Annotated in this window: 37 protein-coding genes and 2 pseudogenes (3 of these 39 running past the window's edge); 27 read left to right on the plus strand and 12 right to left on the minus strand. The window is 71.0% G+C overall.

What is annotated here, in order from left to right; all coding sequences use genetic code 11:
• Nucleotides 1–280, minus strand: partial view of an oleate hydratase gene (locus tag ABD481_RS20255; protein WP_344667267.1) — the 5' end (the start) only. The gene continues 1541 nt to the left of window position 1, outside the view; 280 of the gene's 1821 nt are visible here — the first part of the coding sequence; its start codon is at nt 278–280; its stop codon lies beyond the left edge, outside the window.
• A 225-nt stretch (nt 281–505) separates the two neighbouring features.
• Here ABD481_RS20255 and ABD481_RS20260 point away from each other — a divergent pair, with 225 nt between their 5' ends.
• The 9 genes from ABD481_RS20260 (at nt 506) to ABD481_RS20300 (ending at nt 13403) form a co-directional block, all read left to right on the plus strand.
• Complete coding sequence (locus tag ABD481_RS20260; protein WP_344667268.1) at nt 506–970, plus strand: CU044_2847 family protein; 465 nt, start codon at nt 506–508, stop codon at nt 968–970.
• An 8-nt stretch (nt 971–978) separates the two neighbouring features.
• A complete protein-coding gene (locus ABD481_RS20265) occupies nt 979–2880 on the plus strand; it encodes a S1 family peptidase (protein WP_344667269.1) in 1902 nt (633 codons plus the stop codon).
• An 11-nt stretch (nt 2881–2891) separates the two neighbouring features.
• Nucleotides 2892–3971 carry an AAA family ATPase gene (locus tag ABD481_RS20270; protein WP_344667270.1) on the plus strand — a complete coding sequence of 360 codons (1080 nt, stop codon included), beginning with the start codon at nt 2892–2894 and terminating at the stop codon, nt 3969–3971.
• 5 nt (nt 3972–3976) lie between these two features.
• A complete protein-coding gene (locus ABD481_RS20275; protein ID WP_344667271.1) occupies nt 3977–6763 on the plus strand; it encodes a hypothetical protein in 2787 nt (928 codons plus the stop codon).
• Nucleotides 6764–6910: 147 nt separating this feature from the next.
• The gene (locus ABD481_RS20280; protein WP_344667272.1) at nt 6911–7126 is read left to right on the plus strand and encodes a hypothetical protein; all 216 of its coding nucleotides are present in this window, start codon (nt 6911–6913) and stop codon (nt 7124–7126) included.
• The gene (locus tag ABD481_RS20285; protein WP_344667273.1) at nt 7110–8351 is read left to right on the plus strand and encodes an FxsB family cyclophane-forming radical SAM/SPASM peptide maturase; all 1242 of its coding nucleotides are present in this window, start codon (nt 7110–7112) and stop codon (nt 8349–8351) included. Before ABD481_RS20280 ends, ABD481_RS20285 begins: the two co-directional genes overlap by 17 nt.
• On the plus strand, nt 8348–9760 hold the full coding sequence (locus ABD481_RS20290) for an aKG-HExxH-type peptide beta-hydroxylase (protein WP_344667274.1): 1413 nt from the start codon (nt 8348–8350) through the stop codon (nt 9758–9760). The genes ABD481_RS20285 and ABD481_RS20290 overlap by 4 nt, the downstream gene beginning before the upstream one ends.
• Nucleotides 9757–12840 carry an FxSxx-COOH system tetratricopeptide repeat protein gene (fxsT, locus tag ABD481_RS20295; protein WP_344667275.1) on the plus strand — a complete coding sequence of 1028 codons (3084 nt, stop codon included), beginning with the start codon at nt 9757–9759 and terminating at the stop codon, nt 12838–12840. Before ABD481_RS20290 ends, fxsT begins: the two co-directional genes overlap by 4 nt.
• A 17-nt stretch (nt 12841–12857) precedes the next feature.
• Nucleotides 12858–13403, plus strand: a complete 546-nt coding sequence (locus tag ABD481_RS20300) for an aldo-keto reductase family protein (protein ID WP_344667276.1) — start codon at nt 12858–12860, stop codon at nt 13401–13403.
• A gap of 14 nt (nt 13404–13417) precedes the next feature.
• Here the strand turns inward: ABD481_RS20300 and ABD481_RS20305 are convergent, their stop codons facing one another.
• Nucleotides 13418–14302, minus strand: coding sequence for a DUF4436 family protein (locus tag ABD481_RS20305; RefSeq protein WP_344667277.1), 885 nt, complete (start codon nt 14300–14302; stop codon nt 13418–13420).
• A 344-nt stretch (nt 14303–14646) separates the two neighbouring features.
• On the opposite strand from ABD481_RS20305, the gene ABD481_RS20310 reads away from it, so the two are divergent.
• The 7 genes from ABD481_RS20310 to ABD481_RS20340 all read left to right on the plus strand — a co-directional run bounded on the left by ABD481_RS20310 (nt 14647) and on the right by ABD481_RS20340 (nt 22709).
• Complete coding sequence (locus ABD481_RS20310; protein ID WP_344667278.1) at nt 14647–14910, plus strand: hypothetical protein; 264 nt, start codon at nt 14647–14649, stop codon at nt 14908–14910.
• Between the two features lie 210 nt (nt 14911–15120).
• On the plus strand, nt 15121–16554 hold the full coding sequence (locus ABD481_RS20315; protein WP_344667279.1) for a sialidase family protein: 1434 nt from the start codon (nt 15121–15123) through the stop codon (nt 16552–16554).
• Nucleotides 16555–16770: 216 nt separating this feature from the next.
• On the plus strand, nt 16771–19401 hold the full coding sequence (locus ABD481_RS20320) for a ligand-binding sensor domain-containing protein (RefSeq protein ID WP_344667280.1): 2631 nt from the start codon (nt 16771–16773) through the stop codon (nt 19399–19401).
• 212 nt (nt 19402–19613) lie between these two features.
• Entirely contained in the window at nt 19614–20315 is a 702-nt protein-coding gene (locus ABD481_RS20325; protein ID WP_344667281.1) for a GntR family transcriptional regulator, read from the plus strand.
• A gap of 35 nt (nt 20316–20350) precedes the next feature.
• Entirely contained in the window at nt 20351–21100 is a 750-nt protein-coding gene (locus ABD481_RS20330) for a LamB/YcsF family protein (protein WP_344667323.1), read from the plus strand.
• Nucleotides 21097–21807 carry a 5-oxoprolinase subunit B family protein gene (locus ABD481_RS20335; protein ID WP_344667282.1) on the plus strand — a complete coding sequence of 237 codons (711 nt, stop codon included), beginning with the start codon at nt 21097–21099 and terminating at the stop codon, nt 21805–21807. The genes ABD481_RS20330 and ABD481_RS20335 overlap by 4 nt, the downstream gene beginning before the upstream one ends.
• A 23-nt stretch (nt 21808–21830) precedes the next feature.
• Nucleotides 21831–22709 (plus strand): 5-oxoprolinase subunit C family protein, encoded by an 879-nt coding sequence (locus tag ABD481_RS20340; RefSeq protein ID WP_344667324.1) that lies wholly within the window; start codon nt 21831–21833, stop codon nt 22707–22709.
• Between the two features lie 25 nt (nt 22710–22734).
• Here ABD481_RS20340 and ABD481_RS20345 read toward each other — a convergent pair whose 3' ends face one another.
• Nucleotides 22735–23454, minus strand: coding sequence for a lipase family alpha/beta hydrolase (locus tag ABD481_RS20345; protein ID WP_344667283.1), 720 nt, complete (start codon nt 23452–23454; stop codon nt 22735–22737).
• 152 nt (nt 23455–23606) lie between these two features.
• On the opposite strand from ABD481_RS20345, the gene ABD481_RS20350 reads away from it, so the two are divergent.
• From ABD481_RS20350 to ABD481_RS20365, 4 genes are all read left to right on the plus strand, one after another.
• Nucleotides 23607–25034 carry a WGR domain-containing protein gene (locus ABD481_RS20350; RefSeq protein ID WP_344667284.1) on the plus strand — a complete coding sequence of 476 codons (1428 nt, stop codon included), beginning with the start codon at nt 23607–23609 and terminating at the stop codon, nt 25032–25034.
• Between the two features lie 124 nt (nt 25035–25158).
• Nucleotides 25159–28470 (plus strand): AfsR/SARP family transcriptional regulator, encoded by a 3312-nt coding sequence (locus ABD481_RS20355; RefSeq protein WP_344667285.1) that lies wholly within the window; start codon nt 25159–25161, stop codon nt 28468–28470.
• Between the two features lie 101 nt (nt 28471–28571).
• Entirely contained in the window at nt 28572–29066 is a 495-nt protein-coding gene (locus ABD481_RS20360) for a hypothetical protein (RefSeq protein WP_344667286.1), read from the plus strand.
• Nucleotides 29067–29168: 102 nt separating this feature from the next.
• A complete protein-coding gene (locus tag ABD481_RS20365) occupies nt 29169–30596 on the plus strand; it encodes an FG-GAP-like repeat-containing protein (RefSeq protein WP_344667287.1) in 1428 nt (475 codons plus the stop codon).
• A 4-nt stretch (nt 30597–30600) separates the two neighbouring features.
• On the opposite strand, the gene ABD481_RS20370 is transcribed toward ABD481_RS20365, so the two are convergent.
• Nucleotides 30601–31605 carry an AraC family transcriptional regulator gene (locus ABD481_RS20370; RefSeq protein WP_344667288.1) on the minus strand — a complete coding sequence of 335 codons (1005 nt, stop codon included), beginning with the start codon at nt 31603–31605 and terminating at the stop codon, nt 30601–30603.
• A gap of 15 nt (nt 31606–31620) precedes the next feature.
• Here ABD481_RS20370 and ABD481_RS20375 point away from each other — a divergent pair, with 15 nt between their 5' ends.
• Nucleotides 31621–31941: an EthD family reductase gene (locus tag ABD481_RS20375; protein WP_344667289.1), complete on the plus strand. Its 321-nt coding sequence runs from the start codon at nt 31621–31623 to the stop codon at nt 31939–31941.
• Between the two features lie 120 nt (nt 31942–32061).
• On the opposite strand, the gene ABD481_RS20380 is transcribed toward ABD481_RS20375, so the two are convergent.
• Entirely contained in the window at nt 32062–32700 is a 639-nt protein-coding gene (locus tag ABD481_RS20380) for a TetR/AcrR family transcriptional regulator (RefSeq protein WP_344667290.1), read from the minus strand.
• 55 nt (nt 32701–32755) lie between these two features.
• Here ABD481_RS20380 and ABD481_RS20385 point away from each other — a divergent pair, with 55 nt between their 5' ends.
• Nucleotides 32756–33709 carry an alpha/beta fold hydrolase gene (locus ABD481_RS20385; RefSeq protein WP_344667291.1) on the plus strand — a complete coding sequence of 318 codons (954 nt, stop codon included), beginning with the start codon at nt 32756–32758 and terminating at the stop codon, nt 33707–33709.
• Between the two features lie 161 nt (nt 33710–33870).
• Nucleotides 33871–35970, plus strand: a complete 2100-nt coding sequence (locus ABD481_RS20390; RefSeq protein WP_344667292.1) for a fibronectin type III domain-containing protein — start codon at nt 33871–33873, stop codon at nt 35968–35970.
• A 54-nt stretch (nt 35971–36024) separates the two neighbouring features.
• Here ABD481_RS20390 and ABD481_RS20395 read toward each other — a convergent pair whose 3' ends face one another.
• From ABD481_RS20395 to ABD481_RS20415, 5 genes are all read right to left on the minus strand, one after another.
• On the minus strand, nt 36025–45975 hold the full coding sequence (locus ABD481_RS20395) for a LysM domain-containing protein (RefSeq protein ID WP_344667293.1): 9951 nt from the start codon (nt 45973–45975) through the stop codon (nt 36025–36027).
• Nucleotides 45975–47348 (minus strand): hypothetical protein, encoded by a 1374-nt coding sequence (locus tag ABD481_RS20400; protein ID WP_344667294.1) that lies wholly within the window; start codon nt 47346–47348, stop codon nt 45975–45977. The genes ABD481_RS20395 and ABD481_RS20400 overlap by 1 nt, the downstream gene beginning before the upstream one ends.
• Nucleotides 47348–50923: a hypothetical protein gene (locus ABD481_RS20405; protein ID WP_344667295.1), complete on the minus strand. Its 3576-nt coding sequence runs from the start codon at nt 50921–50923 to the stop codon at nt 47348–47350. Before ABD481_RS20405 ends, ABD481_RS20400 begins: the two co-directional genes overlap by 1 nt.
• A gap of 171 nt (nt 50924–51094) precedes the next feature.
• Complete coding sequence (locus tag ABD481_RS20410; protein ID WP_344667296.1) at nt 51095–51439, minus strand: hypothetical protein; 345 nt, start codon at nt 51437–51439, stop codon at nt 51095–51097.
• Between the two features lie 254 nt (nt 51440–51693).
• A complete protein-coding gene (locus ABD481_RS20415; protein ID WP_344667297.1) occupies nt 51694–52635 on the minus strand; it encodes an NAD(P)H-binding protein in 942 nt (313 codons plus the stop codon).
• Between the two features lie 235 nt (nt 52636–52870).
• Between ABD481_RS20415 and ABD481_RS20420 the strand changes: the two genes are divergently transcribed.
• From ABD481_RS20420 to ABD481_RS20430, 3 genes and pseudogenes are all read left to right on the plus strand, one after another.
• Complete coding sequence (locus ABD481_RS20420) at nt 52871–53290, plus strand: winged helix-turn-helix transcriptional regulator (RefSeq protein ID WP_344667298.1); 420 nt, start codon at nt 52871–52873, stop codon at nt 53288–53290.
• Between the two features lie 245 nt (nt 53291–53535).
• A pseudogene (gene hppD / locus ABD481_RS20425) lies at nt 53536–54607 on the plus strand (4-hydroxyphenylpyruvate dioxygenase).
• A 113-nt stretch (nt 54608–54720) separates the two neighbouring features.
• Nucleotides 54721–55965: a serine hydrolase domain-containing protein gene (locus ABD481_RS20430; RefSeq protein ID WP_344667299.1), complete on the plus strand. Its 1245-nt coding sequence runs from the start codon at nt 54721–54723 to the stop codon at nt 55963–55965.
• An 88-nt stretch (nt 55966–56053) separates the two neighbouring features.
• Here ABD481_RS20430 and ABD481_RS20435 read toward each other — a convergent pair whose 3' ends face one another.
• Complete coding sequence (locus ABD481_RS20435; RefSeq protein WP_344667300.1) at nt 56054–57094, minus strand: hypothetical protein; 1041 nt, start codon at nt 57092–57094, stop codon at nt 56054–56056.
• Between the two features lie 247 nt (nt 57095–57341).
• On the opposite strand from ABD481_RS20435, the pseudogene ABD481_RS20440 reads away from it, so the two are divergent.
• A pseudogene (locus ABD481_RS20440) lies at nt 57342–57671 on the plus strand (hypothetical protein); its annotated part runs 57 nt beyond the window's last position; the annotation flags it as partial.
• Nucleotide 57671, minus strand: a 1-nt sliver of a protein-coding gene (locus ABD481_RS20445; RefSeq protein ID WP_344667301.1) for a WD40/YVTN/BNR-like repeat-containing protein. It continues 1205 nt past the right edge of the window; just 1 of its 1206 coding nucleotides falls inside the window; its start codon lies beyond the right edge, outside the window — the gene reads right to left on this strand; only part of the stop codon is in view: it crosses the right edge, with 1 base visible at nt 57671. The pseudogene ABD481_RS20440 and the gene ABD481_RS20445 overlap by 58 nt on opposite strands.

A 57671-nucleotide genomic window follows, 5' to 3' on the forward strand; every position in this document is an offset into this window, starting at 1 on the left:
ACAGGTCCCACAGGCACTCGAAGTGGTTCTCCATCTCCCGGCCGCCGCGGATCACGAAGCCCTTGCGCGGCTCCTTGATCCCGTCCAGCGCGCCGCCGGGCAGTTTCAGCCGCTCCAGGATGGTGATCTTGTCGCCCGCCAGCTGGCCGTCCCGGATCAGGAAGGCGGCCCCGGCCATCGACGCCAGCCCGGCCCCGACGAACCACGCCGTCTTCCCGTCGACCCCGGCGGGCTTGCGCGGGCGGGCGAAGGCCTCGTAGTTGCCGCTGCTGTAGTACATGACGGATCCAATCGGGCGGGCGACACGGTTCAGTCACCACTTAAAGCGCGCCGATCGATGTCCGCATTCTGGCTGGCCCTGACGGGTGATCCGGGTGGGCAGAGGGCACGCAGAGGGCGGGCAGAGGTTCCCCCTAGTAAGTACTCTGTGATGAGATGGTCCGTCGTCGTGGGTCGGGGCATATCCTGCTGCTCGGCGGCGCATGACGACTCTGGGGGGTACGGCGTGGCTGAGCTGCTTGAGATCCTGTTGCCTGGCGGGGTCGTCTATGCCCGGGTGGAGGTCGCGCCCGGAGAGGACGTCGCGAGCCTGGCGGAGGTGGACGTCCCCGTCGCCGGTGGTGGCGGTGCCGGTGTCGGCGTCGGAGCCGACGATCTGGAGACCATTCCCGAGGTCGGTGACGTCGGTGTCAGGAATCTGTTCCGCAAAGTGAAGAAGCTCGCGGATTTCAAAGAGACCATCCAGCACGTCGCGGTCTCGGTGCACGAGAGTTTCGCGGCCTTGGAGCCGGAGAAGGTCCCCGACAAGGTGGCGGTGGAATTCTCGATCGAGATCGCCGCGAAATCCGGGCAGCTGGTCGGGGTGGTGGCCGAGGCCGGGACCAAGGCGGCGCTGAAGGTGTCGGTGGAGTGGACCGGAATGGCGGCGCGGGTGGCTGCCGACGCCGCGGCGAAGCAGAAGAAGAACTGAGCCGGGCCATGCCGCCGAACGACGACCGGCCGCAGCCGTCCTATGTCGCCAGACAGGTGGATGATCTGGTGCTGCGGGCCTGCGCCGCGGTGCGTCGGCCCGGTGAGTCGCAATCCATCGGTACGGCGTTCCGCATCAGCCCCAAGTATGTGATCACCGCCTCGCACGTCGTCGACGGTGCCGAGGGCTCGCAGTGGGACCTGCTGTTCGCCGAGGTCGGCGGCAACGGCGGCGGCGCCGACGATCCCGTGACAGTCCCCGCAGTGGTCGTACGCGCCACTCCCGGCGTCGTCGGCCGCGCCTTCCCGATGCCCGACGTCGCCGTCCTGCGCATCGACCCGGCCGCCGCCCCCGACGCGCCCCCGGTGCTCCTCGGCGAGCCCGAGCCGGAGATCGACTCCTCGCTGCGCGTCTGCGGACTCAACCTGGAGAAGGGCGACCCCAGCTTCGAGCGCCTCAAGTTCATCGTGGCCGATGCGCTGGAGGACCTGCGGCTGGATGCCAACGTGCTGCGTCCGGGCAAGTCCGGCGGCCCGGTCTACTCCCACGAAGACGGCAGCGTCTGCGCCTTCGTCAAGGCCTCGATCCATCCGAACATCCCGCTCGGCGGCTTCTGCGTGCCGGTTCTCCAGGCCCTGCGCGACGCCTGCGACGACGACCTCTATCGGGACATCGTCCACTCCCACGACGCCCACCACCGCGCCCGCAAGGAATGGTTCTCGCTGGCGATCGGCGACACCGCCGCGCGCGAGCGGTACGCCCGGGTCATGGGGCTGTTCCCGGAACTGGTCGAGCCGGTCGGCCGCGCCGAGGTCAACGACTACTACCGCGAGCTGTGCCCGAGCTTCGCCACGCCGCTGCGCGAACGCCGGCTGGTCGCGCTGCGCGATCTGGCCGAGTTCATCAGGGTCCGGACCGGCACCGCGATCGGCGAGGTTCCCCGGATGACGAAGCTGTGCCTGGCGGCGATGGCGCGGCCGGGCACGCCGCCGGCCGTCCGGGAGGAGCTGAAGGACCACGCGCTGACCGTGGCCCGGCGCTGGGGCGTCCCCTACCCCGCCTTCCAGGGGCTGCGGCTCCAGGCCGCCCAGGGCCCTCCGATCGACGTCATCATCGGCGTGGTCCAGGCCTGCCTGACCGCCGTGCAGGACGGCGAGCCGCACGAGTGGGAGCTGTTCCGCTACCAGCAGGGCGAGGTCATCTCGCAGACCGGCGCGTGCTCCGCGGTCAGCTACGAGGCCGCCACCGGCGCGCTGCGGCGGGCGATCCACGAGTATCTGGACTCCACCGCGCAGGACGTCGAGATCCAGGTCGCGCTGCCGGACGGCCGGCTGTCCGGCGAGCACCTGGCGGCCTGGCGCCGGCGCGGTGCCGACGGCCGGGACCTGGACCGGTTCAGCGACGACAACTACCGGGTGGTGCCGCGCCGCAGCCGGACCTTCGTGCGCAGCGTCGGAGCCAGGGGCCTGATGACGCGGCACCTGGCCGGGCTGGCCGAGGCCGGCGCGGGGGCCCTGGCCTGGCTGGACTGCTGGGACGGCCACGACGAGGAGCAGCTCGGCAACCTGTTCGCGACCCGGCACGGCGCCGGATCGAACGAACCGCCGAACGAGCTCGTTTTCACCAAGACGGATCAGCGTTCTTATCCGCTCATGGTGTGGCGCCGGTCCCGGTGCGAGGACCACGCCGCCCAGGAGCTGTGCGCGGGCCGCCGGTTCCGCCGCGAGCTGGTCTCGAGCCTGACCGAGAACAATCCGGACCGCTGGCGGAAACAGGTTCTTGATATGCATACCGAGCTGGTCCGTGGCACATTGGAAGACGGGGATCCACGCCGAGGCTGGTGCGACGTCGTCTACGTCCTGGACCGGCCGGAACTGACCAGGCGCGCCGCGCCGCTCGGCGCGGGGTGAGGGGGTTGGCGATGACCGGAAGCGCGTGGCACGTCTTCACCGGGAGCGGGGAGCCGCACGACGGCTGGGCCCGGGTGCCCGATCCGATGCTGGCCCGGACCTTCGACGGCGGCGGGCGGACGGTGCCGCCGGTCGCGGTGAACGGCGCCGACGGCCCGGAGTGGGCCCGGCGGCTGGGAGAGGGAGCACAGCACATCGGCGCGCACCAACTGCGCGACCGGGACCTTGACTTGGTGAACGCGGCGCTGTTCTGCCGGCGTCCGCTGCTCGTGACCGGGCGGCCGGGGCTGGGCAAATCGACGCTGGCCTATCTGATCGCGCGCGAGCTGCGGCTCGGGCCGGTGCTGTCGTGGCCGATCAACAGCCGCAGCACGGTCTGGGAGGGGTTGTACCAGTACGACGCGTTGCGGCGGTTCGAGGATGCGCGGGTCGGGGACGCCGCCGTGCGCGCCGAGTCCGGTGCGGTTCGTGAGGCCGCCGCTTCCGAGGTCGCCGACATCGCCGACTATCTCACCCTGGGCCCGCTGGGCACGGCGCTGCTGCCCTACCGGCGTCCCAGGGTCCTGCTGATCGACGAGATCGACAAGGCCGACGTCGACCTGCCCAACGACCTGCTGCACGTGCTCGAGGACGGCGAGTATCAGATCCCTGAGCTGCGCCGGATGCGCTCCTACCGCCGCGCGGTCACCGTCGCCACGCACGGCGGTGAGGACCAGCAGCTGGTCGAGGTGCACGAGGGCCTGGTGCGCTGCCGCGCCTTCCCGATCATCGTGATGACCAGCAACGGCGAGCGGGACTTCCCGCCGGCGTTCCTGCGCCGGGTGCTCCAGCTGCGGCTGGAGAGCCCGGACCGCGGCCAGGTGGAAGCGGTGGTCCGCGCGCACCTCGGCGACGGAGCGGTGGGGGAGTACGCCGACGTGATCAGCGTCTTCATGGACCGGCTGGAGCGCAGCGGCACGCTGCCCACCGACCGGCTGCTGATCGCGATCCATACCCTGCGGGAGGCCTCCGGCCGAGATCCCGGACTCGGACGCCAGGCCCGCGAGGACCTGGCCATGCAGCTCATGCAGGCGACCAGCCGGCCCTGGTGAGCCCGATGGGCGACATACGCGATCTCATCGAGGCCCTGGCGCCGTTGAAGCTCGGCGGCGAGCAGATCGCGGAGATGCTGTGGCTGGCCCGGTGCATCGAGGACGGGGAGCAGCCCCCGTCCGAGACCCCGGCCGATCCCGGCCCGCCCCGGCCGCCCCGCTCGCCCTTCCCGGCGGCCGGCGGGTCGGAGGCGGCGGCGGTCGACGTGGAGCTGATCGCCAACGCCTGGCTGCGCACCGTCGACCCGAACGGGGGCCCGGAGCAGGGCGGGCACCTGGGACTGCCGGGGCCGCCGGCCATCGAGGCCGCCGCCCGCCTGCTGCGCGACCTGCGGCCGCTGGCCCGCCGCTCGCCCGACCCCCGGCACCCGGTGTTCGACGAGGACGCCTCGATCGAGCGCAGCGCCACGGTCGGCGCCCCCTGGCCGGTGACCCGGCCCGGCGCGGTCCGGGACCGCGAGGTGGCGCTGGTGCTGGACCGGCACCCGTCGATGGCGGCCTGGCAGGGGCTGGGCGCCGAGGTCGAGACGCTGCTCGACGCGGTCGGCGGCTTCCGCCGGGTCACCGCCTGGTACCAGTCCGAGGACGCCGAGGGCCGACTGCTGGTCGGACCCCGACCGGACGCCCCCGGCGACCGACCGCTGTCCGCGCTGCGTGACCCCTCCGGCCGCCGGATCATCATGGTGCTGACAGTGGCGCTGACCGACGCCTGGCGCTGGGGCACCGCGCAGGACGAGCTCGCCGCGCTGGCCGTGTCCTCCCCGGTGGTGCTGGCCCAGCCGCTGCCGGCGCGGCTGTGGCACCGGACCGGGTTGCAGGCGGTGCTGGGGTGGCTGCGGGCGCATCCGGCGGGCGAGCCGGTGCCGCTGCGACTGGCGGGGGCGGCGGGGACGAGCGGGGCGAGCGGTAGGGCTGATACGAGCAGAGCGAGCGGCAGGGCTGAGTCGGGGAGTGCGAGCGGCAAGGTCGATCCGGCCGGCACGAGCGGCAGGACCGATTTGAGCAGTGCGAGCGGCGGAACTGGCCCGAGTAGCGCAAGCGGCGGAACCGATCCGGGTAGCGCGAGCGGCAGAACTGATTCGGGTAGTGCGAGCGGCGGAACTGATTCGGGTAGTGCGAGCGGCAGGACTGATTCGAGCAGTGCGAGCGGCGGAACTGATCCGGGCAGCACGAGCGGCCCGGCCTCCGCGAGCGGCCCGACCGGCACGAGCCCCGCGCCTGGCTCGGCCTACACGCCCGGCCGCGCAGGCCCGGTGCCCAACCCCGCCCCGGCATCCGCCCCCGCCCCGCTCCCCATCCCGGTCCTGGAACTCGCCCCCGGCTGGCTCGATCCGTTCGCCCGGCTGCTGGCCGGCGGCCTGCTCGAAGCCCGCTTCCCGCTGTTGATGCGTCCGGTGCCGGTGCCGCGTGAGGAGCGTCGGCGGGTGGCCGGGATCCAGGCCGAGGAGCTCGGGGAGGATCCGGCCGAGCGGGTTCGGCGGTTCCGGTCCTCTTCCTCGCCCGAGGCTTATCGGCTGGCCGCTTATCTGTCGGTGACCACCTTGGCGCTGCCGGTGATGCGGATGGTGCAGCGCACCGCCTCGCCGCCGATCGGTGCCAGTGCGTTGGCCGAGGTGTTGGCCGGCGGGTTGCTGACGTCGGAGCCGGCGCCGGCCGGGGCTGGGAACTGGGAGGCGCGCGAGGAGCTGCGGCAGTTCCGGTATCCCGGCCGGATCGGCGAGATTCTGCGCGGCGGTGTGCAGGACACAGAGGTGCGCGACATCCATCGGCGGACCGGACAGTTCCTGTTGGAGAACTACGACGTGTCCGGGCGCCTGTTCCGTGCGGCGCTGTCGATGCCGTCGCGGGAGTCCGGCGGCCACTCATTCGCGCTAATCCCGGTGGCGAGCCTCCTGAAGCTGGCGCCGGGATTTGCTAGCGTCGCTGGTGATCCGGATGAATGGGGCGATTTCGATCTCGCGGTGCGCGAGCTGGGAGCCGCTCCCGACCCGGGCGCCGTCGACCGGGCGCTCGACGCGTTGCGGGCCGTGCTGCGCCGGCTGCGCGAGGGCGACTCCCGGCGTGGCGGTGTCCTGAGAGGGATGGCCGAGCTTTTGAGCCGCCGCTTCACCCAGCACGGCGACGTCGCCGACCTCGATCAGGCGATCCTGGCCGCCAAGACGGCGCTGGCCGAGTCCGCCGTGGCGGAGGACGCCGACGACGCCGACCGCGCCGACCCGCTCGACGAGCTCGCCGGGATCCTGGTCCGGCGCTACGAGGTGTCGCAGGAGACGGACTTCCTGATCGACGCCGTCCGCACCGCGCAGGCGGCCTACGGCGCGATCACCACCCGGGATCCGCGGCGGGCCCGGTTCCAGGAGCGGCTCGGCGGCGTCCTGCTGCTGCTCGGCGACCAGCTCGGCGACCCGGCGACGCTGAACGCCGCGGCCGAGTACTTCGGCCAGGCCGCGGCCCTGTGGTCCGAGCGGCGCGGCATCCTGGCCCTGAAGACCGCGCAGGCGTACCTGGCGGTGGCCCGGCTCGCCGCCTACGCCGAGACCGTGCCGGTGGACAAGATCGTCGAGGCGCTGCGGCGGATGGCCTACGACGCCGTCGCCACCGACGAGTTCGCCCTCGAACTCGACCGCGTCGTCGACCAGGCCGTCGACCCGGCGCTGCCGTCGCGGATCCGGATCCGGGTCGCGGCGGTGCTGATGGACCAGGCGGCCGGGGCCGGGGACCGGGACGTGGTACTGATGCTGATGCAGGCGGCCGAACAGGTGCGGCCGGAGCCGGAGGGGATGGGACGATGACCGGGCCGTGAGCGGCCGGAAACAGGTGTCGTCGAGTACTGCCACAGGTGGTGAGACGAAACCGTCCGTCATGAACTATTTTGGAAGACGCCTGAAATATGCGGCCCGGTCCCTGATCGGGAGCGGCCCCCGGGGGAAGGCACCTCAATGGCACACACCGAGCCGGTCGGCGGAATGCCCGATCTCTCCGATCTCGCCCTGGACGCGCTTGCCGACGCCGGCAACCCGGCGCTGCGGGCCGCCGTCGCGGCCACGCTGCGCCGTCGCGAGGGGTCCGGCATCGTCTATGCCGGGTTCAACGCCGGGTTGACGGCCGTGGACGTGCCGTTCGGGCCGGACAGCGGCGATGACCCCGACCACTGAACCGGGGGCGGCGCCGGCGCGGCCGGAGGCCTTCACCGAGTTCGTCGTCAAACTGCACGCCCGGTGCGACCTGGCGTGCGACTACTGCTATGTCTACCGGCCGGACGACGACTCCTGGCGCACCCGCCCCCGCGTACCGGCGCCCGCGACGGTGGCGCGGACCGCCGAGCGCATCGCCGAGCACCTGGCGACCCACGACGTGCCGCGCGCCGACCTGGTGCTGCACGGTGGCGAACCGCTGTTGGCCGGACCCGCGGTGCTGCGGTCGGTGGTGGAATCGGTGCGGGCCGCCGCACCGGGACGCCGGATCGATGTCGTGGTGCAGACCAACGGGGTGCGGCTGACTCCGGCGCACCTTGAGCTCTTTGGAGAGTTGGGGATCGGCGTCGGGATCAGCCTGGACGGACCGGCCGCCGTGCACGACCGGCATCGGCCGCGGCGGGATGGCGGCCGAGAAGGGCACCAGGCCGGTAGTCACGCCGCGGTGGCGCGCGCCGTGGAACTGCTCCGGACAACGGCCCCGGACCTGTTCCGAGGACTGCTGTGCGTGATCGACGTCGACGCCGATCCGATCGCCGTCTACGAGGCGCTGGCAGCCTTCGAGCCGCCCGCGATCGACCTGCTGCTGCCGCACGCGAGCTGGGGCCGCCCGCCGCGCCGCCGCCCGGGCCGGGAAACGGAGTACGGGGACTGGCTCGGCAGCGTGTTCGAGCACTGGTACACCCGGCCGCGTCCGGCGCCGACGGTGCGGCTGTTCGAGGAGCTCATGATCGGTCTGCTCGGCGGCGCCAGCGCGGTGGAGCTGGTCGGGCTGTCGCCCTCGGCCGTCGTCGTGGTGGAGACCGACGGCGCGATCGAGCAGGTGGACGCGCTCAAGGGCATCGCGCCCGGGGCCGCGGCCACCGGCCTGAACGTGTTCGACGACAGCTTCGACGAGGCGTGGGCGCTGCCGGAGTTCCAGGCGCGGCGGCTCGGCGCGGCGGGGCTGTGTGAGGAGTGTCGGAGCTGCCCGGTGCACCAAGTGTGCGGGGGAGGGTTCTACGCGCACCGGCATCGGCCAGGACCACCGACGTCGCCGGGATCAGGGTTCGTCGATCCGTTCGACAACCCTTCGGTGTACTGCGCGGACCTGTATCGGCTGATCGGCCTGATCGCGGACCGGATGCGACGGACCGTGGGCGACGCGGCGCACCAACCGGTCGGCGGATCGGCGCGAGCCTCGTGAGGACCCTGACTCTGGCGGAGGACCAGTTGCTCTCACTGGCCCGGCTCCGCGACGACCCGGCTGTGCTGCCGTTGCTGTGGCGCGCGCGGCTGAGTCGCAACAAGGCGTTTCTGTCGGCGTTGTTGTGGGACGAACACGGCTCGGAAGTCGCTGAGGCTTTCGCAGTGCTCGTGCAAGCCCAGCGGCAGAGTCCTGAGACCGTCGATCGAGTGCTGCTGCATCCGCGTTTCGGTGCCTGGGCAGCGGTGTGCGCCGCGCGGGGCGCTTCCCACCCCGCTTCCCGCCCCGCCGCCCACCTTGCCGCCCACCTGGGCGCCTTCGCCGCCGCCGCCGCGATCGCCGCCGACCTCGACTGCGCGGTGACCGTCCCGGTGGTGTCCGGTGCCTTGGTCCTGCCCGGTATCGGCGCGTGGAGCGGCCTGCCCGGCGACCACGCCGTCGTGCGCCGCGACCACGGCTCGCTGGTCGTCGAACCGCTGCGCGGCCCGTCCCGTCGCCGGGGTGACGCGTCCTGGCGCGATCTGCGGACCCTGACCGCGGTGGTCGGCCGGGCCACGGTCACCGTCGAGTTCGACGATCTTCCCGCGACGCCCGCGGCGTGGCCTTGGCAGGTCGCCGGTCCCGGTGCGCTGCCTGGTCCCGGTGCGCTGCCCGGTCCTGATGCGCTGCCCAATCCCGATGCGCTGCCCGGGCCCGCCGCGCGTCCCTCCGTCCCGGCCTCCGCCGCCGAGTACCGCCGCTGGCGGATCCGCTTCGCCGCCGGCCTCGCGCTGGTCGGCACCGCCGTACCGGCCCTGGCCGCGCCGCTGGCCGGCGGCATCCGGGCCGCGGTCCCGCTCGGCGACCCCGGCGACCGGTCCTCGGCGGCGACGCTGGCCGACGCGTTCGGCGCCTGGGCCATGACCACGCCCGGCGACAGGTTCACCGCCGCCGTCGGCGTGCTCCACGAGTTCCAGCACTCGAAGCTGTCCGGCGTCGCCGAGCTGGTCCCGCTGATCGAGACCGACGGTCCGGCCGACCTGGACTCGCCGTGGCGGTCCGAGCCGCGTCCGGCCAGCGGGCTGCTGCACGGGGCGTACGCGCACGCGGCGGTGGCGCAGCTGTGGCTGCGGGCCGCCGCCGCCCTCGGCGGGCGGAGCCGGGAGGAGGCGCTCGGCCACGGTGCGACGGCCTGCGCGCAGACCCTGACGGCGGGCCGGGACCTGCTGGCCTCCGGCCGCCTGACCCCCGTCGGGCAGCGGTTCACGGCCGCGGTCGTGGACGCGGTCGAAGCTTTGCGGCCCCGGGTGCCGCGTCCCGCCGTGCGCTCCGCCGCATGGCAGCCCCTCACTCAGCAGTCACCCCTCACTCCACCCCTCAGTCCACCCCTCACTCCACCCCACACCCAGCGATCGGAGCACTCATCGTGACGCCTTCCGCCGACGCGCCGCCGGGACGCGTCTCGCGCATCGACATCATCCACGCGGGCGCCGACGTCGTCTGGGCACAGTGGCTCCGGCAGGTCGCCGTGCGGGCCGGGATCGACGCCCGGGTGGTGCTGGCGCATCCGCTGGAGCCGCTCGCCGGGCGGATCGCCCTGGCCGCCGAGTCCGGCCGGGTCGCCGTGCCGGTGGTGACCGCGACGCTGATCGGCAGCACCGCGCCGGCCGAGGGCTGGAACGAGGCCCGGCGGATGGCCGAGGCGCGCGGCGTCCAGCTGCTGGCCGTGATCTGCGGCACCACCGCGGTGCCCGAGGAGGCCGTCGACACGGCCTCGGTGAACCTGCGCGACATCGACGAGGAGACCGCGCGCCGGCGCTTCCTCGGGGCGCTGGGCGCCGACACCGGGCGGACGGTGCGGACCACTCCGCTGGGCGAGGCCGCATTGCCGCCGGTCCGCTTCCCCGGGCACCGGCCGGCGTCCCCGCCGCTGCGCGTCCCGGTCCCGCCCGGCGAGTGGTTCTTCGGCCGCGACGCCGAGATCGAGACCCTGCGCCGCCGCCTCGACGAGAAGGGGCAGGTGGCGGTCAGCGGCGCGTCCGGCAGCGGCAAGTCCTGGCTGGCCGCCGAGTACCTGCACCGGTACGCCTCCCAGTACGACGTCGTCGCCTGGATCCGCGCCGAGTCCAGCGCCATGATCCGCGAGGACCTGGGCCGGCTGGCGGGCCTGCTCGGCGTGTCGGAGAAGGTCGAGCCCGGGCAGCTGCACCAGGCCGTCGCCGACGCGCTGCGCACCACCGAACTGCGCTGCCTGCTCGTGCTCGACGACGCCGTGCCGCACTACCACATCCGCAACGAGACGGTCCGCCTGGTGCTGCACGCCAAGCCGGTCGTGCTCACCGAGCTGTTCCCGATCGACGGCCGCGCGCACATCGTCTACACCACCGTCAGCGGCGACTGGGACTTCAACACCCCGGTGGTCAAGGTGCCGCCGTTCACCGAGCGCGAGGGCTGCGACTTCCTGCGCTCCAAGGTGCCGGGCCTGAGCCAGGACGAGGCGGCCCGGCTCACCGACGCGGCCGGCGGCAGCCCGGTGGTGCTGCACAAGATCGCCCACGACCTCGGCGGCGGCCACGTCACCGCCGGGGAGCTGCTCCAGCTGCTGTCCGGCGCGCTGCTGCCCTCGGTGATCGACGTCGGCGCCGACCCCCGCTACGACAAGCCGCTGAGCACCCTGTTCAACGCGGCCGCCACCACCTTGACCACCAGCCCGGACGAGGAGGCCAAGCAGGCCGTCCAGCTGGTCAAGATGCTGACCTTCTTCGCGCCCGAGACGCTTCCGCTGGACCTGCTGACCTCGCAGATGGACCGGCAGGACGGGCGCACCGGCGGCCGGCGGCTGCCGCCGGAGCTGGCGCTGGTGCTGCGCCCCGGCCCGCGCCGCCGCAAACTGCTGGACTATGTGGACCAGTACAGCCTGGCGCAGCGCGGCATCGACCACGACACCGGGTCCCGCGTCACCCTGGCGATGCACCGGCTGGTCCGCGACGCGGTCCGCGGCCAGCTCACCGGCACCGAGGCCGAGCGCTACCGGCACATCGTGCACAACCTGCTGGTCGACGCCGACCCGCAGGACCCGCGCGACCCGGCCAAGCGGCGCCGCTACCTCCAGCTGTGGCGGCAGCTGCTGCCCTCCGACGCGCTGTCCTGCCGGCACGTGGCCGAGGGCCAGTCCTGCGAGGGGCTGCCGATCCTGGTCGCGCACATCGTGAACGCCCTGCGCGACAAGGGCGAGCTCACCGCCGCCGCCGAACTCGGCCAGGACGCCGCCCAGGCGTGGTCCGACGTGCTCCAGGACGACCCCTCCGGACTGCCGGCCATCCAGATCGAGACCGCCTCCGCGCTGTGGCAGCTGAACCGCGCCGACGAGGCCTACGTCACCGCGGCCGTGGCCCAGGCCAGCCTGGCCGACCACTCCGAGTACTTCCCGGAGGACTTCGTCCGCGCCACCAACCTGGTCGCCGCAGGCCTGCGGCTCAAGGGCGACTGGCGCGGCGCCGTCCCCTACGACGAGCAGGCCTACGCGCTGGCGCGCGAACAGCTCGGACCGGACGCCGTCGCCACCATCCGCGCCGGCCACAACCTGTCGGTGGCCTACCACATGATGGGCCGCTTCCAGGAGGCGCTGGAGCTGGACCAGGACACGTACCAGCGCTGCCGCCACAGCCCGGCGCTCGGGGAACGCAACAGCCTGACTCTGCACTCCGTCAACAACATCGCCCGCGACCACCGCGAACTCGGCGCCTACGAGCAGTCCGCGCGGATGCAGGAGAACACGGTCACGCGCATGATGGACATCCTGGGCGACCGGACCCAGCAGCACGTGCTGCGGGCCCGCAAGAACCTGGCGGTGTGCCTGCACAAGGCCGGCGACTACGAGCGGGCGGTCGAGCTGTCCCGCGAGGTGCTGGCCGACCACGTGCGGGCCTACGGCCCGCGCCACTTCGAAACCGTCGCCGCCATCACCAACCTGGCCAACGACCTGCGGATGACCGGCGACCTGCCCGAGGCCCGCGACCACGCGGAGACCGCGCACCGGACCGCCGGGGAAATCGACGCCGCACACCCGTTCACCGCGCTCTGCGCCCTGAACCTCGCGGCGGTGCTGCGCGCCCTCGGCGACGCCGACGAGGCCCGGCGCCTGGACGAGCAGGCCATCGCGACGCTCACCGGCAAGCTGGGGGAGCAGCACCGGTTCACGGTGGCGGCGCGCGTCGGGCTGGCCCGGGACCTGGCGCTGGCCGGCGACCTCCCGGAGGCGATCGCGGAGGGCACGCGGACGCTGGAGGAGCTGCGAGCGGTGTACGGGCCGGAACACCCGTACACGTTGCAGGGTGCTGCGAACCTCTCCCTGGACCTGCGAGCCGCGGCACGCACGGCCGAGGCGGACGAACTGGAACGGCAGACCGTGACCGCGTACCACCAGACGCTGGGGGAGCGGCACCCGGAATCGGTGGCGGCGCGGGAGCGGGTGAAGGGGGACTGCGACGTGGAGCCGCCGCCGATGTGAGGTGGGAAAGGCGGGAAGTGGGTGGTTCGGTCGGTGCTGGCTTTGAGTCGGCGCCGACCGGCTTCGAGCCGGCGGCGGCTGTCTTCGGGCTGGCGTCGGCTGCCTTCGGGCTGGGCCTGGCCGCAGTCGGGCGCCCTGGGTACATCAACCTGGGCCGGTCTGGGGACCTGCCCGCGGACCGCTCGGTCGAGGCGATGCGTTCCCGCGCGCACGCACTGCTCGACGCGGCCTACGCCCACGGCGTCCGCTACGAGGCTCTGGCGATCACTGTTGACGGCGTGCGCCTGTTCGACAGTGTCCAGGCGACTTACAACCTTCTGGAGCCCTCCGCCGGGCCCGCGTTGAGCGAATCGCATGACGCGGGGTGCACCGTCATCGTCAAAGAGGCCCTGGCCAACGGACGGTTGACGTCGCAGTACCTTGAGCAGCTGCCGAAGGGCGCGCCGGAGCTGCGTGATCTGGCCCGGCTACGTCTCATGCCGGAGGAGGCAGAGCAGCTGGTGGCGTTGGCGATTCCTCCTGGGGACTACTGGCATCAGCGGTCTCGGCTGGCCTGGAACTAGTGTTCTTGCAGGACTCAGCGTTCTTGTTCCCGTGGCTTCGCCGCGGCGGTGTGCAGCCAGGAGATTGTGGCGGCGACCAGGCACAGCCCGACGACCATCAGGGCCCAGAAGAACACCAGGAAGTCGGCCAGCGTGCCGACCGGCGGGGTCTGCGGCATGCCGTTGCGGATGCCGGGGATCGCGAACAGCGTCGCGGCCAGCGCCGCCAGGGTCGTGAACTCGACCTTGTGGAGGTGGATGGCGCGTACCACCATCGCCACGTTCACGATCACCAGCATTCCCAGGACGCTCATCAGGCCGAACGCCATGATGAGCACGGAGGGGGAGCGCTCGGCGTCGACGTCCAGTACCACGTCGCCCGGGCCGGAGGTGGGCGCCATCCGCGGGTCCAGCGTCCAGTCGTCGACCGAGGAGACCCAGGTGGTGGCCACCGGCACCGGGGCTCCGGCGGCGTCGAAGACGCGGACGTCGAGCGTGAACGTGTGGTGGTCCAGCGGGTAGTGCGCGGTCTCGCCGACCGCGTCGAGCGTGATGTCCTTGATCGGGATCATCTGCCCGGCCGGGTTCTGCTGCGGCTTGGCGCCGCCGACGTCGTTGGTGACGATCGTGACCGGCTTGGCCAGCGTGTCGCGTGCGGGCCCGGCGTAGGCGCCCTCGGGGACGAACTTCAGGCGGAGCTTGTAGGAGTTCAGCACCGGGTCGATGGTCAGCACGTTCGCCTCCATCCGCAGCCGGTCCACGGCCGCCCCGCCGGCCGGAGGGAACGTCTCCCGGTGCGCCTCCCCGGAGTGCACGAAGCTGGTGATGACCACCACGTACAGCGCGGTCAGCAGCGCCAGGCCGCCGATCGTGTAAGGCAGCCAGCTGCGCCGGCGCTTGTCTGTGTTCTGCTGTTCCACGATTATCCGCGTCCGTCGTCGGTGCCTTCGAGAGTCGCTGTCTTGCCTTCGAGAGTCGCTGCCTTCGAGAGCCGCGGCGTGCGGCCATGATCACCGTATGCGCGGGGCCGGCGGACGGGCCGGTCCCGGCCGAGGTGTCGGGCGGTTTCACCCGTTCGGGTCACCGTGGTCCGGGAGCCGACTGTCGAGCCCTGAGATCAGGTAAGTGACTCTCCGATTACACAGAGCTTGCTGTTTGGTCGTGGTCGTACTTCACTACTCAACGCTTCTAGGTTGTCCAGTGGAGCCTTCGTGTCATTCCCTGCCGGGCGCGGATCGGTCCGACACCAGCATCAGGAGTCATCGTGCGCTTCCATGCCCGACGTCCGCTCCGTCACAGACTCATAGCTCTGATATCCGCAGTCGGGCTGCTGTTCCTCGGCACCGCGGCCGCCGGTACCCCGGCGTCGGCCACCACGTCGATCACCAACGGAGGCTTCGAGGCCGGCAGTCTGTCCGGCTGGACCAGCACCGGGTCCGCCTCGGTGACGACCACGAACCCGCATTCGGGGGCCTACGCGGCGATGGTCGGGTCGACCAAGCCGAGCGGCACGTCCTCGATCGTGTAGTCCTTCACCGCGCGACCGTGCTGGCCAAGATCTGCGTGAACCCGAGCTCCGGCTGGAAGCAGGTCACGAAGGCGCTGACCGCCAACGACGCCTACACCCTGACTTTGACCAGCAAGGACGACAACTACCCGGGCGACCCGACGTACACGCTGTACGACGACGTCACGCTGTCCGGGGGAGTGCCGGCCGACGACTTCTCGATCAGCCACCGTGACCGGCTCCGGCGCGTCGGCCACGCACACCACGTCGTATTCGCTGACGGTGAACGGCACCGGCCCGACGCTCCAGAAGGTCTCGACCGACCCGTTCACCGACACCGACGCGCAGCACGCGACCGAGGTCGAGCCGGACACCTACGCGTACGGCACCACGATCGTGAGCGCGTTCCAGGTCGGCCGGGTCTACGGCGGCGGCGCCTCCGACCTCGGCTGGGCCACCTCCACCGACTCCGGCGCGACCTGGCAGCACGGCTTCCTGCCCGGGATCACCGTCAACCAGGGCGGCAGCTACGCCCAGGTCTCCGACGCGTCAGTGGTCTACGACGCGAAGCACACCGCGTGGCTCGTCGTCGGGCTGCCGATCGACTCCTCCGGCAACGCGCTCGGCCTGACCGTCAACCGTTCCACCGACGGCGGCCTCACCTGGGGCTCGGCCACCCACGCCGTCGGCTTCGACGGCGCCGGCTACGACAAGCAGTGGATCACCTGCGACAACACCCCGACCAGCCCTTACTACGGCAACTGCTACATCGAGGCCGACCTCACCTCCTCGGGCAACGCCGAGTTCATGTCGACGTCGACCGACGGCGGCGTGACGTGGGGCGCCAAGAAGCAGCCGGCGGGCAGCCCGGCGGGGCTGGGCGGGCAGCCGGTGGTGCAGCCGAACGGGACCGTGGTGGTGCCGTTCTCGACCAACGGCTCCGCGATCGAGGCGTTCACCTCCACCAACGGCGGCGGCGGTTGGGGCTCGGTGAACACCGTCTCCAGCGTCAGTGCGCACGGCGTCGCGGGCGGCCTGCGCGACGGCGAGGGCCTGCCCTCGGCCGAGATCGACGCCGCGGGCAAGGTGTACGTGGTCTGGCAGGACTGCCGCTTCCGGTCCGGCTGCCCGGGCAACGACATCGTGCTGTCGACGTCCGCCAACGGCACCTCCTGGTCGGCCGTCAGCCGGATCCCGATCGACGCCACCACCTCCGGCGCCGACCACTTCATCCCGGGCATCGGCGTCGACCACGCCACCTCCGGCGGCACCGCCAAGCTCGGTGTCTACTACTACTTCTACCCGACCTCGAACTGCACGGCCTCGACCTGCCGGATGAGCGTCGGCTTCATCTCCTCCGCCGACGGCGGCTCGACCTGGAGCGCCGCGCAGACCGTGGCCGGACCGATGACCATGGCCCAGATCGCCGGGACCAGCCAGGGCACCATGGTCGGCGACTACATCTCGGCCTCCGTCGTCAGCGGCAGGAGCATCGCGCTGTTCGCCGTCGGCAAGGCGCCCACCAACGGCCAGGCGTTCGACGAGGGCATGTGGACCGTCGGCGGCGGGCTGTCCCTGCGCGGCGGGTCGGCGCGGGCGGCGACTGGACCGGTGTACGGCGGACCGGTTCGGCTTCGGACCGGAGGGCACGGCTTTCTGATGTAGCCGGTGAGCGGCGGCGCGAGGTTCGAGTGTAAGACCACTGCATTGACGTGCCGGTGATCAGGGTTCTTCAAAACTACAAGACGAAAGAACCCTGATTCATCGGCGAACTTTACTCAATCGTGATCGGCCAAGGGATGACCAAGGGGTCACGCGACATGGCACGCTGCGCGGTGGTACCACCTCAGTCACCATCCCACGACAGGTTGGATCCACGGCATGCGATCTGCTACACGCCTGCGTCTGCTCCCGATCGGAGCGGCGTGCGCGGCCCTGACGTTGGCCTTGACGGGCCCGCAGGCGTCCGCCGCAAATACGGGAGCGACCCAGCCGCACAACCGTCCCCACGCGATATCGCACTCCTCCACCGCCGCCACCTCCTCTTCTGCGGGTGGCATCCGGGCCAACGCCGAGCCCGGCCCGCCCGGGGACCCGGACGGCGGGCTGGACGACCCGTCGGCCGCGGACCAGGAGTACTTCGCCGAGCGCAGCGCGCCCGGCGTGGTGGCTCCCGGCGCCTACGGCGCGGCCTGGGTCAAGGCGCAGCTCCTGCCGCACGTGGGGCCGGACTGGAAGGAAGTCACCACCAAGCCGTACAACGCCGACGACCCGCGGTACCGCGACTACGACTCGAACTCCTCCGGCGGGGCGGGCAACGTCACCGGCCGGATCACCGGTCTGGCCGCGGACGGCTCCGGGCACGTGTACGCCGGCGCGGCCAACGGCGGCGTGTGGCGCTCCTCCACCGGCGGCGGCAACTGGACGCAGATCTCCGAGGGCCTGCCCGCGCAGTCCACCGGCGACCTGGAGCTCGACCCCGCCGGCCGGCTCTGGTACGCCACCGGCGAGGCCAACACCGCCTCCGACACCTTTACCGGCGCCGGCGTCTTCGTGCTCGCCAACCCGGCCTGGGGCCAGTTCTCGGTCTTCAACCGCGTCGGCGGCAAGGAGCTGGAGTCGACCAGCATCCGCAAGATCCGGTTCATCGGCGACACGGTGTACGCGGCCACCACGCGCGGCCTGTACTCGCACTCGCTGACGAACCTGTGGGGCCCGTGGAAGCTGGAGTACGCGCCGAACCCGGACTTCCTGCCCGGCGGCTCGCAGGCCACTGACCCGCACGCGCCGTACAAGAACATCGTCAACGACATCACCGCGGACGCCAGCGGCAAGCTGATCGCCGCGATCGGGTGGCGCAGCGGCGACACCTACAACGGCTTCTACACCAAGACCAACGGCGCCTGGACGAAGATCACCGGTTCGCTCGGCGACCTGCCGGTCGACCCGACGCACATCGGCGCCGTGACCTTCACGCACTCGGTCGACGGCTCGGTGTTCTACGCGATCAACCAGGACCCGACGCAGATCTCGAACCCGAAGAGTTCGTTGGGCGGCGTCTACTCCTCCACCACCGGCGCGTTCGGCCCGTGGAAGCTGGTCGCCGACTCCACCAGCCTGGAGGCCTCGGGCTCGGCCGAGACCGGCGCCACCTACAACCCCGGCGTGCAGTCCTGGTACAACCAGTTCCTGCAGGTCGACCCGGCCGACCCCAAGCACGTGTACCTCGGCCTGGAAGAGGTCTACGAGTCCCACGACGCCGGCGCGACCTGGAACACGGTGGGCCCGTACTGGAACTTCACCTACGACTGCTGGAACATCGACCCGACCAAGCAGACCGGTGACTGCTCCCCGACCACGCACTCCGACCAGCACGCGGTCGCGATCGGCAGCGCCAACGGCAAGCCGTTCGTGGTCGTCGGCAACGACGGCGGCGTCTACAAGCGCCCGGTCGCCGGCAAGCTCGACGCGGGCGGCCACGCCGCCGACTGGCAGTCGCTGAACGACGGCACCATCCGCACCCTGCAGTACTACTCGGTGGGCATCGGCGCCGACCCGTCCGGCAAGGGCGTCGCCGTCTCCGGCGGTCTGCAGGACAACGGCCAGTCGATCCTGCGCGGCAACGACACGGTGATGGGCTCCAACTTCGGCGGCGACGGCGGCCAGACCCTGGTCGACGCCAAGAACGGCTGCAACATCGCCGAGGAGTACACGAACCTGAACATCTGGGTCACCAACGACTGCGGCCAGAACGTCTCCACCGACCCGTCGACCTCGACGGAGTACAACGTGGCGCCGAACGACGGCCTCAACGGCACCGCCCGCTTCATCGCCCCGTTCTCCGCCGACATCAAGAACCCGGACAACTGGGTCGCCGGCGGCCAGCACGTGGCGGTGCAGTCCAAGGGCTACGCCATCCGCGACACTTCGGACTGGACCGACGTGTACGACTTCGGCGCCGGCAACTACGCCTCGGCGGTCGCCGAGTCCGGCGGCAAGATCTACGCCGCGTGGTGCGGCGCGGGCTGCAACATCGTCGGCTTCACCCGCGGCATCGCGGTCGGCAACGCCGACGGCACCGGCTGGCACCAGCTGAACCTGCCGGCCGACGGCAGCGTGCTGCCGAACCGCTACCTGTCGAACATCGCGATCGACCCGAACGACAGCAACCACGTGTTCGTCACCGTGTCGGGCTTCTCCCGGCTCTGGACCGAGGGCCCGGGCGCCGGTGTCGGCCACGTGTACGAGTCGCGCGACGGTGGCGCGACCTGGAAGGACATCTCGGCGAACATCCCGGACATCCCGGCGGACTCGGTGGTCATCACCGACCACGGCGGCCTGGCCGTGTCCACGGACCTGGGCGTGTTCTACCGCGGTGCCCACGACCGCAACTGGAGCGTGCTCGGCCAGCACCTGCCGACCAATGCCACGCTCCAGCTGAAGCAGGGGCCTGATGGGTACCTGTACGCGGCCACGCATGGACGCGGCATTTGGAAGTTGCGGCTGCCGTAGTCACGGCAACCGTAGTTCACGGCATCCGTAGTTCGCAGTGCCGTAGTTCACGGTGGCGCGGTTCGACTGATGCGGGGCCCCGGGGTCTCCCCGGGGCGCCGCTCCGTTTTTTTGGGCGGGTGCGGGCATGCGCGGGTCACGATTGTTGAACAATCCAACAAGGATGTGTGTATGATTGATCTCCAGCAGCTGGAGAAGCGGAGGAGCGGGTGGTGACGGGCGTTTTCGACGATCTGGCCGCCGAGCGCGGCCGCTTGCAGCGGACCAGCGCGGCGCATCAGGTGGCCGAGCTCCTGCGCGAGCACATCACCGCGGGCGCTCTGTCGCCCGGGACCCAGTTGCCGGAGGAGGCGCTGGGCACGGCGCTGGGAGTCTCCCGCAACACACTGCGCGAGTCGTTCCGACTGCTGGCCGACCAGCGGCTGGTGGTTCACGAGATGAACCGCGGCGTGTTCGTCAGGGTGCTGAGCGCCGATGATGTCGCCGATATCTATGTGCTGCGACGTGCGCTGGAGACCGCTGGAATCCGGGCTGCCTCCGTCGCGCCGCCCGAGCGGCTCGCCGTCCTGCGCGTCGCCGTCGAACGCGGTGAGGCTGCGCGGGTGGCCGCCGACTGGGTCGCGGTCGGCACCGCGGACCTCGACTTCCATCTCGGCATCGCCGCGCTGACCGGTAGCGAACGGATCAGCGAGGCCATGGGCCGCCTGCTGGCCGAACTCCGCCTGGCGTTCGGCGCCATGCCCTCGGCGGCAGAACTGCATGAGCCGTTCCTACGCCGTAACAGGACTCTGGCCGAACTGCTGGCCACGGGGCGGATTGCCGAGGCCGAGGCCGAGCTGGCGTCGTACCTCGATGACGCCTGCCGGGGCATCGTGGCGGCGATCCGCGGCGATCTGGAGGTGACGGAGTGTTGATTGATGACAGAGTGCTGACCGACCCGACTCGAACCATCGACCTGAACGCAGACCTCGCCGAGGGTTTCGGCCGCTGGACCCTGACCGACGACGACGCCCTGCTCGACGTCGTCACCAGCGCCAACGTCGCCTGTGGTTTCCACGCCGGGGACCCCTCGACCATGCGACGCGTCTGTGCGCGCGCCGCCGAACGCGGAGTCCGCATCGGCGCCCAGGTGTCCTACCGGGATCTGGCCGGGTTCGGACGGCGCGCGATGGACGTGCCGGCGCAGGAACTCGCCGACGAGATCGCGTACCAGATCGGCGCGCTGCGAGCGTTCGCCGAGGCGGCCGGGAGCACGGTTGCCTACGTCAAACCGCACGGAGCGCTCTACAACCGCGCCGTCCACGACGCCGAGCAGGCCGCCGCGATCGCCGACGCGGTGGTGTTCGCCGGGCACGGCGTCCCCCTGCTCGGGCTGCCCGGATCGTGCCTGGAACAGGCAGCGGCCGAGCGCTCTGTCGGCTATGTGTTCGAGGCATTCGCCGACCGCGCCTACACCGCCGCCGGGACGCTGGTGCCGCGCGGCGTGCCCGGTGCTGTGATTGAGGATGCTGATGAGGTGGTGCGGCGCTCGATCGGCATCGCCCGCGACGGGGTGGTGACGGCCCAGACCGGGGAGCCGGTGCAGGTCCGGGCCCGGTCGCTGTGTCTGCACGGGGACACGCCGGGTGCGGCCGCGCTCGCTGTCCGGGTCCGCGCCGCGCTGGCAGAGGCCGGGGTCGGGATCGAGGCTTTCGCATGAGCCTGCGGATCCGGCCTTGCGGTCCCGAAGCGCTGCTGATCGATCTCGACGACATCGGCCTGGTCGGTGCCGTCTACGCCGACCTGCTCCGGCTGCGCGCCGACGGGCAGCTGCCCGGGGTGCAGGACATCGTGCCCGCCGCCGCCACCGTGCTGCTCGACGGCGTCGCCGATCCCCGGGCGCTCGCCGCTCGGTTGGCGGAGCTGGAGCCGCGTCCGCAGGCGCAGTTGGTCGGGGACACGGTCGAGGTGCGCGCGCGGTATGACGGACCGGACCTCGACGACGTTGCGCGGCTGTGGGGCGTGAGTCCCGCCGATGTCGTGCGGATCCACTGCGAGACGGAGTTCCGCGTGGCGTTCGCCGGCTTCGCGCCGGGCTTCGGATACCTCGTCGGACTGCCGGAGCGCTATGCGGTGCCGCGTCGGTCCACGGCGCGCGTGGCGGTTCCCGCCGGGGCGATCGGGTTGGCCGGTGCGTTCACCGGCGTCTACCCGCGCCGGTCGCCTGGTGGCTGGCAGCTGATCGGTACGACGGACGCGGTGCTGTGGGACGCGGAGCGGCAGCCGCCGGCGCTGTTCGTGCCGGGGACGCGGGTGCGGTTCGTGGCGGAGGACGGGGATCAGGAGGACGGGGATCAGGTGGACGGGGATCAGATGACTGCGAATCAGGCGGTCGGGCACGACTCAAAAGAGCACGGGAGCGGATGAACGCCACTACGAACATGGTGAACATGGCGGACATGGCGCTTACTGTGCTGTCGGCAGGATTGCTGACCACCATCCAAGACCTGGGCCGACCGGGCCACGCCCACCTCGGCGTCCCCCGCTCCGGCGCGCTGGACCGCGGAGCGCACCGGCTGGCGAACCTCCTGGTCGGCAATCCGCCGGGGGCGGCGACGCTGGAGACGACGCTCCTTGGCTGCACCCTCCGCGCCGAGATCTCGGTGACGGCGGCGGTCACCGGCGCCGCGTGCCCGGTCCGCATCGACGGCCGCCCGGCGGCGTGGGGCGCACCGGTGCATCTGCCCGCTGGATCAACGTTCGAAATCGCGCCCGCCGCGCATGGGGTACGCAGCTACGTCGCCTTCGCGGGCGGCATCGCGGTGCCGGAGGTGCTGGGCAGCCGCTCGACGGACCTGTTGAGCGGCCTCGGCCCGGATCCGCTGCAGGCCGGCGACGTCCTCCCGCTCGCGCCGCCCACCGGACCGCCGGCGGACGCCGACGTCATCCCGCACGCCGCCCCGCCCGGACACCTGGTCCTGCCCCTGGCGCTCGGCCCCCGCGACGACTGGTTCGACCCGACCTCCATCGCCGCCCTGGCCCGCACGGACTACCACGTCGCCCCCGCGAGCAACCGCGTCGGCCTCCGCCTCGACGGCCCGGCCCTGAAGCGAAGCCGCGACGGCGAACTACCGAGCGAGGGCATGGTGCTGGGCGCGGTCCAGGTACCGCCGGACGGGAAACCAGTGGTGTTCCTGGCCGACCACCCGACGACCGGCGGATACCCGGTGGTCGGCGTGGTGCCGGCGACCGCGCTGGACGCGGCGGCGCAGGCGCGGCCGGGGACGCTGGTGCGGTTCGTGCCGAGGATGGGAGGTGGGTGGACGTGAGGATGCGAGGGCGTGAGGGCTCTGGTCAGAGCGCCGCCTCCATCAGCAGTCGCCGAACCGTGCTGTACGTCCGATGCCGCCGCGAGTCCGGCTTCGCGATCGTGAAGTGGTCGCCCGGCAGCACCGCGGCGTTCGGGAACGCGGCCTGCGCCGAGGCCCGCGTCACCACCTTGTCCTGTTCGCCCGCGTAGACAGAGAACGGGATCCGGCACGATCGCTCAGTCGGCTGCTCCGCTGCGTGCACGATGTCCCGCTGCACGCTCCGCGCCGTGTCGGCGACCAGTTCGTTGAACGGACGCAGCTCCTTCTCCTGCGGGTTGCCGCGAACCAGCTTCTCGCGTGCCGTCTGCAAGAGCTCAGAACCCGTGTTCGGCGTCGCCAGGAGTACCACGCGGCGGATCCGTGCCAGCTCCTGGCCGCGGCCCTCCGTCAGCATGCGTACCAGGCAGCGTTGGATCACCAGGCCGCCTTGGGAGTGCCCCACGAGGACCAGGCGGTCGAACTCGCCGGCCTCGGTGATCAGGTACTCCTTCAGGCTGTCCGCGACCGTCGAGATCGACGGGATCACCGTCAGCGGCTTCCACGACGAGCGGAACAGCCCGGTCGCGTACTCGAACCGGGGCACCGGCTCGACCGCCTTCGCCATCAGGTCGTAGTCCTCGGCCATGACGGACGTGAACGGGTCCCACATCTCCGCCGAGGAACGCACCCCGTGCACGAACACCACACCCAGCACCCGCTCCACCCCTCCCGGACCGACGGCAGGTCTTCGCGACCGGACCGCGAAGCCAGGCTACTGGTGCAACCGCGGCGAGAATGGAGAGTCTGGCCGGAGCGTCGTTCCACTGCACCCACCTCGCCACGACCCTGTCGGCCAAGGACTGTAAGTTCCTCCCCATGACTCAGGGGACCACCTATCTGGAGCTGTCCGAGGACAGCGGCGGCGCGCACAAGTTCTACGAAGTGACCGTCACCGGCACCGTCGTCGACATCCGCTACGGCCGCATAGGCAGCGACGGCTCGCGGCAGACCTCGACGTTCCCCAGCATCGAGAAGGCCGAGGCCGCCGCGTCCAAGAAGATCGGCGAGAAGGTGCGCAAGGGCTACGCCCCCTCGGTCATGGGTGTGCGCGCCGCGCGCAGCGTCACCCGGCGCGCCGTGGTCTCGGCGCCCTCGACGTCGCGCGCCACCGCTCCGGTGCTCTGGCGCTTCCGCACCGCCTCCAGCGCGTTCGGCATCCACATCGACGGGGACCGCTGCTGGGTCGGCAACCAGAACGGCGACGTCTACAGCCTCGGCCACGACGGCCAGGTGCTGTCCCGCTTCCAGCTCCCCGACGGCGTCAAGTGCCTGGTCGCCGACGACTTCTGGATCTACGCCGGCTGCGACGACGGCTCCGTCTACGACCTGTCCGGCAAGATCCCGCACGCCGCCTACCGCATCGACGAGGACGTCGACATCTACTGGCTCGACATCCACGAGGGCGTCCTGTCGGTCTCCGACGCCGGCGGGCGCCTGGTCGTCATCGACCATGAGGAAGAACACCAGTGGTCCCGCAACAGCCCGGGCACCGGCGCGTGGATGGTGCGCGCCGACGCCACGGCGGTCTACCACGGCCACAGCGCCGGCGTCACCGCCTACGCCGCCGACGGCGGCCGCGAGCTGTGGAACACCAAGACGCCCGGGAACGTGCTGTTCGGCTGGCAGGAGGCTGACCACGTCTACGCCGGCACCGCGCGCCACGTCGTGCACAAGATCGCCAAGGCCGGCGGCCAGGTCGTCGCCGAGTACCGCTGCGACGCCTCCGTCTACTCCTGCGCCACCTCGCCCGACGGCCGCCACGTCTTCGCCGGCGACAGCGCCTCCTCCGTGTACTGCTTCGCCGCCGACGGCACCCGGCTCTGGAAGCTCGGCACCGGCTGCGGTTCGGCGCTGTCGATGCAGTACCGCGACGAGCGTCTCTACCTGGTCACCGGCGACGGCACCCTGGCCTGCGTCGACGCCTCCGAGCAGGCGGTCACCGCGGCCCAGGGCGGCGTCGTCCCGACCGCCCTGGACGTGAAGGCCAGCGCCGCGCTGCCGGTCGCGACCCCGGCCACCGCCGTGGCCACCACCACCTCGGCCGGCTCCGGCACGATCGTCGAGTGCGTCGACGACCACGGCCGGGTCCGGGTCCGCGTCGTCGGGGGCGGCTTCCAGACCGGCTGGAACGTGCAGTTCCCCCGCGACATGCGCGTGGTCGGCGCGCGCTACGTCGTCGAGGAGATCCACGAGGCCAGCGGCGGGTTCTACCGCGTGCGCGGGGAGATCAAGCGGCTGCTCTGATCCGGCGCGGCCCCGTCGTGGTTCCGTCGCGGCCGTCCCCACGGGCGAAGGGGGACCCGGCCACGCCGCCCTGTGACATCATGCGCACTTCGGGTTCCACCACTGCGAATGTCCGGGGAGTGGCATGCGGTTCCAGGTGCTCGGGGCGGTTCAGGCATGGGGTCGGGGAGGGGCGGTCGCCGGGTTGCGGCCGCGGCAGCGGGCGTTGCTGGCCTACCTGCTGCTGCACAGCGACCGGATGGTGCCGGTGGCCAACCTCGTCGAGGCGGTGTGGGGCGGGGAGGCGCCGGCGACCGCCCGCAACCAGGTGCAGTCGGACATGTCGGCGATCCGGCGGGTGCTCGCCGCGGCCGGGATGGCCGATCCGGTCACCACCGGCTCCGGCGGCTACCGCTTCAACGCCGGGGACGCGGTGGTCGACGTCGCCGAGTTCCGGGCCGGGGTGCAGCGCGGTATCGACGCGGTCGGCACCGACCCGGCCCGCGCCGCCGGCCGGCTGCGGGCCGCGCTCGGCCTGTGGCGCGGCGAACCGCTGGCCGACGTCGACGCCGCCTTCGTCGAGGGCTTCCGGGTGAGCCTGGTCGAGGTGCGGTTGCGCGCGCTGGAAGCCCTGGCCGACGCCGAGATGGCCCGGGGACGGCACGCCGACGTGGTCGCCGAGCTCGCCGATCTGGTCGAGCGGCATCCGGTGCGCGAGGGTCTCGTCAGACGTCTGATGGTGGCGCTCTACCGGTCCGGGCGGCAGGCCGAGGCCCTCGCGGCGGCGCGGCGCCTGCGGCGCACGCTGCTGGAGGAACACGGCCTGGAACCCGGCCGCGAGGTGCGCGAGCTGGAGGCCGCCATCCTCCAGTCGGCCGGCGACGCGCTCCAGGACTCCGGCGCCGATTCCGGGACCGGCGCCGGGCCGGCCGTGCCCAGCCAGCTGCCGGTCCGGATCCCCGGCTTCGTCGGCCGTACCGAGGCGCTGCGCCGCCTCGACGCCGCCGCGGCGTTGCCCGAGGCCCCGGTCGTCGTGGTCTCCGGAGGCGGCGGCGTGGGCAAGACCGCCCTGGCCGTGCGGTGGGCCCACCAGAACCGCTCCCTGTTCGCGGACGGCCAGCTGTTCGTCGACCTGCGCGGCTTCGACGACGGCGAGCCCATGTCCCCCTACCGGGCGCTGGCCGGGCTGCTCCAGGGCCTGGGCGTCCCGTCGCAGCACATCCCCCTGGACGCCGACGGGCTCGCCGCCGAATACCGCACCCGCACCGCCGGCCGCTCGCTGCTCGTCATCCTCGACAACGCCCGCGACGCCGAGCAGGTCAGGCCCCTGCTGCCGGCCGGCCCCGGCTGCCTCACCGTGATCACCAGCCGCGGCCCGCTCGCCGGGCTCGCCGTGCGCGAAGGCGCCGCCCGGATCCCGCTCGACGCGCTGTCCCTCGGGGACTCGGTGTCGCTGCTGGAACAACTGGCCGGACGGGCCCGCGTCGCCGCCGAGCCCGGCGCCGTCGCCGACCTGTCAGTGGCCTGCGGCCGGATCCCGCTGGCGCTGCGGATCGCGGCCGCGGTGCTGGTCGCGCAGCCCGGGCGGTCCGTCGCCAGGCTCGCCGCGGAACTGGCCGGATCGGCCGCCGCCCTCGCCGCCTCGGCGTCGCCCTCAGGCACCCGCGATGCCCACAGCGCCCACAACGCCGACGACGCGGACGCTTCCCGTGACGCCCGTGACGCCGGTGACGCGGCCGATTCCCGGGCCGCCGTCGGCCCGGTCCTCGACGCCTCCTACCGGATCCTGCCCACCGGTACGCGCCGCGTGTTCCGGCTGCTCGGCCTGATCCCCGGCGACGCCTTCGGCCCGGACGCCGTCGCGGCGCTCGCCGGCGTCAGCCGGCAGCGGGCCGTGCAGGTCCTCGCCGACCTCGTCGACGTCGGGCTGGTCGAGCAGGTCGGTGTCGACTGTCCGTTGGCGGCGGTTGCGATAGCCGCTGCGGCAGGAGCCGAGGACGGCTCGGACGGCCAGGACGGCCCACCCGCCGCCGAACGCTTCCGGATCCACGACCTGGTCCGGGACTACACCCGCGAGAAGCGCGCCGCCGAGGACCCGGCGGCCGAGCAGTCCGAGCGGTGGGCCGCGCTGCTCGACTGGTATCAGGCCTCGGTGGCCGACGCGGCCGCCGTCATCGCACCCAACATGGTCCGCCTGCCGACGCCCTCCGTCGATCCCCGGACCAGCCGCTTCGCCTCCGCCGACGACGCCCTGGCCTGGCTGGACACCGAACAGCCGAGCCTGGTCGCGGCCGTGCAGACCGCCACCGCGACCGGCCACGAACGGGCCGCGTGGCTGCTCGCCGACGGCCTGCGCGGCTACTTCTATCTGCGTATGCGCTCGGTCGACTGGGTCAGCTGCGCCGAAGCGGCCGTCGCGGCCGGCAGCCGGGCCCCGGAGGACGAACGGGACCGGGTGCTCGCGATGGGGATGCTCAGCCTCGGCATGGCCCACCACTCGTTCGGCGAACCGGGCCGCGCCCGCCGGTACTTCACCCGTTCGCTCCGGCACGCCCGGCTGGCGGGCTGGGCCCCGGCCGAGTCGGCGGCGTCCGGCAACCTGGGCCTGATCGCCTGGCGGGCCGGCGACCTGGAGCTGGCGGCGGCGCTGCTGCGCGACGCCGTCGACTTCGCCCGCCGCAGCGGCGACGCCGCGCTCACCGCCAGCCAGCTGGGCAACCTGGCCAGCGTGATCGGGACGATGGGCCGCCTGCCGGAGGCGGCCGAGCAGTTCACCGAGATCGCCCGCCTGATGCGGCACCTGGGCCACACGGTCAGCGAAGCGCACGCCCTGGCCAACCTGTGCCTTCTCAAGACCCTGGTGGGCCACGCCGCCGAGGCCGAGAAGCACGGCCTGCGCAGCTGCGAGCTGTTCGACAGCGTCGGCGACTCGTGGGCCGCCTACGCCCGGGCGCAGGTCGCCCGCGCCCGCCTCGAACTGGGCGACCTGACCGGGGCCGTCCAGATCGCCGAAGCCGGGCTCGCGCTGGCCCGCGACACCGGCAACGCCTTCGTGGAGGTGGAGCTGTACGTGGTGCTGGCCGACGCCGAGGTGGCGCGCGCCGAGCCGGAGGCGGCGATGGACGCGGCCGAACGGGCCCTGGCCGGAGCCGCGTCGCTGGGCAGCCCGGAGCACTCGGCCGGGGCGCACCAGGCGGCGGCGGTGGCCCACGCGGCCGCCGGCCGGCTCGACGACGCCGCCCGCCACATCGACCAGGCACTGCGGAAGGCGGAGGCCGGGCAGCTGCCCCGGGAGCGGGCCGACGCCGCCCTCGCCGCGGCCCGGATCCACGCCGCGCGGGGCGACGTCGCGGCGGCCCGGGAGCTGGCCGGGGCGGCGTTGGAGACCTTCCGGCGGTCCGACATGGCCCCGCGCGCCGGACAGGCCGAACGCCTGCTGGCTTCACTCGAACCCTGATGTCCGAGGTCGAGGCGCGTATCACAGACGTATCAGGCCTATATCAGGGCTTCGAGAATCCTGGATTCCGGCCGGAGAGTCCGGCGGAATGCGGAGGAACCATGAAGCTCGGGATGATCGCGCGGAACGGGCGCGCGCTGGTGGTTGCCGGGGCGATGGTGGCCGGGGTCACGGTACTGCCGGCGGTCGAGGCGCACGCTTCGACCTCGGCGCTGTGCTCGACGGTGGTCTGGAGGGCCATCGGGGCGAGTTCCGGCTCCTGGCGGGACCCGGCAACGAACAACTTCACCTATTCGGCCGCCCTCGAAGGCACCTACGACCACACCGACCACACCCTCTTCTGCGGGCTGCTCCGTACGCGGGGCACAGTCCAGCACAACACTGGTTCCGGCGCCGTCGCGCATGTGGCGATCACCGTGGACGGGATCGGCCATTCCGACCCCGACAAGGCGGTGCCCGCCGGCAGCACCACGGTCGTCCTCACCACGAAGTCCTACGCCGGCAGCTGCGCGAAGGGGTACCTGGTGATCACCTCGGCCGGCGGGGCGAAGGACGTCACCGTCGCCGGCCCGCACGGGGAATCCCTCTGCGGCTGACCGATCCGGATCCGACCCCAGGCCGCCCGCCCCGTGCCGGCGGGCGGCCCGTCCAGCTCCGAATCCGGTTCCGAATCCGGTTCCGATCCGAGGGGATCAGCGATGTTCGAAACACTGTTCGGGCGCCTGGCCGGCGTCTTCCTCGCGCTCATCACTTTCATCAGTACCCTGACCTTCGCCACCGCGCCGACCGCCTCCGCGGCCTCCGGCGTCGGCGGCACCATCACCCGCTCCGAGATCCTGCAACGTGCGCAGTACTGGGTCGACCAGGGTTACGTCTACAGCCCCGACGCCCCGAACAAGTACACCTACTCCCCGGACGCGGCGGGCAAGAGCTACCGCAATGACTGCTCGGGGCTGGTGTCGGAAGCCTGGCATCTGTCGTCGAGCCAGACCACGGACTCCTTCCCGGGCTCCGGCCTCATCACGAACCTGTCGGGCCTGGACCAGCTCAAGCCGGGCGACGCCGTCCTGCGGACCGGCCACATCGAGCTGTTCGCCCGCTGGAAGAGTGCCTCGGACCACACGCAGGGCGCGTACGTCTACTCCTTCAACCGGGCCGGCGAGACCGTGGAGAACCCGACCACGGTGAGCAACTTCGGCAACCTCGGGTTCGACAGCTGGTCGGACCTGAACACCTACCACGCGGTGCGGTACATCCACGTCGTCGACGATCCGCCGCCGGCGTTCGCCGGGCGCCAGCTCGCCGACCTCGACGGCAACGGCTACCCCGAGCTCATCGGCCGCAGCCCCGACGGGAAGCTGGTCGCCTATCCGCACAAGGCGACGTCCGTCGTCAGCAGCAGCTCCTGGGACAGCCCGATCCAGATCGGGGCCGGCTGGGGCATCTACGACACCTACCTGTTCGCGGACCTCAACGGCGACGGGCGCCCGGAGATCATCGGCCGCCGTCCCGACGGCGCGCTGATCGCCTACCCGCACAAGGCCACGTCGACGATCTCGATGAGCACCTGGGACACGCCGATCCAGATCGGCGCCGGCTGGGGCATCTTCGACCTGATCTTCGCCGTCGACCTGAACAACGACGGCCGCCCCGAACTCGTGGGCCGCAAGCCCGACGGCACCATGTGGGCCTACCCCCACAAGGCCACGTCGGCCATCGCCGGCAGCTCCTGGGACGGCCCGGTCCAGATCGGGGCCGGCTGGAACATCTTCGACATGGTCGCCATCGCCGATCTCGGCAACACCGGCGACCCGGCGAAGGCCGGCCCCGAGCTCATCGGCCGCAAGCCCGACGGGACCATCTACGAGTACCCGCACAAGGCGACCACCACGATCGGCGAGTCCATGTGGGACAACCCGACGCAGTTCGGGGCCGGCTGGCAGACGTACACCTCGTTCCTGACCGGGGACCTGAACGGCGACGGCCGCACCGAGCTGGTGGCCCGCACCGCCAGCGGCGCGCTCAACGCTTATGTGCACAAGGCCACTGACATCATCGACAGTTCGGCGTGGCAGCCCGGGTTCCAGATCGGGGCCGGCTGGAACGTCTTCGACGAGACCGACTGAGCCCTCAGCGGGCCGGTCCGACCGGCGGCGGCTTCGTGCCGCCGCCGGTCGACGCGTACGCCTCCCGCCGCCAATGGGCCGGGGGAGTGCCGTAGCGGTTCTTGAACGCCCGGCTGAACGCCGCCTCCGACTCGTAGCCGACCCGCTTCGCCACCACCGCGATCGACAGCTGCGTGTCGCGCAGCAGCTCGGTGGCGGTGTGCAGCCGAACGTGCGCGAGATACGTGGCCGGCGGCCGGCCCACCCGGGCGCCGAACCGCGCGGCGAACGAGGACCGGGAGAGGTTGCAGGCCCGGGCCAGCTCCTCGACCGTCCAGTCGTGGCAGGGATCCCGGTGGATGGCGCTCAGCGCGACGCCGATCTGCGGGTCGAACGCGCCGGCCAGCCAGTTCGGCTCCGCGTCGGCGCTCGACGCCCACGCCCGGACCATCTGGATGAAGATCACGTCGAGAATGCGGGCGATCATCACCGCCGAGCCCTGGGACGGCGACTGCATTTCGAGCACGGCCATCCGGCGCGCGACTTCGAGCCCTTCGAACCAGTCCGCCTTGCCGCCGTCGGCCATGTCGCCGCCGCGCAGGACGATGGCCGGAGGCAGGCTTCCGAGCAGGTGGCTCGCCTGCGGATCGCCGATGGAGAACGTTCCGCACAACCATTGCGCGGGCCCGGATATGACGTCGAGGGAGTGTTCGTCACCGCGGGGAAGCAGTACGAAATCACCGCTTCTTAAGTGTTCGACACGTGACTCGCCAGCGACCTGAAGTACGACCTCGCCTTCGTCAATCATATGCAGGCAGCCCATATCGGTAAAAGTGACGGAGGCTGATTGCGGCGCGGCGTGGCCGACGATCCGATCCCCGCTCAGGCGCACGCTCTGGAGCAGCTCCGACAGCAAGTCGTAGGACTCCTCCGGACGATCGGCAAAGTTTTGCGGCGGAGCGGTCATGGTAGCTGCTCGTTCCTCTGAATAGGGTTGTTCTCGCTCGCTTACATCGATCAATTCCGGCAATCAGGAGCGCAATTCATGGCAGAGCACGCCACCCCGACAAAGATCACGTTCGTCTATTCCAACCCTACCGACCCGGAAGCCTTCGAGGCGGCGTATTCCGAGCAGCTCGACCTGGCTCGCGAACTCCCGGGCGTGACCCGGTTGCAGACCTCGAAGGTCTGGCCGAAGGAGGACGGCAGCCCGACCCCCGCCTACCGCTTCCTGGACCTCTACTTCACCGACTACGCGGCGGCCAGCGCCGCCGCGGCGAAGGCGGGCCCGCTCGTCGCCAGCACGGTGAAGCACGCCACCGGCGGCGTGGTGATCGCGTTCGCGGAAGTCCTCGAAGACGCCTGACAGCGCACTGCCGGCCGGAGCCGGAGCCCTTGCGGCAGACGTGCTGACGGCCGGATGCTCGGCGATAGTCCCCGGTGGGTACCACTCCACCGGGGCGACATCATTGCCCCTGCGGGGCCGTCAGCCGTACAGCTCGCCCAGCCCGCCGTTCAGCAACTCGAACGCCCGCTCCGCCGACCGGACAGCATCCGGGTACCGCTGCTCCGCGCTGAGCCCCTCGGTCAGGTGCCGGCGGTTGTCCTCGGCCAGTGCTCGGAGCATCGCGTAGATCTGGCAGGCGGCGAGGCGGGCGGTATCGGTTTCGACGTCTCCCTCGACCTGGCGCAGCGCGTCGGCCAGTGCTTCTTCGGCGTTCGCCTGGTAGAGCAGCACCTTTGCCTGGAGCGACGGCGTCTCCAGCACCATGGCGATGAAGGCCAGCGATTCCGGCCGGTCGTCGAGTCCTGTGATCGGGTCCCGCTGGGCCAGGCCCTCAAGGAAGTACTCCCGCAGCGCGTCCAGGGGGCTCGTTCCCGCGGTCCGGGCGAGGACCATGCGGGCCGGCTCGTCGGCGTGGTCGGCGAAGCTCCCGACCACCAGGTCTTCCTTGCTCGGGAAGTACTTGAACAGGGTCCGCTTCGACACCTCGGCCGCCGCCGCGATCTGGTCGACGCCGACCGCGCGGAATCCGGACTCCAGGAACAGCCGGGTCGCCGCGTCCTGGATGGCCTCGTGTGTGCGTTGCCGCTTTCGTTCCCGCAGGCCAGGTGCTTCTGTCACGGTGCCAAGTGTATACCGGGTTGAAAAGTAAACTCGGTATACCTATCGTGGAGGCATGCCCGCCTACCGCACCGGAACCGTCCGCTCGGCCGACGGAACGACCATCGCCTACCGCCACTACGGCGCACCCGCGCCCGCGTCCGGCCCCGCGTCTGGCCGCAGCCTCGGCTCCGCGTCCGGCCCCGGCCCCGCACCGGCCCTCCGCCCCCGCGCCGAGGCCGACCGCCCCGCGCTGCTCGTTCTCCACGGCGGCATGAAAGCCGCCCAGCACATGGCGGACCTCGCCATCGAACTCAGCGACCAGTACGAGGTCTTCGTCCCCGACCGCCGCGGCCGGGGCCAGAGCGGCGGCTTCGGTCCCGACCACCGCATGCAGCGCGAAGTCGAGGACGTCCAGGCGCTGGTCGACGCCACCGGGGCCCGCATGCTGTTCGGCCACAGCGCCGGCGGCCTCATCAGCCTCAGCGCCGCCCTGGCCATCCCCTCCTTGGAAGCGCTCGCCGTCTACGAGCCACCGCTGTCGGTCCGCGGCTCCGCGCCCACCGACTGGCTGCGCCGCTTCGACCGCGAGATCGCCTCCGGCCGCGTCGTCCCGGCGGCCGTCACCGCGCTGAAGGGCATGCGCACCGAACCGCTGTTCACCCGCTTCCCGCGCTGGCTGCTCACCGCTGTCGGTTCCGTGACGCTGCGCATCGAGCGCCCCGCGCCCGGCGAGTCGTCGATCGTCGAACTGGTCCCCACCATCCACAACGACATCGCGCTCGTGGACGAGATGGCGGACTCCGCCGCGAGGTACGCGGCCCTGCGCATGCCGGTGCTGCTGCTGGGCGGCACCAAGAGCCCGGAATACCTGGACATCGCCCTCGACGAGCTGGCCGCCGTCATCCCCCACGCGAAAAGGGAGGTCTTGCAAGGACTCGATCATCAAGGCCCTGAAGAAAAGGACAGCGCCCGCGTCGCCCAGACGCTTCGTGCTTTCTTCAATACTTCTGTAGCCTCTCGCAAATGATGGTTTTAGGCCACCCACCAGCGGAATCCTAGCTGTCGGAACCATCCGGCGAATGCTCGGCATACATTCACCGCCGACATTGGTGAACGAATGACAGGGTACTGCGAAAGCTCAGATCTCCGCCTTGAAGGGCGTGAGTTCCGACATTTACCGTGCGGCACATGCGAATGCCACCTCGCCGAACCCGGCGACGTTCCACCCCGGCCGCCATTGCGGCCGGGATCCTGCTGACCGCGACGACCGTCCTCGCCGCGATGATCGCCGCCCCGGCCGCGGAGGCGATCGGCAACGGCTTCGACCCGCACACCGCGCAGGTCGTCGTCCCGGGCACCTCCACCGTCGTCACCGAATGGAAGCTCGCCGGCCAGGGCTTCGCCCAGGGGGTGCAGATCGCCCCGCAGTGGATCCTGGCCTCCGGCCACGCGGCGCCGCAGGCCGGCGGCACGTTCACCGACGAGTACGGCTCGGCGAAGATCGACCGGATCGCCGGGAACTGCCTGGGCGGCGGCCACGGCCTGTGCGACGTCAGCGTCGCCCACCTGGCCACCCCGATCCCCGCCCCCGCCTTCCCGCCGCTGCTGCTGGACGGCGTGCCGAACCCGCAGGGCTCGACCATCGCCGGCGACACGCTGGCCGTGGGCAACGGCGGCTCGACCACCGGCCGGCCCACGGTCGGCTGGACCCAGCCGACCCGCTACAACCTCGACCTCTCCGTCCTGCAAAGCGGCCTGAGCTCGATCAACGGCGACAGCGGCGGCCCGTCGTTCTACTACTACCCGGGCCACAGCACCGGCGTCCTTCAAGGGATCGCCACGGCCTCCGCCTACGGGATCGTCGGCGGGCTGCAACAGTTCAGCGCCGACACCGTCAAACCGTTCCTGGACGGCGTGCTGCCGCCCGGCACCGTCACCTGGACCACCTTCGGCCAGCTCGGCCCGACCCCGCTGGTACCGGAACCGGTCGCACAGCCGACCGTCACGTCGAACTACCGCAGCATCACCGTGTCCTGGCCGGCCGTGACCGCCACGCCGCCGGTCACCGGTTACCGGGCCGTGCTCGTCAACACCGGCGACGTGCGCGACACCACGGTGATCGCCACCGACGCGAACACGCACACCGCGGTGTTCGACGGCCTGACCCTCGGCGCGCCCTACGGCGTGTTCGTGCTCGCCGCCAACGCCAACGGCGAGAGCAAGGTGCCGTGGGCCACCATGGGCGGCGTCCCGCCGGCCACGCCGGCCGCCACCTGGAGCACCACCGCGGCCGCCAGCTTCCAGCCGCCGCGGCCCAAAGGCGGCGCCGTGAGCCTGGACGGCCCCGGCCAGCTCAACTTCACGGTGACCCCGACCGACGTGCCCATCCCCGGCGTCACCAAATACGAAGTCCTCGTCGACCAGTGCGCCGGGTCGTGCGGGCTGGGCCAGTTCACCCAGGTCTCCGACCAGATCTACACCAATCCCTCCGGCACCGTGTGGCTCCCGACCAGCACCCCGCTCGGCACCCAGTTCCAGACCCAGATCCGGGAGATCAACTCCTCCGGCAAATCCCCCTGGATCTACCGGCCGCTCACCTACGTGCCCAAGGACCGCCCGCTCGCCCCGACGGCGGTCACCGTCACGCCGCAGGCCGACGGCGGCACCAAGGTGTCCTGGACCCCGGCCGCCGCCGATCCGCAACCGGCGGTCCTGACCGGCTACAAGCCGCACGCCCAGCCGATTTCATACGTGGTCGAGGTGAACATCCCCGGCCAGGGGACCGTCACGGCGGACATCGTCGACCCGAGTCAGACTACTGACACCTTCAACATCGCAGACCTCGGCGGCGCGCCGAGCACCTACACCCTGGACGTCGAAGCCCTCAGCGGCTGGGGCTACTCGCTACCGGCCTCGGTCACCGCGCCGATGGGCGTCCTGCCGGCGCCCCCGCCGGTCACCGCGACCCGCACCCCGGCCGCACCGCCGGCGCCGGCGAACCTGACCGTGCCGACCGTCTCCGGAGTCGGCGCGACGAATACCGTGACCTGGACACAGCCCGCCTCCGGGCCCGGGGTGGCTTCGGTCGACGAGTACCTGATCACCCTGGAGATCCAGGACCCGGAGTCCACGCTGCTGCCGATCGTCGCCGAGGTGCCTGCCAATCAGCTCTCGTACACCTATCAGAACCCTTATCCAAGCTTCTACAAGGTGACCGTCTACGGGCTCAGCCAACAGGCTGGCGCGTCCGTGCCGGCCATCGCGACGGGCACTATCGCCAATCCCTGACCGACGACGACGGCGGCGACGGCGGATCGCCGGTGCCCGCCGACGATCCGCCGCTCACAGATCCGTGACATCGGCGCGCGCCAGCCGCAGTCGGCCGAGCTGGAGCAGCGGCAAGCGGCTGGCGCTCAGCGTCGGGAACAGCGTCAGCACGAAGTGCAGCGTTCCGTCGGGCGGGGTGTGCGCCCCGAACCACGTCACGACATACTCGCTGACCGCGGTGACGAAAGCCTGCGACGTCGCCGCGGTCAGCGTCGTCGGCGCGCCCAGGAGGATCGGGGCGACTGCCGCCGGCAGCCCGTCCCCGATCGCCTGTTCGTAGGAGCAGTCCAGGCGGACGAACTGCTCGGTCTCCGGGGCGGTGCCCTCGAACAACAGGTCGAGCAGGCGTTGGAGATGCACCGCCAGCGGCTGGCGCGGCGGCGCGGACAGCTGGGCGACGTCGAAGTCCCGGTCCCGTTGCAGGCGCGGCGTCACCCGCGAGGCGAACTTGATCCGCGGCGTCGCGTAGACGAAGACCGGCGACGTCGGAATCACCCGGCCGTCGGCGTCGCGCACGAGATCGCGGTTGCGGACCACGCGGACCGACGTCCACGCGTTCTGATACGCCGCGATGTCCAAGCCCTGGTCGCCCAGCCCGCCGAACACCGGCTGCCGACCGGGGAGCGTGACGGCCCGGCTCCAGGTGAGCACATCGCCGTCGTGGACGAACCGGAACAGGTCGACGCCGCCCGGGACCGGTTCGCCGACCCAGGTCACGTCGCCGTCGAGGACCGCCAGGCTCGGCGGCGGCAACGGTACCAGCGTGCCGCTCGCCGGGTCCCACACCACAGCGGTGGTCGCGCCGACGGTGCGCAGCGCGAGCAACTCGTCCGAGGTCTGCGCCTTCGTCTCCTGTACGGAGAAGGCCATCGACGAAGCGGTTGCCGTCGTGTCGGCGGACCGGCGCGCTTCCGCCGTCGGCGCACCGCCGTTCCACGCGGCCCACGCCTGCGGCAACGGCTCGATCAGGTCGTGGAAGTCCGACACCAGCTGGTGTGCCCGCTGATAGGCCGGGCTCGTCGGATCCAGATCGAGCGAGTCCGGCACCAGGATCTGGACCATGGTCTGGAACATCGCCGGCCATACCGCGACCAGCCGCGCCAGGTAGTCGAACAAGTCCAGGTCCCGGGGCCCCGCCGCGGCTGTCGGCGGGTCGTCGCTGAGGTTGAACTCCGCCGACGCGTCGATGGTGTCCTGCGCGACGACGTCCTTGTCGTAGGTGAAGGCGTAGCGCCACCGCTTCGCGTGTTCGATCGCCACCTTCTGGTCCGGGTCGCTGTCGTCGACCGGCCGTGCCTCCTGTCCGGCGAGCGACGGCGCGGCCGGGATCTCCCGCAGCACGACGGGGATCTGCACCTTGCCGATGGCGGTGTCCAGAACCGGCGTACCCGGCACCTGCCGGCTGAACGGGACGACGAACGACAGCCACGACGACGCGAGGTAGTCGCCATCGACGCCGCGTTGGATGTCGTGCTCCACGTGATTCAGCGTGAACCCGAGGTCGAGCGCCAGACTCGGCTGCGCCGACGGGTCCACGACGGTGATCGCGGTGCTCACGAACGACACGCCGGTCGCCAGCTTGGGCCGGGCCACGGTCAGCGACCAGGGCCGGTCGGCCGGGGTGTCGGCGGAATGGGTATCAGGGTTCTTGGTGTCCGGCTCGTTGCCCGCTGTCGCGGCATCGTCGTCCGGAACAACCGCCGCGGCCAGCGGCCCGCAGAACCGCGGCGCGTAGACGTCGTTGGCGGGATCATCCTTGTACCGCGACGACACCGTCGCCGCGTACTGCGCGATGGCCGACACGACGTAGGCGTTCGAAGCCCGCGCCAGGATCTGCTGCCGCATCGTCTCGACCGCGTCGGCCAGCGGCGCCGGATCGGTCGGGACGAGCGGCGGCTCGGTCAGGATCGGCGTGACGGTCCCGGCGATCGAGGCGGCGAGCCCGGCCTTCACGTCCAGGATCCGTCGCAGCAGATCGCCGCCGTCGGCGTGGTCGATCAGGAACGCCGCCCCGGCGAAGTCCGGCGACAAGAACCGGTCGAGCGCCTCCAGCGCTTGCAGTCCCCAGCTGTCCACGGCGATCCCGGTGAACGCCGTCTCGTACGTCACCGACCAGTCGATGCCCGTCGCCGGGTCGTATTTGACCAGCGGCACGTCGCTCCGCGAGATCGGCACGTTGGCCAGCGGGCACGGCGCGTAGTAGCGAGCCGGACCGGGGATGGCGAACCCGATACCGGGGTCGGTCGCCGTCCCCGGCGTCGTGCGCAGCCGCACGATCCACACCGAGTCGTCGGACGCGGAGTCGGTCTGCGACTGGCCGGTCGCCACCTTCAGGAAGACCGGGGTCTGCGCGTAGGCGGCCTCCAACGCCAGAGCGAAGGCCGTCAGGGTACTGGTACTGCCGTTCGAGGCCTCCATCCGTGCCGGGACCACGGTCTGACTGCGTTCCGCCGCGCCGTCGCGGAACGCGTCGTCCACCTGCGCGGCAGGCCGTTCAAAGGCGACAGCCACCCGCAGCGCGAAGATGTCCTCCGGGTTCGTCGCCTCGACCGCGACGCTGACCGGCGCCAACTCCGGCGGCGGAGCGGTCTGCCCCTGGACCGCGGCCGTGAGGTAGGTGACGGCCGCTGTCGCGAAGGCCGAGAACGACGCCAGGTCGAGGGCGTGGGCCTGCTCGCCGTCGAGCGTGGTGGCGACGGAAACGGTGACGCCGGATGCCGAGGTCGCTTCCGGGCCCGACCCGGGTTCCGGTCCCGGTGCCGCGAGCTGCTGGCCGATGGCGCTGTACGTCCGCAGGTCGGCGAGTGCCCGCTGCTGCCACAGCGGCACATCGTTCGGGTCGTCGGACTCCACCGCCGAGGTCGTCGGCGTGTAGGGCGCGGTGTCGAACCCGAATTCGAGGACGAGGATCCGCTGGCCGTACGCGTCCGTGGTGAAGCGATAGTCGACGCCCAGGCTGGGCCAGGCGGACAGCCCGAGCAGCACGTCGGAGTAGCGAACCGCGAACGGCGCCGCGTTCTGCGGCTGCGCCGGCCCGAGTTCGGGCTCTGTCATCACCGACGCCGCCACGTTGCCGAACATGTCGCAGGGGGTGAACCTCAGCTGCGCGTAGCCGCCGACGCCCGCATAGGGCGACCCGTCCGCGCCGATCGCCGAACCGGCGACGTAGAGCACTTGGTCATAGGTCCAGGGTTCGGCGGCGCCGAGGGCTCGGGCGTGCAGCGCGGCGCGCGGCGTCGGAGCTGAAGACGAAGCCGAAGACGAGTCGGACCAGGACGCGGGCGTGGGCGCGGACGTGGGCGACGTGGGTCCCACCGGCAGCGCGTCCGCGCTCTCGGCGAACGAGACATTGCCCGCGATACCGAAGGCCAACAGGTTGAACTGCGCGCCGAGCGTCGCCGTCGGGTCGGCTTCACCGGTGCCGGGGTTGTCCCGCGTCACCACGAATCCGATGTTGCCGGGCGGGATGGTGGCGGTCCGGTCGACGTACTGGTCCGTGAACGCGATCTGCTGATCGGCCGCGAACAGCGGCCTGACCGTCGGGTTCGACACCGCCAGGTGCGCCACGGAGACGCCGAACGCCTGCCGGACCGCGTCCAGAGTCGCGTATTGCGCGCCAGTGACACTCCGGTCCGGGATCCGCAACAACGTCAGCGCCGCCAGCGGATCGAACGGCACGCCGGGGTTGAGCGTCTTGATCGACTGCTCGGTCACGCCGTACCGCGCCGCGATCTCGGCCAGCGTCTCGACGGCGGGATGGCCCTGGTAAGCGCCCTGCACCTGGTGGACGACGCCGGTCACGTCGAGTCGCGCCGTCGGGGCGAGCGCGACGCCCGCGGCCGCCTCGGCGAGCGTCGTCAGCTCGACGCGGTAGGCCGCGACCAGCTCGGCCAGCGACTCGGCGCCGGTGGTCGTGACGTCGGCCGCCTGCGCGGCGGACACCGCGCTGACGTCGTACTGCGCCGGGTCGAAGCCGTCACCGATCAGGGTCGCGGTGACGGCCGGGTGGACGAGGTCGCCGTCGGCGGCGTGCACGGCCACGATGGTGAGGATCGCCGTGTCGCCGTCGGCGAAGATGCTCGCCGGCAGCCCTTCGCCGTCCGGGGTCCGGTAGGTCAGGAAGAAGCCTCCCGACCTGGTCACGCTCGCTTCCCACAGCAGCCGCAGGAAGTCGAGGGGCTCGTTGAGCAGACCGGTGTCAGAGCCCTGCGAGTCGGCAACGGGACGCGGCAGCGCGCCGAGCGGATTGGTTTCGGTCGACAGGTTCGACTTCACCAGGTAGGCGCGGGCGTCCGTCAGCGATGCGACGACGTAGCCGGAGGGCGCCTGCCCGGCGCCGTTCGCCCCGGTCAGGAACAAGACGGTGGCCACCTTCGCCGGATCGTCCGGCGCGATCAGCGCTTGGAGCGCCGCGGTGCCGGCCTCGTCGGCGCCGAGGACTTCGTACGTCGTGGGCAGCTCGGTGTGCGGCTTCACCTGGACGTCGACGACGGTCACCCAGTCGTAGCGCGCGGCGGCCGTCCGGACCGGCGGCGTGCCGGTGGAGGTGACTTCCAGTGTGAGCGCAGCCGGCAGCGCCCGCTTCTGAGCCAGGGCACTGATCAGCACGCTCGACGCGAACCACAGCCTCGGCACAGCGGCCGGCGATGCCGCTCCGTCATTGTACTGATACGCCAACGGCTCGGCCGACTGCACGACCGCCGTGCGGTGCAACTGGAACCGGCGCGGCGCGTCGTGGTGGGTGGCCAACGCCTCGATGGCCCGCACCGTGGCCGGTACGCCGCCGACGGTCGCCACGTCCACCAGCGACACGGCCAGCGATACCGCGCCGGTCAGGTCGAGCGGCATCGAAGTCGCTCCGACGGCCAGTGCCACCGCGTGAGCGGTTTCGTACGACAGCGACCAAGCCTCGGTGTCGGGCCACTGCAACCAGTCGTAGTCGACGTCGGCCGACAGCGTCGCCGTGCTGACGGTCGGTACGTCGATCTGCTGATAGCACAGGTCGTACAAGGCCGTCGGCGCTCCGAGGGTTCCGTCGGCCTCCGGCATCGGCGGCCGCATGCCGTACAGCAGGAACCGGGCGTTGATGCCCGCCAGGTGCGAGGCTGCCTCGGCCGACCGCATTTGGCCGAGCAGCACGTCCGGCGACAGCACACTGAGTCCGGGGACGGTGATGCGCAGTGTGCCGTCGTCCGCGAACAGCGCGGGGACGTCCTGCGCCGAGGTGCCGACGGCGTCCGGCGTCAGCCCGAATCCGTCGGCGACCGACGCGATCGTGTCGTTCTGCCCGGTCTGATGGACGACCGACGGCAGCCGCAGGATCGACAACGGCATGATCGCGTCGGCGGCCGTGGTCGCGGACAGCGCGGTGACCAGCGCGGCCGGGCTCCAGCCCGGTTCGGCGAGGACGGAGGCGAAGGTGTCGGTCTCGGACACCACGTGCCGGAGGTCGCCGCTGACCAGGACCGCACCGGTCCGGAGCACGCCCTGGACCGCCGAGTTCCGGGCGTCGGTGACCACGGCGGCGGGATCGGCGACATTGAAGCCCGCCATGACCCCGGCGAACGTGTCGGTGGCAGTGAACTGATAGACCACGTCCGTCAGCGGCAGGTTCACCGACTCGGTGAGCGGCAGGCGGCTGTTGGCGGCGGCGAGTTCGCCGGGGGAGACCGCGTTCCCCATCGCCGTCAGCTCGTTCGCGATGGTCGACAGCGACTTGCCGCCGTACAGATAGGCGCAGGCGTCGAACACGTCGAGACCGGCCCGCAGCATCCCGCGCGCCAGCATCAGCACGACATCTTCGAACACTGCGGCGCAGTAGGAAGTCACGCCGGCGTCGTCGGTTACTTTTGCCTTCGCGGCCGGAGCAGCGGCGTACTTCTTCTCCAACTCGTCCTGATACTCGGCGGCGAGTTCGTCGAAGTAGGCGCGCAGCTTCGCCAGGTAGGCATTGTCGACAACAGTGCTCTGATCGAAGCGCCGGTTCAGGTCGCCGACTTCGAGCCGCAGCTCCGGGATCATCGGCAGCGGCACCGCGCTGCTCAGCGTCTTCGCGGCGGACATCACGAATGTCAGGTTCGGGAACAGGCCGCGCACGATGTCCGCCTCGTAGCGGATCGGCCGGTCCACGGTCGTGCTGGTGAGGTACTCGTAGGCCGCCGCGACCCGGGTGCGGTCGACCGGGGTCGAGAGGAACTCCGTGAGGGTCGGTTTGGCGTAGGGGTCGTCGGCGGCGGCACCGTCGACCTGGCCGCCGAACGCGGCCACCACCCAGGCGAAGACCGTCTCGGCGAAACGCTCGAACGAGGTCGCCGCGGGCGGCAGCGGATCGCCGAGGGCGGGCGCCGGTGCCGGAGCGGCGCCGGGATCCGGACCGTCGATGTAGAGCATGGCGACGAGCTTGCCGCCGGTGGTGCTCGCATCGGTGGGGTCGCCGGCGACCGAAGGCTGCATCAGGAAGTCGACGTGGATCTGCGCGCGCTCGTCCTCGGCGTCGACCGCTCGGAACGGCGCGAAGTCCAGGCGCTCCACGAAGGCGTTCCGCTGCTCGGCGGTCAGCGCGGGACGTGTATTCGGGCTCGAACTCTCTATCGAACCCCACGGCGCCGCCGTCGCCGATCCGAGGACGAACGATTCCTTCACCTTCATGGAGAAGGACAGGTGGATCGAGATGTCGAACAGCCCGAGGTCGATTTTGACGGTCAGCGCGACATCGATCGCGGCGGTGAAGGAGATGTGGAACGGCCGATGCGCCTCGATCACCGCTTGCAGCCCGATGGAGACGGTGAGGTTGAGGTTCGCCTTGATGATCGCGAAGTCGACGCTGCCGTAGATCTTGCCGACGATGCCGATGGTGCCGGCCACGCGGTAGTAGTACGCCTCGCCGATGTCGGCGGAGTCGGTGTTGACCGGAGCGGTCGGAGCAGTCGGGTCAGCCGGAGTGTGTCCCGCCGGATTCCAGGTGGCGATGACGCCTTCGACGACACCGAACACCGTCAGGCTCAGCCCGGCCCGCAGGATCCCGGCCGACAGGTCCTTGCCCAGGCCCACTTGCAGGCCGAGACCGAACTCGAACACCGGGTCGAAGGTGCCGGGCGTCGACGGCTTGGGGGTGGATTTCGCAGTCGCCGCGCTGAGCTTCGCGAAGTAGAAGCCCCCGGCGCCGGTGAAGGGGAAGTACTGGATGCCGAAGGACCGGGAGAAGTCGTTGTTCGCGGGAAAGCCGAAGTCGATCCGGAAGTCGCCGTCGGTGTAGACGTCCAGCCCGACGTTCGGCAACGTGATCGCCAGCACGCCGAACTGGAGCAGCCGCATCGCGTCCGGCAGCTTCAGCCGGGCCTGGTACACGCCGATGGTGTCGGTGACCTTCTTGTACATCACCTCGAAGTCGAGGCCCTTGAAGGGCCCGGCCTTCTCGCCGGCCAGTGCCACCCGCAGCCCGTACAACAGCGGGTCCACGAACACGACCTCGATGTCGAAGGTCCCGGCGACGAACAGGATGTGCACGCCGACCAGCCACGGCGCCCCCGCGTCGAACGTGGGGCCGACCGGCAGGCCGTTCGCCGGAGTGTCCTTGAACGCGCCGAGGGCCTTCACGGCCGCGTCGACCGTCGCCGCCTTCTCGATGCCGGGGACGGTGACCCGCTGGCCGAGGGCCAGCAGCCGCAGGTCCACCAGGGAGCCGCTGCCCGGCACGGGCGGCGTCCCGTTCAGCGGCTCGAACGGCGGTACCGGCGCGCCGCCGACGAACGTGGCGTCCAGGCTCACCGTGACCTTGTCGTTCACCTTGCCGATCCGCAGGCCGCGCAGGGTGATGAAGCCGAGATCGACCGGTTGCGACAGGCTGTAGACCACAGTGACGGTCCGGGGCGTGGCGCCGAGGTCGAACTCGATGCCGAACCCGCGCAGACTCAGGCTGTTGAGGACGCTCCACGGCGGCGGCAGCCGGTAGCCGTCCTCGCCGATGACCAGTCCGATGATCTGCCCGAGCACGCCGCCGAACGTCGCCTCGCCGACCGAGAAGCGCAGGATCGCCTTGGTGATGTCGTAGTCCGCGACGAACGCGCCCCAGGCGACCGAGACCACCTGTCTGGCGCTCCCGCTGAAGGCATAGCCGATGGTGACGCGGGCCCCGATCCCGGGGATCGTCGTGCCGAAGACGAAGCTGCCGGACGTCACCGGGACGGTGCCGCCGACGTGCCGCAACGTCGCGCTCGCGTCGAGGTTGTAGCGGCCGAGCGGGCCCAGATCGACGTTGCGCAGCAGCAGCGTGGCGCCGGTGTCGACGGAGTTCGAGGCGGTGCCGCCGAGATGCGCGGCCAGCTTGACGTTGGAGACCAGGACGTCGCTGAGGAACGTGGGGATGGCGGCGCCGGGGAACAGCGAGGCCAGGAAGTCCTTGATCGAGACGGTCGCGCCGGGAGGCATGGCGGCCAGGAAGTCCCAGCCCGCGGTGCTGTCGTAGGACGCGTTCACGGTGAGTGGGAAGCCGGCCATGACCAGCATCGCGTCCAGGCGCGCGCTGTAGGCGCGGCCGGTGTTCGAGGCCTGCGAAGCGAGCGTGATCTGCGCGGAGCTGAGGACGAAGACGCCCGTGCCCAGCGGATCGAACAGAGCGTCGCAGCCGAGGAACAGCGAGAAGTTCGCCTTCGGAGCGTCGAGCCAGAGCGTGAAGTCGGTGAGGACGAGGTCCACGTTCGACGGCGGCGTGACGGCCCCGCCGGTGATGACCCGCAGGACGTCGGCGAACGACACCTCGCCGGTGAAGCTGCCCCACAGTTGCATGGCGGTGTTGATCGTGACCTGGAACTCGCCGTCGAAGAGTTCTTTGTAGAACTCGAATGAGGCCTCGAACTCCAGAGAGCTGTCCCAGGCGCCCGCTTCGCGTCGCAGAACCCACACCGCGTCGAACTCGTTGAGAGTGAACTGGCCGAACAACTGGACCGGCTGGGTCGATCCGGTGCGGGTCGACAGCGTGTTGATGGACGGCGCCCCGGGCGTCAGCAGCATTTGGGCGGCGAGGTCCTTGAGCGCGATCTTCTCCAGCGCTTGTCGCAGCGGGGCCGGAATCGGGCCCCAGGACTGACCGCCGACCAATTGGAACAGTGCCGCCGGTGTCATCGGGGCCTGCGGATCTCCGGCGATTCCCAGGACGAACTCGATGGGGTCGGGCAGCAGCTGCGCCGTGAAGTCCACGGAGATCCCGTCGCCGATGTCCAGCTGCATGCCGAAGAGGTAGACGGTCGATCGTTTGGCGGTCGTGGTGCTGTATCGCACCCGGTACTCGACGAACGGCGAGTGCAGCTTCAGCGGCGGCAGCTCGGCCAGCGTGCCGGCGAGGTCGGCCCGCAGGCTGATGTTCGGCACGATCGGCGCGGTCAGGTCGATGATGCCGAAGAAGGGGAACGTCTGCCGGGTCGGGGTCAGATACGGCAGCGTCTGCTTCAGAAGCTGGTCCATGCGCAGCAGGCAGGCGAAGTTCAGACCTGGTTCGGCCGTGATGGCGGCTGCCTGGGCGGGGAAGCCGACGACCAGTTGGGAAGCGAAGACGAACGACGGTTCGTCGTAGGTCATCTGATCGACCGGGTAGCCGCCCAGGAACGGGAAGCTGGTCGCGAAGGTCCAGTCGGTCAGGACGAGCTCGGCGGTGACGGTCAGCGCCTGCGAGCCTTCGGCGGCGATCGTGAACCTGAGGTCGACGACGTGGTCCGTCAGGCCGAGGCCGGTCAGCGTCGTCGTCCCCGCGGTGATCCGGAGTTCGGTGGCGGTCGGGTCGGGGATCTGTTGCGGCCGCACCGTGAGCAGCCAGTCCGCGCTGCTCGGCAGCCCGAGGGCCCGGGCCACGTCGGCATCGTAGGTGGACGGCAGGATCAGGTCGGTGCCGCCGGTCAGCATCGCGGCGGTGAGCGGGATCCGGCCCGAGGACGCGTCTGCGCGGAGCTTCAGCGCGAGGTCTTGGAGGCTCATCAGAAATCGAACACCAAAGGGAGATGGTCGCTCACGCCGCGGATGAGGCCGAAGTTGTCCTCGTTCTGGAACATCGGCAGCGCCTTCTCGTACTGCTTGCTGTTGAGGACGTAGCCGACGGGCACGTTGAGCGCCGCGGCGGTGCTGGACATCATCTGCGGGTAGGCGTAGAAGCCGGTCGGCACGCCGGCCGCCGGCGGGATGATCGGGTAGGGCGCGCCGGTGATGATGTTCGCGATCGTGGCGTTGGCCGGCGCGCCGCCTCGGACGAATCCGTTGTCGATCGAGTCGTACTGCCAGATGGGGTCGGTACCGGGGGAGATGTAGCCGAACGCCGGATAGCCGCGGGTGTTGGCCGGGGTCGCCTTCGGGGCTTTCGCGATGTGGGTGCCGAGGTAGCCGCGCGAGGGATAGGTGCCGGGCACGGGGTTGCCGGCGGTCGGCGCGATCATCTGGGTGAAGCCGACTGCCGCGGCGGTGAAGGGCCCGTAGGCGGCCGCCGACGCGACGGCGTTGAACAGGCTGACGTTGAAGTCGCCCACCACCACGACGGTCTCGGCGGCGTTGACGGCCTGGACTTCGGGCAGGGCGGCGATCGTTTGGGTGGCCTGCACCGAGGGTGCCGCGGCGGCCCCCTGGGCTCCGCCGTCCTGGCCCGGCGCCGTATGGCACGCGAAGATCGAGTAGTTCTGGTTGGCGGTCTGGTCGTAGAAGGTGGTGCGGAACGGCGCCCGGCTGCCGGCCACCCCGAACGTCGTCGGCGCCGCCGGGCCGGCCGCGCCGCCGGCCGGAGGCACGACGTAGAGCCACTGGCCGGCGAGCGTCCGCTCCTTCTGGCCGACGTTGTGCAGGCCGCCCGGGACCAAGCGGTTGTCGACCGGCCGCGAGAACGACCAACGGTAGTCGGGCGGGTAGATCGTGCCCGCGGGGGCGGCGCCGACCGCCGGCAGCGGCGCGGCCGGTCCGGTGCCGCCGGGCCAGCGCCACGGCCCGGTGAAGAAGAAGTTCGGCGCGTGCCGGTAGTACACCAGCACGCCCTCGGCCATGTTGCCGGTCCCGGTGGACACCGGCGGTACGAGTGCCCACTGTGCGGCGTTGGGATCGGCGGCGTTGTTACGCAGCCTTTCCAGAAGCAGGATTCCGCCCCTGTCGTCCAGCAAGGTGCCCGGTGCCAGGAGGACTCCGGGGACCGCCTCGACGATGACGATGAAGTCGGGCAGGTGTGCGGTGACTGTGTTGACGAGGATGTTGCGGATCCGCTCTGCGGGATCGGCACCGTATTCCTCTTTGTCCTGGTTCACGAGTTTGCGTTTGCGATTGAAGAACTTGTTGTCGCTGAAGTCCTCGACGTTCCAATAGATCATCCTCGGCATCACGCACCTCCGGTGAGCGCCGCGGTCGGCCTCGGTTCGCGGTTGACGGCGGCGTACCACGCCACCGCGTCGCGGCGGTTCGGGTCGGGGTTGCCGAACACGATGAACGCCGTCGCGGTGCCGGGCGGCAGTTTGACGCCGAGCAGCGACAGCAGGACGTTGGTCAGCCGCAGCACGAAGGTGTTGGCCGCCGAGTCGCGGTAGAGCAGGACGCGGTCGACGGTGAGCTTCAGGACGCCTTGCAGCGTCAACCCGCGCGAGGTGCCGCTGGAGCCGGGCAGCGACAGTCCGAGCGCCAGGCGGTAGCCGGTGCCCTGGCTCCGCGGCGCCCAGGCCACCAGCAGCCGCGCGGTGAAGCCGGTGGTGGCGGCGAGCGCGCCCAGCGTTCCGAGATCGAGGGTGTGGACGAGGCCGTACCACTGGTCGCCGAGCGGGTCGGTGGGCACCGACAGGGTATTGACGGTGAGATAGCCGAGGTCGGCCGGGGCGGCGGTGCCGGAGACGATTCCTGTGAGGGTCAGTGGCAGTCGCGCGTAGAGGCTGTCCGCGCGGGCCCGGTCCGCCGACGGCGCGAACGTCATCTGGTCGATCAGGAACGCGAACGACGGTGTGCCGGGGGAGGCGGTGGCGAACGTCATGTCCAGGTGCAGCGCCGCGAACGGGAGCCCGGTCCCGGTGGGGTCCGGCCCGGTGCCGGTGCCGCCGAAGGACAGGACGTCGAACGGTCCGCGGGCGGTGCCGTCGTCGCCGCTGACCGTGGCGAAGTCGAGGAAGCCCTGGATGTCGAACCGCGACAGCACGGACGAGGTGTCGGCCCGCAGGGTGGAGAAGGCCGCGCGGGTGACCTCCACCGCGCGCCACAGGTTGCTCACCAGGCTGAACCGGGCGTCGGCGTCGGTCGCGAAGACGTAGACGCCGGTGCCGTCGTGGTTCTCGTACGTGCCGTCCAGGACCAGGGAGTTGCTCGCGGTCGGGAGGCCGTTCAGCGTCAGACCGCTGACTTGTTCGCCGAACAGGCGGTTCAGGGTGACCTGGGTCTTGCTGGCGAAGGCCGTGATCTCGGCGTTGGCGAACAGGGTTTTGAGCGACAGCACGCTGAACGCGTAGTCGGCCTGGCTCGGGACCGGGACGGGCAGTTCCGCCGGGGCGCCGGCGGCGAGGGCGGCGGCGTAGGCCGGGTCGACGTAGTAGACGGTGGCGAACACCGAGCTGTCGCCGTCGGCCTGGAGGTCGCCGCCGGAGGTGTCGACGAAGCTGAGGTCGACGCCGACGTGATGGGCATTGAAGTCGGCGAGGTCGATTCCGGCGGCCAGGCCGCGCAGCTCCTGCGGCATCGCCGAGGCGTCGACGTCGACCCGCAGCGCGAGGACGCCGCGCCAGGAGGCGGTGGTGACGGCTTCGACGAACTTCGCGAAGTAGGCGCCGTCCGGGCCGTCGGCCAGGGCTTTCGCGTCGTCGATGTACGTACGCAGCCAGGCGGCGACGTCGGCCGGGTCGGTGTTGAACTGGTCGGCCGCGGTCCAGGTCGCGAAGTCCTCGACGCGGGCGTCGACGGTGCCGTCGCAGAACTTGAAGATCAGGATATTGCGATAGTCCCCGGGGTAGGGGTTCGCGCCGGTGCGGATGGTGAAGGGCCAGCCCTGCGGACTGAGTTCGTCCTCGAAGATCGTCGTCGCGGCTCCGGCGGCCGGGGAGAGGTTCCACGGCAGGGCCGGGTTGGTGACGACCAGGAACTGCTGGTTGGTCTGGAAGGCCGCGCGCAGGGCATCGTCGACGTCGGTGAAGGCCAGCGCCGAGGTGGTCGGCGGGGTCCGGCCGGGGTCCGGGGACCATGACGTCTGCGCGAGGTGGAGGCGCTTCCAGGCACCGCCGCCGTCGGCGGCCAGATCGACGACGAAGCCCTGCGGGGTGGTCACGCGGGTCGGCGGTGCGGTGGCGAAGGCCGTGCCCGCCACGGTCGCGGGTGTGGGCTTGGTCCCGGTGGCGGTGACGCGGGCGCGGCGTTCGACGGCGAGCACGTCGCGTTCGAGGCGGGCGACGTCGTCGGCGGTGAAGGAGTCGGGGTGGGCGCCGAAGACCAGCTGCCCGTAGGGGACCAGCGGGAAGGCTCCGGCGGCGGTCGGATCGCGCAGGGCAGCGGCCGGGGTCTCTTGGTGTTCCAGGAAGGGCGCGGCGGACGGCGGTACGGCCGAGGCCGCGACCGTTCCAGCAGCGCTACGACTGCTGGCGTCACTGTGGCCGAACAGCGCGGCGCCCTCGGCTTGGGCGAGGTAGATCGGGGTGGGCGCCGCCGCTGCGGTCGTCTGCGCGGTGATGGTTGCCCATGCTGTGCGGAACCGGTCGCTGAGGCGCGGCGTGGAGCCGTCGGAAGTCGTGGCGGCCAGGAGCGGTGAGAACGCGTCGGCGTCCGGATGGAACGTGATCACCGATCCGGGCGGGTCGAAGACGACTGTCTCCAGCGGCGACAGCCCGCACATCACGCGGGACGCCGGGGGAGTCGAGTCGCCGGCGGCCAGGGCGAACGAGCCGGAGGGCACCAGATAGTAGAAGTCGCGCTGCTGGCTCGACGACCGGACGCTGACGCGGTCCTCTTGCAGGACCAGCTGCGCCGGTCCGACGAGCGGGACCAGCCTGACCGGGTGGTCGAAACCGTCGCGCAGCGCGCTTTCCATGGGAGTGGCGGCATCGGAGCCGTCCCCGCCGCTCACGGCGCGGAACGTGAATGCGGTCCGAGTGTGGTCGAGCGGACGCAGCGGGTCGTAGCCGACGTCGAACGGTACGCGCGCGCCGTCGACGGTCGGGCCGAAGACCGGGTAGCGCTGGCTGAGGACCTGCCCGCCGCGTTCGGTGAAGTACTTGAGGCCGACGTCCAGGAAGGTGAAGTCGTCCTTGTCAGGGTCCTTCGAGACGGTCAGGGTGAGGCCGAACCCGAGGATTCCCGCGGCCGGACCGTCGAACGGTGTCGCGGCGTCCGCGTCGATGGGGATGCTCTTGGGCTGGTACTTGTTGGCGAGCAGGCTGATCCCGGCTGTGCCGTTCGGCGCCAGACGGAGCGCCGGGGCGCCGACGTCGCCGACATCGCAGTACAGGTAGGCGGAGTTGGCGACGGTCAGGCCGAAGTTGCGCGTCACGATCCGGCTGTCGCCACCGCCTTGGCCGCGGACCAAGGCCGGCTGGGTCGGGTCGCCGGAGGTGGTGGCGAAGGGGATGGTGCCGGGCAGCGCCGCCGGATCGCCCGCGGTCGGGTCGCCGAAGAACAGGTAGCGGTAGGCGAAGCCGCCGGCGTCGGAATTCAGGGCTTTGATGGCGGCGAGGAAGCCGGTGAGGTAGCCGGTGGGATCGGGTGGCCGGTCGGGCGCGACCACGTAGCAGCCGCCGTTCTTGCCGGCGCGCGGGTCGCCGAGGTAGCCGGACCAGGTGTCGGCGAAGGCCAGCGCGGCGGGCTGGGCGGCGGCGAACGCGACGAACGCCAGCCAGTCCGGGCCCGCGAGCCCCGCCGGCCGTTCGTACAGGGTGGCCGACGGCGTCTCGGCCACGCGGACGAAGAAGCCAGGATCCTGCGACGCGCTGGTCATACGAGGCCCCGATCTCGATCGTGGGGGCTGGTGGGCTGAGGACTGAGAGTGGGGGGCTGAGGGCTGGGGGCGTCGCCCGCGACCGCGCGGGCCGCGGGCGACTTCGGTTATCGGCCGACGGATGAGCTGGGCACCGGTGGCCGGCTCACCGGTGGGCTCATCGGTGGAGGGCTACCACAGACCGATCGTGCCGCTGAAGGTCGACACGCCGCCTCCGGGCGATACGAACTTCAGCTGCTGTCCGAGCAGCGTGCCGCTGGTGGGTGGCGCGTTGAACGACGAGATCATCGTGCCGGAGAACGAATAGGTGCCGTTGTCGCCGGACATCGGCTGGGTCGCGTTGTCGGGCGTGAAGGTCTTCTGGTCCAGTAGCGATCCGGCCGCTGTCACCTTGACCACGAGTTCGGCGGCGGTGGCGGAGGGGATCCACTCGACCACGAAGGTGCCGGCGAACGTCCGGCTGCCTTCGGTGGTGGCGGCGAATATGGCGTCCGGGGTCGTCTTCTGCGCGCTCATGCTGCGCCTCCTGACGTAGGTGTCTGTCTTGCGACGGCCCGCACGCTGTGCGGACCCGTTCGCCGATCCCGTTCCGGCCCCGCGGGCACACGGCTTCGCAGAGGCTGGGGATCGGGAAGGGGTTTCGCCACGTCAACGGTGGGCCGTACCAAGTCTGGGAGGGTCCGCGAGGCTACTTCCAGCGGTGTGGCCATTCGGGTGAACGGCTGCCTCGCGCAGTCGGCGGGAGCGCGACGAATCGCTGTTGGCGCAGTTCAGACCGTGGTCTTCGGCTCCGAATCCGTGGCGCCCGGGACGAGTTGGGCGAGCAGCCCGGAAACCGCTTCGGCGATGGCGGGCCGCACGGGTCGCGGGGCCTTGTCGAGCAGCCGCGGAAGGTCCGATCCGGTGGCCTCGGCCCGGCCCGCGATGATGGCGGCGGACAGGGAGATCGCGTGGCCGAGCTGGTAGGGCTCGATGCCGGCGCCGCCGAGCGCCGACCGGGTCTCCGACAGCGAGGCGGGGTGGTAGGCGACCGGGCGGCCGAGCACTTCAGCGAGGGCCTCGGCGATGTCCGCGCCGCCGATGGCGGTGTCGCCTTCGAGCTCGTAGACACGGTCGGCGTGCCGGTTGGCCTGGCCGGCCGCGAGGTCGCGCGCGGATTCGGCGGCCACGCGGACCGCGGCGTCGGCGAGGTCCTGTTTGGTCACCACGGAGATCCGGCCCAGGCCGAACGAGGCGGTGAACACACCGGTGGACGCCGCGCCGGCCAGGCCCACGGCGGCGAGGCCGATGGGGACCTCGGTGTAGAGGCCGTTGCGCAGGATGGTGGTGGTGAACGGGCCGCCGGCGAAGCGGTCCTCGGTCCAGCGGTGCGGCAGGGCGATCGACATCGACTCCCCGGAGGCGGACAGGCTCGTGTAGATCAGATGTTTGACACCCGCGGCCGCGGCCGCGTCGGCCACCGCGCCGTGGCGGGCCAGGACCACGTCGTCCTCGGCGTAGCCGGCGGAGACGACGAGCAGGACGTCGACGCCGGCGAACGCGCCGGGCAGGGACTGGGGGTCGTCGAAGTCGACGCGGCGGGCGGCGGGGTCCTCGGGCTCGGGGGAGCGGGAGCCGGCGACGACGTCGAGGCTCTCGACGTCTTCGAGGTCGCGCAGGCCCTTCAGGATCAGACTGCCGAGACTGCCCGAGACGCCGGTCACGAGAATCATCGCGAACCTCCATAAGGGTACTGATGACAGATCGAGGAGTGGATGTCCACGATGGTCCGCGTCCCGGGGCCGGTGTCGTAAGGAGGCACTTTCGAATTACCCGGGCACACCGCGGTAACCGTCCAGCTTCCGGCGCCGACGGTTCGCACTGGATGTGATCCAGCTCACACTCGGAATACCTTCGCCGCTACAGGTGTCCTGCCTCATGAAGCGCACTGAAGGGCGGGGTCATCCGATGGCGGATACGAGCACATGGGCACTGTCGGCGGTGTCCACCACGCAGGCCAACGAGCACGCTCCGTGCGAGGACGACTGCGGCATCCGCGACGTCCTGGACCGCCTCGGCGACCGCTGGTCCGTCCTCGTCATCGTCGCGCTGGCCAAGGGCACCCGCCGCTTCGGCGAGCTGAAGGCCGCCGTCCCCGGCATCTCCCAGCGCATGCTCACCGTGACGACCAAGCGCCTGATCCGCGACGGCCTGGTCGAACGCACGGTCTATCCCATGATCCCGCCGCAGACCGACTACCGCCTGACCGCGATGGGCGAGAGCTTCTCGCAGGCCGTCGCCGACCTGGCGGACTGGTCGCGGCGGCACAAGGAGGCGATCGCGCTCGCCCGGCTCCGGTTCGAGGTGGAGCACCCGGGCGAGTTGTGAGGGCGGCGCTCCGCCGTCGTTGCCAGGCCGGTAATGCAGAGTCCTGATTCGGGTGGTCAGGCTGTGCGGATATGAACCCTGATCTCTCCTGATACTGGGCAACCTGTATAGCAATTCTCTCAGGTGTTGCGCAACTTGATTCCTCGTGGGCAAGCTGCCGGGGAAGGCCAGCTCGTTCGCAACCCGAGGAGTCTGACGTGACAGAAGTCGTGGCCGACAAGGGTGATGTGTTCCCGGTCAAGGGAATGGACGCCGTCGTTTTCGCTGTGGGGAATGCCAAGCAGGCGGCGCACTACTATTCGACGGCGTTCGGATTCCGGGTCGTCGCCTACGCGGGCCCGGAGACCGGCGTCAAGGACCGCGCCTCGTATGTGCTCGAGTCCGGGAGTGCGCGATTCGTGGTGGACGCGCCGCTGCGGCCGGGGACCGAGTTGGCGCGGCACGTCGCGGAGCACGGTGACGGGGTCACCGATCTGGCGATAGCCGTGCCCGACGTGTACGCGGCGTACGACTACGCGACGGCGAACGGAGCGGTCGGGCTGGAGAAGCCGCACGAGGTGGAGGATGCGGACGGAGTGCTTGTCCGCGCGGCCATCGCCACGTACGGGGAGACCCGGCATTCGCTGGTCGACCGGTCGCGGTATCAGGGGACGTATGCGCCCGGGGTATGTGGACCGGGCACCGTCGGTGGCGCCGAAGGAGCGGTTCTTCCAGGCGGTCGACCACTGTGTCGGGAACGTCGAGCTCGGCAAGATGGACGAGTGGGTCGAGTTCTACAACCGGGTCATGGGATTCACCAACATGGCCGAGTTCGTCGGCGACGACATCGCCACCGAGTACTCGGCGCTGATGTCGAAAGTGGTGGCGGACGGCACCCGCAAGGTGAAGTTCCCGCTCAACGAGCCGGCGATCGGGAAGAAGAAGTCCCAGATCGACGAGTATCTGGAGTTCTACGGCAGCCCCGGCGTGCAGCACATCGCCTTCAACACCGGCGACATCCTGACCTCGGTGGACGCGATGCGCGCGGCCGGGGTGGAGTTCCTCGATACGCCAGATTCGTACTACGAGGACCCGGCGTTGCGCGAGCGGATCGGCACCGTGCGCGTCCCGCTGGAGGAGTTGCAGAAGCGCCGGATCCAGGTGGACCGCGACGAAGAGGGCTACCTGCTCCAGATCTTCACCAAGCCGGCCCAGGACCGGCCGACGGTCTTCTACGAGCTGATCGAACGGCACGGCAGCCAGGGCTTCGGCAAGGGCAACTTCAAGGCGCTGTTCGAGGCCATCGAGCGGGAGCAGGAGAAGCGCGGAAACCTGTGACGGCGGCCGAGGCCGACGCGGCGCGCAGCATCTACGGAAGCCCGGTGAGCCATCGGAGTGACCTTGCGGGTGTCCTGCGCTGAGACCCGCGACGCGGCGGCGCACACTGGATCATGCCTCGTAGTCGATCCCTGCTGCTGTGCGCCGCCGCGCTGCTCTCGTTCGCTCCGCTTCTCGCCGGGACGACCGCGGCGCGCGCCGGAGTCCGTGCCGAGGTCCGCGCCACCGACTGCGCGGCCTCCCCGGTGATCGCCGACAGCCGGGCGCAGGCCGTCGCAAACGTCGTCCGGCAGGCCCAGCACGACCTGAAGCTCCAGTCGGTGGTTGTCCGGGTGACGCAGGACGGGCGCGACGTGTGGACCGGTGCGCTCGGCCAGTCGATGACCGGGGTTCCGGCACGTCCCGACATGCGGTTCCGGGCCGGGTCGGTCGGCATCGCCTTTATGAACATCCTGCTGTTGCAGCTGGTGGACGAGCGGCGAGTCAGCCTCGACGACCACCTCTCCCGCTGGCTGCCCGAGGTGCCGCACGCCAGTGAGATCACGCTCCGGACGCTCGGCGACTCCACCAGCGGGATCCGCGACTACGTCAAGGACCCGGGCTTCCAGGCTGATCTGCTGGCGCATCCGTTCAAGCAGTGGACGCCTCAGGAGCTGCTCTCGATCGCGAATCCCAGTGTCCTGCTGTACCCGCCTGGCAAGAACTTCAGCTACTCGCACGCCAACTATGTGCTGCTCGGTGCGGCGCTGGAGCGGATCACGCACACCCGGCTGGACCACTTGCTGGAGCAGCGTATCTACAGCCAGTTCGGGCTGCGCGCGACGTCGAACGGCTACACCCCCGACATCCCGGCCCCGGTTCTGCACGCCTTCACCTCGGGGCGCGGGATGTATGAGGAGTCGACGTTCTGGAACCCCTCGTGGACCACGGCTCCGGGTGCGGTCATCTCCATGGACGTCTGCGATCTGGCGCGATCAGGTGCGGCGGTCGGGGTCGGCAGGACCCTGACACAGCAGGGCTATGACACGCTGCTCAACCCTGGGACCGTCGGGCTCGGCACGCCGCAGCCGTACACGCAGGGCCCCGCCTGCCCGCCCGCCATCTGCATCCCGCAGACCCAGTCCGCGCACTACGGGATGGGGGCGATCGTGGTCAACGGATGGGTGTTCCAGAACCCCTCGTTCACCGGCTATGCCGCGCTCATGGCGTATCTGCCGTCCGCACGGCTGTCGATCGCGGTGACGACGACGGCGTCGCCCGACACCGCGCCGGACCTGATCAACCCGGCGAAGAACATCGGGCAGGCGATTTCGCGAGCGCTGGTCCCGGGCAACCCGCTGACGTTCGGGCCTTTCTGACGTCTAGCGTCCGGCGTTCGGCGTCCGGCGGTGGTTGTAGGCGGTTGCGGGCGGTTGCGAGTTGCGAGTGGGCGCCGTGCGCGCCGGCTCAGCCCGAGGTGACCGACGGCGAGAACGCGTCCGGTGCCAGGATCGCCGGCTGCCCCGAGCCGTCGGCCGGCGTGGACCACACGTCGTAGCCGGAAGTCCCCTTCGGCACTCCATACATCACCGTGTGGTCGTCGAGCCACGCCGCCTGGTCGTCGACGCTCCGTGTCTCAGCCAGCGGCGTTTCCTTCAACGTCGCCAAGTCCAGCACTTCAAGGCGCCACATCCGCCACGCGTCGGTGGACACCCGCTTCTTGAACACCACCCGCGTCCCGTCCGGCGACAGGGACGGGCACTCGACGTTGTCGGTGACCGCCGTCAGCGTCCGTGCGGCGAAGTCGCCGCGGACCAGCCAGGTCTTGCCGCCGCTGCCGAGTGTCGCGTAGAAGGTGTTGTCGTCGGCCGCGAACGTGACGCCCCAGAAGTTCTCGTCCACCGCCCGGAACGGCTTGCCCTGCACCGTGGTCGAGAACGTCTCCAGCGAATCGACCATCGTCCCGGTCTTGACGTCCAGGATCGAGGTCCGCGTGGAGAAACCCGGGCCCACATAGGCGTCGCCGGCCACGAACGTGGTCCAGGCGGCCATGCGGCCGTCGGGCGACAGCCGGGCCCGGTTCGGGATGCCCGCCGCCTGCACGCTCTTGACCAGCTTCAGCGACTTGTCGTAGATCTCGGCGTACGCGACCCGCACCAGGTTGTTGTCGGAGCGCAGACACAGCAGCACCCCGGCGGCCGTGTAGGAACGATCGCACTGGACACCGGACAACGTCGGAACGCCGTCCACCTTGCTCGGCGATCCCGACAACCGGCGCTCGACGACCGTGCCCAGATCGGGGCCTTCGACAGTGGTCTTATAAAGCAGATACCCCGAACCGGTGTTCAGGCTGTCGGTCTTGTCGAGGACCACGGTGCCCTGGACACCGGCGCGCGCAGTCGGACGACCCAGGTACGCGACGACGGCAGCGCCGACCGCCACGGCCAGCAGCACCGAGACGGCGCTGATGAGGATCTTCGCACGATGCGGGGACTCGGACATCGACATCGGCGTGTTCCCCCTTGCGCTGATCGCAACAGCCGTTGATCTACGGAACCGGCTTGGCAGAGGTTATCGCGGCGCGACGCTGGATTCCCATGGAATGCGGGCCGTCGCGGGCTATCCCTGCATGGTCGACGTAGTCCATCCCATTTTGCGGGGAAGCGTCATGAACTTTCAAGGCAGCGGACGCGTTCGGCGTCGCAGGTTCGCGGACAGGTGAGGCAGGCTTCGGCGGGCTCGAGGGTGCCCGCGATCTCGACGGCGAGATTGCGCATCGAGCCGGGGCGGGACGCATCATCTGCGTACGCCGGCGGCCCGGGGTCACTCGCAACCGTTCGTGGTGCGGGAGGTCGAGGACTGGCCGTATTCGTGGGCCCGGCCCGCCGCCACGGCGACGCGGGTCACCGTGGCGGGGCAGCTGTGCACGCCGAAGGACGTGCTGGCCTTTCAGGTACCGGTGGAGCGGGTGCGCGTAGGCGACCGCGTCGCGTTCGCGATGGCGGGCGCCTACGCGTGGAACATCTCGCACCACGAGTTTCTTATGCACCCCCGGCCGACGTTCCATCATTTGGGCGCCGAAGGT

It is taken from the genome of Catenulispora yoronensis (assembly GCF_039531695.1).
Taxonomy (GTDB): Bacteria; Actinomycetota; Actinomycetes; order Streptomycetales; family Catenulisporaceae; genus Catenulispora; species Catenulispora yoronensis.

What these genes read in the sequence shown, in the direction of transcription:
- ABD481_RS20365 (WP_344667287.1), top strand. Translation starts at nt 29,169, where the DNA reads ATGTTCGAAACACTGTTCGGGCGCCTGGCCGGCGTCTTCCTCGCGCTC.
- ABD481_RS20340 (WP_344667324.1), top strand. Translation starts at nt 21,831, where the DNA reads ATGGCGGACATGGCGCTTACTGTGCTGTCGGCAGGATTGCTGACCACC.
- ABD481_RS20410 (WP_344667296.1), bottom strand. Translation starts at nt 51,439, where the DNA reads ATGAGCGCGCAGAAGACGACCCCGGACGCCATATTCGCCGCCACCACC.
- ABD481_RS20280 (WP_344667272.1), top strand. Translation starts at nt 6,911, where the DNA reads ATGGCACACACCGAGCCGGTCGGCGGAATGCCCGATCTCTCCGATCTC.
- ABD481_RS20375 (WP_344667289.1), top strand. Translation starts at nt 31,621, where the DNA reads ATGGCAGAGCACGCCACCCCGACAAAGATCACGTTCGTCTATTCCAAC.
- ABD481_RS20285 (WP_344667273.1), top strand. Translation starts at nt 7,110, where the DNA reads ATGACCCCGACCACTGAACCGGGGGCGGCGCCGGCGCGGCCGGAGGCC.
- ABD481_RS20400 (WP_344667294.1), bottom strand. Translation starts at nt 47,348, where the DNA reads ATGCCGAGGATGATCTATTGGAACGTCGAGGACTTCAGCGACAACAAG.
- ABD481_RS20395 (WP_344667293.1), bottom strand. Translation starts at nt 45,975, where the DNA reads ATGAGCCTCCAAGACCTCGCGCTGAAGCTCCGCGCAGACGCGTCCTCG.
- ABD481_RS20360 (WP_344667286.1), top strand. Translation starts at nt 28,572, where the DNA reads ATGAAGCTCGGGATGATCGCGCGGAACGGGCGCGCGCTGGTGGTTGCC.
- ABD481_RS20355 (WP_344667285.1), top strand. Translation starts at nt 25,159, where the DNA reads ATGCGGTTCCAGGTGCTCGGGGCGGTTCAGGCATGGGGTCGGGGAGGG.
- ABD481_RS20270 (WP_344667270.1), top strand. Translation starts at nt 2,892, where the DNA reads ATGACCGGAAGCGCGTGGCACGTCTTCACCGGGAGCGGGGAGCCGCAC.
- ABD481_RS20335 (WP_344667282.1), top strand. Translation starts at nt 21,097, where the DNA reads ATGAGCCTGCGGATCCGGCCTTGCGGTCCCGAAGCGCTGCTGATCGAT.
- ABD481_RS20350 (WP_344667284.1), top strand. Translation starts at nt 23,607, where the DNA reads ATGACTCAGGGGACCACCTATCTGGAGCTGTCCGAGGACAGCGGCGGC.
- ABD481_RS20275 (WP_344667271.1), top strand. Translation starts at nt 3,977, where the DNA reads ATGGGCGACATACGCGATCTCATCGAGGCCCTGGCGCCGTTGAAGCTC.
- ABD481_RS20265 (WP_344667269.1), top strand. Translation starts at nt 979, where the DNA reads ATGCCGCCGAACGACGACCGGCCGCAGCCGTCCTATGTCGCCAGACAG.
- ABD481_RS20435 (WP_344667300.1), bottom strand. Translation starts at nt 57,094, where the DNA reads ATGTCGATGTCCGAGTCCCCGCATCGTGCGAAGATCCTCATCAGCGCC.
- ABD481_RS20415 (WP_344667297.1), bottom strand. Translation starts at nt 52,635, where the DNA reads ATGATTCTCGTGACCGGCGTCTCGGGCAGTCTCGGCAGTCTGATCCTG.
- ABD481_RS20420 (WP_344667298.1), top strand. Translation starts at nt 52,871, where the DNA reads ATGGCGGATACGAGCACATGGGCACTGTCGGCGGTGTCCACCACGCAG.
- ABD481_RS20405 (WP_344667295.1), bottom strand. Translation starts at nt 50,923, where the DNA reads ATGACCAGCGCGTCGCAGGATCCTGGCTTCTTCGTCCGCGTGGCCGAG.
- ABD481_RS20390 (WP_344667292.1), top strand. Translation starts at nt 33,871, where the DNA reads ATGCGAATGCCACCTCGCCGAACCCGGCGACGTTCCACCCCGGCCGCC.
- ABD481_RS20430 (WP_344667299.1), top strand. Translation starts at nt 54,721, where the DNA reads ATGCCTCGTAGTCGATCCCTGCTGCTGTGCGCCGCCGCGCTGCTCTCG.
- ABD481_RS20320 (WP_344667280.1), top strand. Translation starts at nt 16,771, where the DNA reads ATGCGATCTGCTACACGCCTGCGTCTGCTCCCGATCGGAGCGGCGTGC.
- ABD481_RS20385 (WP_344667291.1), top strand. Translation starts at nt 32,756, where the DNA reads ATGCCCGCCTACCGCACCGGAACCGTCCGCTCGGCCGACGGAACGACC.